Source organism: Agrobacterium genomosp. 2 str. CFBP 5494, from assembly GCF_900013495.1.
GTDB classification, from domain to species: Bacteria; Pseudomonadota; Alphaproteobacteria; order Rhizobiales; family Rhizobiaceae; genus Agrobacterium; species Agrobacterium pusense.
On record NZ_LT009721.1, the window covers coordinates 1 to 56,243 of the forward strand.

Consider the following 56,243-nt stretch of genomic DNA (forward strand, 5'->3'; position numbering starts at 1 on the left):
CCATCGGAGGGGAGGTGCATGGTCTTTCCATCGGGAAAGATCCGAGCCAGTTCCTTGCGCGTCATGCGGGGCCATGCACGGACATTTCCAACATCAAGATGGACGAAAGGAGATCCCGATGCGGGATAGTATCCCACTCCGCCGACTTGCATCTGCATCGCAAGTGATCGCAACTTGGCCAGTTTGACGCCCGGAATGTAAAAATCCATTGCCTTGCCGAGGGTGTGTTGGCTGTTTTTCGCGACACCACTATCCCTCGATCGCCCTCTGAGCATCTTGTTTGTCGCCGGTGAGCGATAGGCAGAGACTATATGAATATAGTTGTTTGATCCGCTGCGCTGGTACACTTCCCATACGAGATCGAGTAGACGGGGATCGATGTTCGCGGGTTCGTTCTTGCGCCAATCGCGCAAAAAGCGGTTGATCTGAACTAGTCCACGGGCATCGAACTTCCCGTCCCGTTTGAATGTTATCGTCGCACGTTCCCCAGTGTGTGTGAAAAACAGCTTCAGCGATCTGTCCGTCGCGGCTGTCGCAGGTGAGGACGAACCCGCCGCCATTGCCACTGCGAGCAGCACGGCAATTGCAACCGTCGCCATGCCGCGGAGGCATTCGGATAGGAAGGCTGCGGTTGAATAGGGCCTAACGCAAGTTGGCAACTCGCTCACTGGGTACTCCACACTTGACGGCTCTCCGAGCTCGGGCCTGGCGAACATTGCGGCCACGCTCGGATCACCATCAGTAAAGCCGACTATGGTCAATAAAGCCCTAATGGTTCCCAATTGGTGGGATCTGATCGATCCGGCTTGCGTCCGCAGCCTCTTTGTGAGAATGATTTGCAATTGCAATAGTGGTGGGCTTTGAAAGCGCGGTGGACGATGGACAGACCGGTGAGGGGATGGCAACAAACGGTGGGAGAGGCGTCCCTTTCGGATGTGCACCGGTCGATCAAGGTCGCGGCAGGAGCGGGCACTTTCCGAAGGGCAATGGCTTTCTTCGGGCCCGGCTATCTCGTCGCGGTCGGGTACATGGACCCAGGCAATTGGGCGACATCTCTGGCCGGGGGATCACGCTTCGGCTACGCGCTGCTCACGGTGGCCCTGATTTCAAACATCATGGCGATCGTCCTTCAGTCGCTGTGCGCGCGCCTCGCCATCGCCTCGGGGCGAGACCTGGCGCAGGCCTGTCGTGATGCCTACCCCAAACCGGTTGCCATGGTGCTGTGGCTGCTGGCCGAAATAGCGATCATTGCGACTGACATCGCCGAGGTAATCGGCACTGCAATCGGCTTGAACCTCCTTTTCGGTATTCCGCTCGAGCTGGGAGTGGTCATCACTGCTCTGGATGTATTCTTGATCCTTTACCTGCAAAAGCTTGGCTTCCGTTGGGTCGAAGCGCTTGTCATAACTTTGCTCGGCGTTATCGCCGTCTGCTTTGCGGTTCAGATCGCTCTTGCCGATCCGGATTGGGGTCAGGTGATCCTCGGCTTTGCTCCAACGACAGAGATTATCACGAATCCCGACATGCTGTATCTGGCGCTTGGCATACTCGGTGCGACCGTTATGCCGCACAATCTCTACCTCCACTCCGGTATCGTGCAGACGAGGGACTTTGGCGATACGTTACCTGAAAAGCGCGAGGCTCTGAAATTCGCGACGATCGACTCCACAGTCGCATTGATGTTCGCTCTGCTCGTCAATGCTTCGATCCTCATTCTGGCGGCCGCTACGTTCCACGAAACCGGGCGGACTTCGGTCGCAGAACTGGGTGAGGCTCATAGTCTGCTAGCCCCGTTGCTCGGTTTGGCCTTCGCACCGACATTGTTCGGAATCGCCCTTTTGTGCTGCGGTATCAATTCAACGGTTACCGCGACGCTTGCGGGTCAGATCGTGATGGAAGGGTTCCTGAAGATCCAGCTTGCACCTTGGCTTCGCCGTCTGATTACCCGGGGGATCGCCATCATACCCGCAGCAGGGGTCACTATAGCTTTCGGAGACAGCGGCACTGCCCAGCTTCTGATCTTGACCCAGGTCGTGCTTAGCCTCCAACTATCCTTTGCGGTTTTCCCGCTGGTGATGTTCACAGCCGATGCTGATAAGATGGGAGAGATGAAGGCACCTCTTTGGCTCTCGGCTTTTGCCTGGATCATCGCCATCGTAATCGCTTTGCTGAACCTGAAGCTGTTGGTCGATTTCGTTTCCTGATGCGCTCGCACCGAGCTGCCCATTACTTCCGGAGGACTTTCAAGCACTCAGTGAGCTGGCGGGCAGCCTGATGTGACCCTCACGAACTAGGCGATTGCGACCCCTGATGCAGTCTCTTGGTCTGGACGATCTGTGCGACTTGGAGCTCGCCACCAACCGCCCCGATCATTCAGATCGGTACCAACTGGGATCGCCGTGTACTCAGAGGTATTTGGGCAGTGAAATGCTGTAGTCAGTCGTGCTCGGTGGTGCACATATCGTGGTTTGCCAAGGCCCTGATCACATAGCAATCGCGCACTTGATTCGAATGGCAGTGTGTTGAGATCCGTTCCAGCTCGGCTTCCAGCTTCTTCAATCTCTCGATCTTCTGTCGGATTGTCACAAGCTGTTCGGCAGCTATCTTGTCGGCCTCTGCACACGGCTTTTCCGGATGCTGGCTCAGCTCTATAAGCTCGCGAATAGCTTCGATCGTCAATCCAAGGTCGCGGGCATGTCGAATGAATGAGAGGCGTTCCTGCTCGGTCTTCGAGTAACGTCGCTGATTGCCCTCAGAACGTTCCGGCGGTGAGAGCAGCCCCATCTGTTCATAATATCTGATCGTTGGTACCTTGACACCCGTGGTCCTGGACAGATCTCCAATGGTGAGCATGCTACCTCCCTCTCCAAATGCGGCAGGTGCAGGCCGCGACAAATTAGCCCATCACGCGAACCTGAACCCTCGAACAACCGAGAGGTATGTAAGCAATGGCTCGGAACATGTGAGGATTTATAAATGGCAAATCAAGCAAAACGTTGGTGTGTGGCAGCCACTGCATTTCTTTTCGCCGGTCAGAGCGGCGCCTGGGCTAACGTGACAAATGAACCTCATCAAATCGACTACGACGCCTTGACTATCGAACATGCCGAACTGGTCTTAGCGCCGGACGGGGTCACGGATAAAGCATATGTCACTGTCTACAATGGTACGCCCGATGACATGGCGATTGTCTCTGTCAACGTCACAGGGTACTCGACTGCAACACTCGTGAGCCCGATGGCCAAATCCAAGGGCTTCGAACAAGTGCCGCTGTCGGACACCTACGTCGTGATCCCCCGAAAAGCGGAACTGGACATGGGACAGGATACGGTTTTCATTTCACTGATGCGAAATTCGGGTCCTCCGAAAGCCGCAACGATGACGCTAAAATTCGATGACGGTACCTTGCGTGCTGTCCCGCTTGATATTCTTGCTCCAGATGCCGCGGAAACTAATCATCACCATGGAGAACCAAATCGCGAATAAAGGCTACTACAAAACCGAGAGTTGACGCCTTTTCCTTGCGCCGCACCCCGTCAGGAGTTCGTGGACGCATGCTCGTTTTTCGTCTGAACTACCGACGCCGCCACAAGGACAATGGCACCGCAAACGATGAACACATCTGCAATATTGAAGGCAGGCCATGACCACCCGGAGGCGTGGAAATCCAAATAGTCGGTAACCCTCAAGTTCATCAAACGATCAACCACATTTCCGCTCGCACCCCCAGCCATTGCCGTTATGGCCATTCCCTCCAGGACACTGTTGGCGAATACTGCCCAAATGACGAGTCCGACTACGATGCCCCCTTGAAGTGTGGCGAACAAACGGGGCGCTGACACGATGGTGTCCGAAAATAACCCGAAGCTAACGCCCGTGTTATAGGTGAGTTTCAGGTTGAAAAAAGAGGTCAACTCGATTGTTCCAGTCGGGGTTGCCAGAAGCTCCGCCATGACGAATTTGACGGACAGATCGATACCGCAGATTGCGGTAACCCCGAGGACGATGACGGTAAGCCTGAACATGGCTTTTTTCGAGAACAGCATTTTCGGTTCCAGACTGAGCACACTCTTACATTCGCTACGATTTGGCAGATTGGCCGCGAGCGGGATTTCACGCTCACTTGGTTTGCCATGCGGCCTCTAGGAACTAGAGCTTCAAGTGCAAAATTTTGTGCCAGTTGCTGCATCAAGGAAAAGTGTAGTGGCGGCCGGGGCTCATCATCTGAGCTGGGGCGCCAATCATTGCGAGGTTTCACCTCGTCAGGCACCCGGCTGACTGCTGCAGGATCGGCCGGTCTAATTTGTCACCTCGATTAGCGAATGCCGCTGACCGCTGTTGTGTCTCGACCGTCCCTGATCTTCACCCATTTGCCAGGATTGCGGGAATCCTGACGCTTGAGATATGTATATTCTGTTTCCGACCAATTTCTGATTTCACCACGCAAGTTGTCGAGAATGAAATCGCCTATTTCCGACCGCACCGTCAAAACAGCATGCCCGGATCCGTCCGGTTGAAGTACAACTGTGATCAGCAGATTGGAGACCGCGATCCCGCGCCTCATCAAAAGCTTGCGCTTCAGCAGAGCAAAGTCCTCGCAGTCGGCTGCGGTGGTAGGATAATTCCAAAATTCCTCGACGCCATAGATCTCGATATCCTCGATAGCCGGAATTGTATTGACGACCTGGTTGACCTCAACGAGGCTATTCCAGATTTCCTCTGTGAGCTTCAGGCGTGCGCGATCTGCAGCGTTAGGCTGGCATTCTTCGGGATATCTTTTACAAAATTCGAAGTGGCCGATCGGTTGCGACGTCGCCCCGGCGACAGGCATGGAATCCCATGTTGCCGCTTCCGGTTTCCAAGCGGCGCCTGTCGAAATGAACGTTATGGCGAAAATTGCGAGCAGGAATCTGAAGGTCATAACTCGTCCCTATGTGTTGGGACGAGTTATGCGGATCGAACACGATCATCACGCAAAGAAATTCAGTGCAATTTTATCGGCCTGTGTCGAATTCAGGCACTTTTTTATGAGATCGCCAGCTTGTGAACGACAGATAGGCCTCTATGCCGATCCAGCCCCCAAGGCCGATGGATGAGACGATGCCCGCGATGGCCTCGAAGGAGTCATGTCCTATGCCCCAGCAAACGACGGCAAAAACAGCCTTGACGAACACAAATCCCACCAGCGAAAACGCAGCGATCATGCCAAGTTTTTTCGAGATATGTGCGACTGAACCGATCATATCTCGACTCTAGAGGCTATGGTCACATATGGGGAAATCAATTCTTATTGTCTGCGTCCTCCATTGTGCGGCGGTGCCTGTGCACCAGCTTCAGGCAATCTCAGACAGGTTAATTGTGACGTGTGATGATGTCGCGGCTTGGAAAATCGATTCGGATTTTGTGTATGGCACTGCTGTTGGCAGTCGCTATTGTGAGTCCGCATGGATCAGTCGCACGGGATCTCATCTCCGGGGCGACGATATCCAGAACCGTCCATCAAGGGACTGCGTCTGCTGGTACCCACGCGAAATGCCAGCATCTGGTCGAGCATTCTCACGAGCTTCTGGCTTGCCTGCAGGAAAGCGCTGCAATTTCGGAACGAATGCTCTCTGCCTACAGAGTTTCACCAAATCGGTTCCGTGTCTTTGCAGGCATTGATCCCCTTGATCCTCCTCCCCGAGCCTGATCTTACCGTTAATACCGCCCGGAGATCGTAACCAGGTGTCTGCTGCGTTGGACTATGTCCAACACGCGGCTTGAGAGCGGCTCTCATCGACTAAGGGATCGAGCACTGTCCAATCACGCCTGAATGCGATGGCAGCACAGCGATCGGTGGAGGATCCCGGCGTAGCTCCGGTTGATCCTCATGGAGATTAGTAAATGTGGAAGATTGCATGCTCCGGAGCGTGGTGTGTCTTGGTGTGCTTGGTTGCTGTCTACGCTGGTTTCCAGTGGGCCCCAGCGCCCAAACAGGTTGAGACGCAGTCTCCCGGGCTAACCGAACATGAGGTGGTCAAATCGGCGATGGTGACCGTCCCGATTATTCGGGAGAGAAAGGTCGACGGTTACGTCGTTGCAGAAGTGACGTTGACCGCAAATGACGAGGCACTGCGTGCTAGTCCCAGCCCGGAGGCAGAACTGACGGACGAATTGATCGCGACACTGTTGTCTGGACCGGTGCTCACAGACCCCGAATTCGCCGCCGATGCCTTAAGGTTAGATCTGGTGGCGCGGATGAACAAGCGGATTGGTCTGCAAGCCTACTATAAAACTCTGATCACCAAGCTCGATTACCTCACTGCAGCAGATCTGGAGCGGATGCGCACCTCCGGAGCAAACCCAATGAAGGTAACCCCCCTGGTTGATAAATCTCTGCTCGATGTTGTGCCTGGTCCCGTGCCCAAAGATGAGTAGATGGTTGGGTGGGAGGAGCGTTTAGCCTTTCCTGGGGCTGCCCCTTGTAGCTCTAGTTACTTGAGGTCCTATATTTGTACCGGTGGCTAAGGGTTTGTTCGATGCGGCGTCGTGCGGTCGTGCCCCCCTTCCTGTATTGCCGGCTGCCGTGGTGCGCTCGGCACCTTATTGGTGATGTCGGCACGGTTTCATTGAAAGCGCGAAGAGTGACGAAATGAATTGGTTTCAGAATTTGAATCAGCGAGCACTTCTGATCGCGCGGAATGCCTGCCTTGGAGCCCTTATAGCTATCCCCCTATCCGGATGTGTTTCAGACATGGGGCTAGACGACCTGTCCAGCATGGCCCCCGAACTGTCGAGCAAGATGCTGGCAGAGATGTCAAAGAAGGGGATGGCAGCAGAAAGCCCCGTCCTGATCAGGATCTTCAAGCAGGAAAGCGAGCTCGAGGTCTGGAAGATCGACCGAAGTGGGCGCTACGCGTTGCTCAAGACATATCCGATGTGCAGGTGGTCCGGGAAGCTAGGTCCCAAGGTCAAGGAAGGTGACCGCCAAGCGCCAGAGGGATTTTACCACGTTTCAAAAGGCATGCTGAATCCTAAATCGCAGTACTATGTATCTTTCAACCTGGGCTATCCAAACAGGCTTGAGACGGCACTCGGCTATACCGGCGAGGCGCTGATGGTCCACGGTGCTTGCTCCTCTTCCGGTTGCTTTGCGCTGACAGACCAGGGCGTTGGTGAGATATATGCAATCGTCGCCAAGGCACTTTCATCGGGACAGGAGCGGTTCCAGGTTCAGGCCTATCCTTTCCGGATGACGACGGAAAACATGGCGCTGCACAAAGACAATCAAAACCTGTCGTTCTGGCGGACTCTGAAGGAGGGATACGACTATTTCGAACTGACCCGTCAGCAACCAAAAGTCTCGGTGTGTGGTCGCCGCTACATGTTCAACAAAGAGTTCGTGGGCGGAGAGCCCCTTGACCCACTGGAGGCTTGCCCCGCAAGCGCCGCTTCTCCTGATCCTGCTCTGATAGCCCGCATGGCCGAAGAAACCCAAAGGCTTGAGGCTGCGCTTCAACAGGCCGGCGGCTCCACGGTGTCGTCCTATGTGGATGGCGGGATGCATCCAAGTTTCCGCGCACTCCTTAAGAAAGAGGGTCCGGCCCGACTTGCGGCTCGCATCTCGGGCACAAAATATCCGGTTAGCAGACCAGATGCGGCGCTGGCTGACCCCTTCGAGAAAAAGAAGGCCAGGTCCGGCGACGGGGTGACTACCCCAAGTGCGGGAGATTGAATTATGGCCCAGCCCGATGAGCGGATTAAGAAGATACGACGCAATAACTGGATTGTGTTGGCAGTGCTCACGATTTTTGTTGTGGCGGTGTTTTTCTTGAGCTTCTCGCATATTGGTCGAGAGGCAAGGCCTGAACCCAACGGAACCGTAACCTCCCCAGCCGTTGATGGGTAACGACGATCTTGCTTGAGGAGAATACAATGCGGACCAACATCCTGATTATAGGGGCGGGGCAAGCCGGGCTCGCTGCGGCATACGCCTTGAAGAGGCAGGGCCTGAGCTTCTTGATTGTTGATGCTGGCACAAAAATCGGCGACAGCTGGCGCAACAGATATGACAGCCTCACACTTTTTACACCTCGCTGCATCAGCGCGCTCTCGGGTATGCCCCTGGTTGGTGATGCAAATGGCTATGCTGGAAAGGATGAGTTTGCTGACTATCTGCGGCGGTATGCTTCCTTCCATAAAATTCCGGTCAGCAGTTCGAAGAAGGTCGTCCGACTTGAGAAGGCAGGCAGTCTCTTTGTGGCGTCAACGCAAGACGGCAATCGTCTCACAAGTCATATTGTCATCGTTGCCACGGGGGCATTTTCAACACCGCGAATTCCTGGATTGTCGAAATTGCTACCTGCTGACATTCAGCAGATGCACGTAACCGAGTTCCGCAATCCGGGCTCGGTGGCGGAAGGCCCTGTTCTTGTAGTCGGAGATGGCGCGAGTGGCAGGGACGTGGCAATCGCGATGGCTGGGTTTCAAAAGGTGCTGCTTGCACGCGGGCGAAAGCGCAGACTTTTACCGGAGAAGGTCCTCGGACGCAGTTTGTGGGTATGGCTGGGGCAGCTCGGCCTTCTCCAGGCATCCGCGCAGGGGATCATCGGACGAAGGATGAGGCGTGAGGATCCATTCCCTGTTCGCGGCAATGACGATGCTTCACTCAGGCGGTCGGGGGTAATCCTGAAGCCGAGACTGGCTGCGATCCATGATCGCAGGGTAAGTTTCGCCGACGGATCGAGCGAGAACATCAGATCCATAGTTTGGGCGACAGGCTATGCCGATGAGCTCCCTTGGATTGAAGTCGAAGGTGCGGTGGATGCTCGGGCTGCCCCAATTCACTCCAACGGGATTGACCTGCCACTGAAGTTTCATCCGGCTGCGATTAGAGCCTCGGCGGTTTTTGATAAGCCATATGGCGCGATGGGAGCAACCGGCGGAAACGCGAAGCTCACACATTGCGTATCGTTGGAGCCGGTTGCGGCGATGATCCCGGCATAGTCCGTCGGTGTTTGGTATCCGAGCGATGAGTGCGGCCGAACATTGTTATAGTCGTCAGCCCATTCCGCAATGGCGCTACGGGCATGATCGAGCCCAAAGAACAGGCTCTCGTTGAGCAGCTCGTCGCGCATGCGGCCGTTGAAACTCTCGACATAACCGTTTTGCATCGGTCTTCCCGGCGCGATGTAGTGCCACTCGACCTTGTGATCCTTGGACCAGGCAAGGATGGCATTCGAGGTCAGTTCGGTTCCGTTGTCTGAAACAATCATGCTGGGCTTGCCCCTTCGCTCGACAAGCGTCGTCAGTTCCCTCGCGACACGGCGACCTGATATCGATGTGTCCGGGATCGCCGCCAAGCATTCGCGCGTGACATCATCGACCACATTGAGGATGCGGAAGCGTCTGCCGCAGGCGAACTGATCGTGGACGAAATCCAGTGACCAGCGAGCATTCGCCTTTGCTTCGACGAGGATCGGGGCACGGGTGCCAACAGCACGACGCCTGGCTTTCCGCTTGCGCACGGAAAGACCTTCCTCGCGATACAGCCGATAGATGCGATTGACCCCAGAAGACTCTCCGTCTCGCCGAAGCAAAATGAACAGCCGTCGGTAGCCGAACCGTCGTCGCTCGTTGGCCAGATCGCGCAACTTCTCTCGCAACTCGACCTCAGGCGGTCGAGAGGATCGATAGCGGATCGTCTTTCGGTCTGCGGATATGATCTGGCAGGCCCGCCGTTCCGAAAGGCCCATGACGGCCTTCAGATGCGTGACAGCTTCACGCTTCGCGGCAGGGCCTACCATTTTTTTCCGAGAAGCTCCCGAAGAGCGGCAACATCCAGCATCTGCTCGGCGAGCAACTTCTTCAACTTGGCATTCTCGTCCTCAAGCGCCTTCAAACGTTTGGCCTCTGACACTTCCATGCCGCCATATTTGGCCTTCCAATGATAAAAGGTCGCCTCGGAAATCCCGTGCTTGCGGCAAAGATCAGCCGCCTTAACGCCAGCCTCTTGCTCCTTCAGCACCCCAATAATCTGCTCTTCCGTAAATCTCTGCTTCTTCATAAGTCCGTCCTCGATGGGCCGGACTCTAATCCAATCTGGAGGAAATTCTCAGTGGCAGGTCAGGATTTCGCCTGTTGACGGTCTCTACTATGTAGGACGTCCATGGCAGCGGAACCGTGCCTCTGGCCTGATCGCGGGTGTGGCTGACGATGCGGCCTTCATCGTTGAGCATATCCGTCAACGGTGCCTGCGAAGCCTCTAGTCTCAGGTTTCTACAACATTATGACCGATGACCTGCAGGCCGTCTTCGCAACCGTCCTCTGGCGTTTCGATCTCCAGAGTGCTGTGGTCGATACCGTGCCTGTCCCGCAGGATTTTTCGCACTGCGGCTTTCACTTCAGCAGCACTGCGCAGAGATAAATCCGTCACAACGAGATGCGCTTGCAATGCCTTGTGATCTTCATCGATCCGCCACACATGGACATGGTGCACCTCCTGGACGCCTTCGACGGAACGCATGTCTGAAACAAGTTCGTTCACATTTACGTCCTCAGGCGCCGCCATCATCAGGATCCGGATCGATCCTCCGATCTCAGCGAAGGCCTGCCAGAGTATGTAGCCTGCGATCATGAGGGTGACCGCTGGGTCAATCCATGTCCAGCCGTATATCAGCACAAGCGTGCCGGCGATGATAACACCCACCGATCCAAGGGCGTCCGACACATTGTGCAAGAAAGCGGCCCGGATATTCATGCTGGTTTTTGAAAGGGTGTAGGTGAGCATGGCTGTGGTCAAATCGATGACGAGCGCGATGCCTGCGACGATCACGACCGTCCACCCTTCGATCGGCGCAGGTGTGATGAACCGCATGACCGCTTCATACACGAGATAGAGACCAATGACGATCAAAGTCGTGTAGTTGATCAGCGATGCGACGATTTCGGCGCGAACATAGCCGAACGTCATCTTTTCGTCAGAAGGACGGCGCGCGATCCGACGTGCACCATACGCAATCACAAGTGATGCAGCGTCACTGAAGTTGTGGAGCGCATCCGCGATCAGGGAAAGACTGCCGGAGAAGATGCCGCCGACAATCTGCGCAAAAGTAAGGAGCACGTTGACGAGAATTGCTCCCCCTATACGCTTGTCTCCTGCATCTGCTTCATGATCGTGGTGATGTCCGCTCATGAATTCCGGTCCGGTCTCCGAAGTCAGGATCCTGCCTTGCTGGCATCGATTTCAGCTTTCAGCATAGTGAAAAGACCTTGCGGGCTGAACTCTGTGAGAGGCTTTTCGTTCACGAAAAATGTCGGGGTCTGTTTCACATTGTTGGCCTGAACATCGGCCATATCCTGGGCGAGAATATTGTCGATCGCTGGGGAGGCCGCATCCTTCTTTCCCTGCTCGACATCAAGTCCGGCCATCGCCGCGATCTGCCATGCCTTTTCTAGATCTGGTTTGCCATGATCGGCCCAGACAGGCTGCTGTTCCAGTATCGCTTCTAGGACCGGTTCAAACAGGTTTTGTTTGCGCGCGGCCTCCAATATGCGCACTGCATCATCGGAACCTTCGTGGAATACGGTGTATCGCAGGACAAGTCGCACGTCATTTCCGGTCTGCGTCATCATCTGCTTCACGAGCGGATAAAAGGCCCGGCATGCCTCACAAGACGGATCAAAAAATTCGACAATTGTCACAGGCGCCGAAACCGGCCCCATGACCGGCGAGTGCATTCTGACGAGGGTATTGTTCCCCGGCATTGTAGAGGGCGCTGGCTCCGCGTCTGGCGTAAGCCCATCATAGAGGGCCGCGCCTCCTGCGAAAACGGCAATCGCGGCCGAAGCCGAAGCGATAACGAAAGTGCGTCTGTTCATGCTGGTGTTCTCCGGCGCACGATTAGAAGTAGGACGATGATGACAGTAAATGCACCAAGCGACAGGAGCGGAATGGGCAGGGTTCCAAAGAGGAGCATACCCGCGCCCGAGCAGGATGGCCCCTGGCCGCAAGGCTTGATGGCCGTGGGGATGATGTTGAAATAAAGAAGGTTGTGAAATGCCGCGATCGACCATCCCGCCGCTGCCAGCGGAACGGCATAGATCCAGGCACGGGCATCAGAGCGGAAAGCGGCGACTGCGAGCAGCACTGCCAGTGGAAACATGAAGGCTCGTTGGTGCCAACAGAGATCGCATGGCGCTTGCCCCATGACCTCACCGATAAACAGTGCGCCCAACGTCGAACCCATGGCAATTATCCACGCGCTGAAGATCGCAAGCCATGCGCCGTCGTTAGTTTTCACCACTTATCTGCCATTCCTGTCGCTCATTGATGCTCGTCAGTATGAAACCTCTAGTAGCTTGAGGGTCAAGGGCGCTTTCTGTGCGACCGAAATTTCCGCTTCTGTCTGATGTGGATGACAGCGAAACGACTGAGGAGAATTTCGATTTTCTCCGCCATTAGCCTTGAACCTCAAGCTACTAGAGGGATTAGGAGTACTCCAAAGGGCTCTTCAGGGTGAATGTCGGCAGGGAATTAGATGAAAGCTCTCAGAGCGTTTCGAGTTGTGGCGTGGTGTGTGGTTGCGATCTTCACATTGCTACTGATTATAGGTTATTTGCTGCAGTCGGGTGGCGGCAAACGTGTTGGTGAGCCGGACGCGTCCTCTACCCCTTCGATCGGTCGCCCATTTGAGTTGGTTTCGCACCGGGGCCAAGTGATCGATAACGCTGTCCTCAAGGGAAAGCCGTATTTGGCGTTCTTTGGCTTTACCCACTGCCCTGACATCTGCCCCACAACGCTGTTCGAGCTGAGTGACCTGATGAATGAACTCGGGCCCGCTGCGAGCGGTTTCAACGTTGTTTTCATCAGCGTTGACCCAGAGAGAGATACTCAGCAGTTGCTCAACGAGTACATGACATCCTTCGACCGTCGAATCCTTGCCCTTCGGGGAACGCCGGAGCAAACAGCGACGGCTGTCAAAGCTTTCTCCGCCTACGCACGCAAGGTTCCGACCGAAGATGGAAGCTACACAATGGACCATACGGCTGGCGTATACATGATGGACGCCAATGGTAGCTTCAAAGGAACGCTCGACATGCATGAATCCCGCGAGGTTCGCATGAAGAAAATCCGAAATCTGATGACCGGCTCGTAAGCCAGAACTTCAACCGTCGAGAGGAAATACATTGCAGTCTGGCAAATTGACACGACGAGGCTTCGTTATCGGGGGGGCTGGGGCAGCGGCGGCTGTATTGACTGGCTGCTCGGCAACGACCGCAGAGACGACACAGTCTGAAATCGTACCCATATCCCATCCAGTTCTGGAAACCACCTATGGACCGATACTGAACGAACAGTTCCCGCTGCCTGCTATACCCTACCAGAAGATCGCCAAGCGCTATTACCGGCAGATGGTGAGTGATCCGACTGGAGAGCGGCCAGGCACATTGGTCGTGGATACGGCCAACTATTTTCTCTACCTGACTTACGAGGGCGGACAGGCGATGCGATACGGGGTCGGTCTCGGCCGGCAGGGGTTCGAATGGTCGGGCAAGGGGGTCATTCAGTACAAACGTCAGTGGCCGCGCTGGACGCCACCTGACGAGATGGTCGTTCGACAGCCGGAACTTGCGCCCTACAGGCGTCACGACACGAAAGTGTTGGATCTGTCCGACTTTTGAGAACGTATGGTGATCACGCTGCGAGGATAGATGTTTCGCGCCGCAATGGCCTGAGATCAACGCCGTCTGTTGGGGTCCAGATGTAATCGCCGGTGAGACTGATGTGCTGCCAGCCGAGTGGGGTAATGTGTTTGATGATGTCAAGCGGCGTGGGAATGCCATCTCGGTTGAGCTCGGCGAACGCCGGTTCGAGATAGAGTGTGTTCCAGTAGACGATGGCGTTGATTAGCAGGTTCAGTCCAGATGCTCGGTAGAACTGGCTCTCGAAAGTCCGGTCGCGCAATTCTCCGAGGCGATTGAAGAACAGTGCGCGGGCCAAGGTGTTCTGGGATTCGCTCTTGTTGAGGCCGACCGTCGCGTTCCTGCGCATTTCGGGGTTCTGCCACCACTGGGGCAGAAAGATGGACCGATTGATGCGACCGAGATCGCGTAGCGCCAACGCCAGTCCGTTCTGGCGTGGGAATGCGGACAGCTTTGCCAACACCGTCGAAGGCCGAACCTGCCCGGAACGGATCGTCGTGACCAGCCGCAGGATGTCGTTCCAGTTTGCCTTGATCCGCTCGACGTTGATGTGCTCGCCAACGAGCGGCGCCAGGTTTTCGGGAGGCGCGTCGCCCGGGAAGAGATAGAGCTTGCGATCCTTGAGACCGCGCAGCCGAGGCACAATCTGGAAACCAACGAGATGGCAAAGGGCGAAGCTCATATCGCTTACCCCGCCGGTATCGACATAGTGGGTTTCGATGGCGAGATCGCTGCCATGATAGAGCAGTCCATCGAGGACATAGATGGCTTCGCTCGCATTGGCATTCATGGCGATGATGTAGAAAGCGCCGTACTGGTCAGAGGTGAACCGGTAGAATTTGGCGCCGGGGTTGGGACCATAGCGGCCGTTGAGGTCGCCGATCGCCTCGGCGTGTCCGCCCGCCGGAAAATACTGGCCATCGGAGGATGACGTTGTTCCATCGCCCCACAAGCTTGCCAGAGGCAATTGCCTCTGGGCGTTGACGAGAATGGCGTGCGCGGCCGTGTAACCTTCCTCGCGAATATGCCAGTCGTGCGCCCAGGCGAGTTGGCGCATCGTAATGCCGGGGGAAACGTCCGCCATTCTCGTGAGACCGAGATTGATGCCGTCCGCCAGGATGGCGGTGAGGAGCGCAAGCTTGTTGTCGGCCGTCCGACCGCTGCGCAAATGGGTAAAGGCGTTCGAAAATTCCGTTCGGGCGTCAACCTCGAGCAAAAGGTCAGTGATGCGGATCGCAGGCAGACGGCTTTCCACCTTTAGCTTCAGCGACTTGGCGATGTCCGGAAACATAGCCTTGTGCGGCGTGACGCTAAACCCCGCCCCGGTCAGTTCTACATCGTCGAGCTCGCCGGCTGCGGCCAGACGCGAGAGGTCAGCCAGTCCATCGTTCAGCAGCTGGCGCTGTTGGCGAAGATACGTCTCGACATCGGTATCAACGGCGATTGGAAGCGGTCCTTCCTCACGCATCAGCTCGAATGTCGGCGTGGGAATGAGAAAGCTTTCGAAAGACTGGAAGCGTTTGGCTCCTTCCACCCAGACATCGCCCGCATCGAGCCGGCGCTTCAATTCGCTGAACAGGCAAAGCTCATAAGCCCTGCGATCAATCTTTCCATCTTTGAGTATGAGAGGCATCCAGCCCTTCGGCGCAAAGGAGATCGGTGCCTTGTCGGGTATGGTCCTTTTGCCCGTACGATATAGACCCGCGACCACGGATAGCGCCCGCAAGAGGGTCGCCGCCACTGCGTGACCGCGGAACACGAGAGTGGAGAGAAACTGTGGCGCCAGTTTCCTGATCGTCGGATAGCGCTGGAGCATTTCGATTTTACCGTCGATAACATCCGGCGCGATCAGCGTATCGACCGCCTGGACACTGGTTGTAAAAGCTGGCCATTGGATGACCAGATCAAGCGCTTTGGCCATGTCCTCACCCTTCTCTCTAGCCTTGATGATCGCATGGCAGACTTTTGAAACGTCCTTCAACGGCGTCTGCACTTCCCGAACGGATCGGGTGACGCGAGCAGCCGCCTGGTTATTGGCTCGCCGCGTCAGGATGCCCATGAGTTTCTTGAACATGTCGATCGCGCAATCGGTGAGATGGCGGGAAAGGTGGAGCACTGTTGCAGCCAGGACAGCATGTCGGCGTTCGGTGTTAAGGTCGCGCAGATGCTGCGCGCTCATTCGCGTCCCCTCTGCAGCAAATTCGTCAAAGACCTTGGCCGGAATTCGATCCATCAACGTCGTCGGCAGGTTCAGAGACCGGAGAAAGCGAATGCGCTCGGCAATTCTGTCGAGGTTGACGGCGGCTGGCGACAATGCCGGCGTTCTCGCCCAGGCAAGAATGGTCACGCTTGTCCCCTCACGCGGATCGAGAAGCTTGTCCAGATCGAGCTTTTGGCCTTCTGAGATCCCGCCGGCCAAGGCCCGATGAGCAATACGAATGCCGCGCCTGATCGCCACATGAATGATGGCTTCGAGCGCTGGCCGCGCTGGCAAGAGAATTCTCCTGCGTCGCAGTTCTTCCACGACCATATCCGCCAATACATCGGCCTGGCGCAGGGTTTGTGCGGCAGGTGTCAGCCAGCCTGTGAGGGGCGTGTCGCAAAGTTTTTCGGCGGGCGCAGTCATGCCGTAACGGGCTGCATTTTCATGCTTTGTTAACTTTTTGAAGTCCGAAGAGGCATGCGATGAGATCATTCTGGTCGTTGACAGACCAGCCGCCGGAAAAGCCGAAGCCCTTCCGCAGCCACAGCATGGCTTCGAACCCGGCGATCGTTCGCCTCGCGGTGTTGAACGTTCGGAAGCCGCCCACCTTGGGCATGTTCTTCTTCACCCGGAAGTGATCGCTTTCAATGCCTTGCTGCAAATGCTTGGTGACGTAATGGACCGGGTCCGGCGGGAGAAGCCTTTCCTCCACACCGTTCTTGATTGCAGGCGGAAAGGTTCCAGCGCCATCCGGTGCCCGATCTTGCCGGGTGAGAGCAACGGTTCGTCCTTCAACATCTTGCGGAAGAAGCGTTTGGCGGCATCCCGATCACGCCTTGCGGTCAGCAGGAAGTCCACCGGATTGCCGTGTTTGTCGATGGCGCGATAAAGATAACGCCACTGGCCCCGGATTTTGATGTAGGTTTCGTCGATCCGGATTGAACCACAATGCGGCTTTCGAAAGCGTCTCAGCCGCTTTTCGATCATCGGCGCATAGGCCAGAACCCACCGGTTGATGCTGCTATGATCCACGTCGAAACCGCGCTCTTTGAACATTTCTTCCAGATCGCGATAGCTCAACGGGTAACGCAAATACCACGACACCGCCTGAATAATCAGCCATGCCTCGAATTGCCGTCCTTTGAAATCGTCCTTCGACCGGCGCTTCAGCTTTTCGACAATGGCATTGAGAATCATAAATCCGCACTCCAACAAATCGGAGCGCCTTTTCATCACCGAAATCTCAAGTCAGCGTTAACGAAAAACTTTGCGACACGCCCATTCGCCTTTGTAGCGCGAATTGGCGGCGATAAGCCCTGGGGTGAAGGCAGCTTCACCGCCAAGGTCGTTGACCAGATCGTTCGTGGTGTTGAGCGCGCCCGATAGGAACATCGGTACCGCTTCCTCTCCAAGCAGGACGGCGACGTCAGGCAGGGTGCCGCCAACCATAGCAGCCGGCCATTTTTGCGAATAGGTCGGCCAGGGGACGGTCTCGATCTCGATCGTCAACCCGGGATTGAGCGCTTCGAAGCGCTTGGCGGCGCCAGCCATGAAGTCTGCGCGGGCGCCTTCGGTAAAGCCATGCCAGAACACCAGCTTGCGCGCCGATTGGGCGCGTACGAACGGCGCAGGAAATGCCGCAAGAGTGGCGGCAGCGCCAGCCAGGCCGCCTGCCATCAACAACTTGCGGCGCGTGAGCGTGCTATTTGCTGTCATTTCATCCTCCCGGTTGAGCGCAGCTTCCCAAGCTGCGCCGTAAGCGACGTCGGAGTCCTCCCAATCCTCCCGGGGACCTCCTGTCGACACATCCTTGCGCTCGGCAATGTTATATGGGATATGGATAATCCTCTTGTAGGATATCTGTCAACACATTAAGCGCGGGAAGATCGGATATGAAAATGGCATTCTTCGGCGTTGGTCACTGGCACGCAGGAATGCATGCTGAAGCGGCCAAGGCCGCGGGCGCAGAAATTGTCGCGGCCTGGGATGAGGTATCGACCCACGCCACGGCGTTCGCCGACACATACGGCGGCAGGGCGACTGCCAGTGTTGATGAGGCAATAGCAGCGAAACCCGAGTTGGCCGTGGTCATGGGGCGCCCGGCGGAAATGGCCGAGATGGCAAGCCGGTTTGTTTCGGCCGGGATACCGATGCTGATCGAAAAGCCCGTCGGTGTTTCCGGAGCGGTGCTGAAGCCGATCGCCGATTTGGCTGAGCGACATGGATCGTTTGTTTCGGTCGCCCTTGCGCACCGTTTCAGCCCACTGCTGGCTGAGGTCTCGGCGCTGCGCCAAGCGGATCGGCTCGGCGAGGTTTCGCACTCGCATTTCAGGCTGATCAACGGGCCTCCACAGCGCTATGTCGATGACGGCTGCGGTTGGGTGCTCGACGCCTCGATCAGCGGCGGCGGCGCTTTGCGCAATCTTGGCATCCACGGCGTGAACGCCTTCGTCAATCTCTCCGGTGGACAGAACATCGACGTCGAGAGTGTCAGCTTCGGCCGGCAGCTGCATGGCACGTCAGTCGAGGATTACGCTCTCGTCGTTCTTCGAGCCGCAGACGGGAGCATCGGGCTTGTGGAGGCCGGCTATACCTTCGCTTCGATGACGCAAGGGATCTTCGAGTGGCGCGTGTCGGCGAGGAATGCGAGCCTGACTGACTTTGGCGGGCATCTGCAGGTCGCTACCCTGGACGACGGCAAGGTTCGCGACGTTGCCGCAACTCCGGTGGCGCGCCGCTACGACAACGTGATGGCCGATACGATCGACCGCCTCGAGAGCGGAAAGAAACCCGCCGTAACGCTCCAGGATCACTGGCGGGCGATGGACATCATTGACCGCTGCTATGCAATGGCAAAGAAGGAAGCTTGAACATGCTGGGCGTTGGTATCATCGGAGCAGGGTATTTTGGTGCGGCGCACGCCCGCGCGCTTCAAAAAGCAGGGACGGCCCGGCTGGTCGCTTCCTGCCGCAACGATGCGATCGGACTGAAGGCTTTCACGTCTGAATTCGGCGGCAAAGCCTATGTCGATTACCACGATTTGCTCGCCGACGGCGAGGTCGATGCGGTGGTGGTCGCCTTGCCGCACCATCTCCACACCGATGTAGCACTGGCGGCAGCCGAGGCCGGCAAGCACATCATGATCGAAAAACCGATCGCGCCGACGGTTGCGCAGTGCCGCCAAGTTCTCAGCGCCGCAGCCAAGGCTGGAGTAACGCTGATGCCCGGCCATACGATGCGGTTCACTCTTCCTTTCCTTGCTGCCCGTCGCATCATCGACAGCGGCGAAATCGGCGGCATGCGATTTGGTTCAAGCCGCATGATCAAGCTATGGATGGAAGAAAACCGTCGCGACTGGCATCTCGACGCCACCACCGGCGGCGGCATGCTCTTTACCGCTGGTATCCACGCGCTCGATCGGCTGCTGGCATTCGCCGGTCGCCGTGCTACGCACGTCAGCGCCGTCACCGCGACGGCCTTCCACAAGCAAAACGCCGATGATGTAGCGCTGATGCTCATCCGTTTCGGTGACGACACGGCGGGACAGGTCGCGAGCATCGGCTACCGCGACGGGGCCTTCATTTCTGGCGACGAGATCGTCTGCGACGGCGGCGTGCTTGCCGTCGATTTCTTCAAGGGCGTGACGCTTGGGCGCCGCATGCACTGGGAGCCGCTCGACAACTCGATGGAGCCGGATATCGCCGGGCAGGCATTGGTGCGTCAATGGCAGGCATTTGCCGAAGCCGTGGCATCAGGCTGCGAGCCCCCGGTCACCGGTGAGGACGGATTACATGTTGTCGCCTGTATCGAGGCTGCGTTCAAAGCTTCGCGGGAACGGCGTGAAGTCGCCATCGAAGGGTGAGGGCGGTCCTTGCCCCGGTCACGGGGCAAGGATGTCGCGCACGGTAAGATCGTCGTCGAGATGAACGAACTCAGCCGCTGCGCCGGGCTCAATGCGGCCGCGGCGGCCGTCGCCGATCAGCTCGGCGGGATAGAGCGAGGCCATGCGCAACACCTCTTCCACACTCAGCCCGAGATTCGCCACGGCAAAGCGAACGGTAGCCGACATGTCGATGTCGGCGCCGGCCAGCGTTCCGTCGGAAAGCGTCAGTCGACCATCGCGGCGGTGGACCGTGCGCTGGTTAAGCACGAAGCTGTCCCCTTCCATGCCGACCGATGCCATCGCGTCGGTGACAAGATAGAGACGCCCGGGCGCTCGTTTGGCGGCCAAAGCGGCTCGCAGACTTTCCGGATGGACATGGTGGCCGTCGGCGATGATACCCGCTGAAACCGTCGGTGACGCGAGAACCGCCCCCACCACGCCGGGATCACGGTTTCCAAGCTGGGTCATGGCGTTGAACAGATGAGTGGCCGAACGTGCGCCTGCGTCGATGGCCGCCATCGTGGAATCGTAGTCCGCGTCCGTATGGCCGAGGCTGACAATTACCCCCGCTTCAGCCAGGCGGCGGATCAACCGCGGTCCGACCTGCTCGACCGCGACGGTGACCAGGAGGACACCGATGCGTTCGCGGGCGCTGATCAGCTGCTCGACATCCGCATCGCTCATCGGTCGCATCAGTTCAGCCAGATGCGCACCCTTTCGCGCCGGGGCAAGATGCGGCCCTTCCAGGTGCAAGCCGAGAACGCCGGGCACGTTTCCAACCGCTTGTGCGGCGGCTTCGATCGCGGCGTCAGTGATGGCCTTGGTATCGGTGATCAGGGTGGGCAGGAGGCCGGTTGTTCCAAAGGGACGATGTGCCGCGGCGATGGCAGCCATGGTTGCGGCGCTCGGGCCGTCATTCAGCATCACACCGCCGCCGCCATTGACTTGCAGGTCGATGAAGCCCGGCGCAACGACGCCGATCCCGAGATCGCGAACGAAGCAGTCTGCCGGGATTTCTGCACGAGAAGCGAGGTCGACAACCATGCCATCGCGAATGAGAATTGCGGCCTCGTCGCGCATCGCGTTGCCGTCGAATATTCTCGCGGCGGTAAGTGCGGTAATGGTCATCACACGGTTTCCGTAACCTTGCACAGGTTGACCGGCCGGTCGGGATCGAACCCGCAGCGACGGCAGACCCGCTCGATCAGCACGTAGAACGAAACGATCATCGACAGCCCGTCCAGGAACGCATGGCCGGTCGATGCGACCGGCAAGTTCGTGCCCGGTGCGCTTGCCGTAGCCGCCGAAAAGACGCGGCCCCCGGCCGCTGCGATGCGATCAAGGCCGGCGCGGCCGACGTCGGCTGCGGCATCCTCGGGAAGGAGGGCAAGAACCGGGAAGCCGTTCTGGACGAGCCGCAACGGGCCGTGCATGACCTCAGCGGACGAAAAAGCCTCGGCGTGGATCGCGGCCACTTCCTTGCTTTTGAGTGCGGCCTCCTGTGCAACCGCGTAGGCGGGGCCCCGGCCCAGTACATAAAGTGAATCGCATGCCGTCAGCATCTCCTCGGCGGCCGACCAGTCGGCGTCGAGCGCCTTTGCCAGTGCGTCCGGCAGGTTGCGAAGAGCGGCAACGAGTTCCTGGTCGCCGGTCCAGCCTGCGGTAATGGCCGCGCCCGCCACTGCCGCCGCAATGAAGGATTTTGTGGCGGCAACGCTTTTTTCCGGTCCCGCCTCGAGCGGCACCACAATATCGGCACCCCTGGCCGCCGGACTCTCGACGACGTTGACCATGGCGATCGTCAGCGCTCCGGATGCCTTGGCACTGGCCTGCAGAGCGACCAGATCAGGGCTCTTGCCGGATTGAGAGACGGTGACGAGTGCTGCCCGTGACAGCTGCAGCGGCGCGCGGTAAACTGACGCCACAGAGGGCCCGATCGACACAACAGGGGTGCCCGTCTCTATCTCGAGCATGTACTTCAGGTAGCTGGCTGCGTGGTCGGAGGAACCGCGCGCGCAGGTGGCGACCAGCGGGGGCGCAAGTTTCGACAGTCTCCTGCCGAGGGCAAGCATTGACTCCAGTCGCGTATCGAGGAGACGTGCGATGGTCGCGGGCGTCTCTCTGGTTTCGCTTGCCATGGCACTCGTTTGATCGGTCAACAAAGCTCTCCTGCAACGCGGGTTTCAACATCGAGGTCATCGCGGATGCAGGCCTTGAAATGACCCGGCGCGACTTCGCGTAATTGTGGAACCGCTGCGGCACAGGCATCGAGCGCCTTCGGGCAACGGGTACGGAAGACGCAGCCGCTCGGCGGGTTGGCCGGACTCGGAATGTCACCCTTGAGGATCTGGCGCTCGGTCCTGGCGTCCGGATCCGGGGAGGGGATGGCCGACATCAGCGCCCGCGTGTAGGGGTGTTGCGGGCGAGCGTAGAGTTCCTCGCTGGTGGCGATCTCCATGATGCGGCCGAGATAGAGCACGATAACGCGGTCACAGATGTACTCGACCACCGCGAGATCGTGCGAGATGAACAGCATGGTCAGTCCGAGGCGCTGCTGCAGATCGCGCAAAAGGTTGACGACCTGCGCCTGGATTGACACGTCGAGTGCCGAGACCGGTTCGTCAGCAACGATGAATTCAGGCGCAAGCGTCAGCGCCCGGGCAATGCCGATGCGCTGGCGTTGGCCGCCTGAGAATTCGTGGGCGTAGCGGTTCAGGGCATCCTGCGGCAGCTCCACTTGCTCCAGCGCCTTGCGCGCGCGTTCGACGCGCTCCTGCTTGGTGCCGATGCCTTGAATTTTCAGGCCCTCCGTCAGGATCTCGCCGATGGTCATGCGCGGCGACAGCGAGGCGTAGGGGTCCTGGAAGATGTACTGCATGCGTGGGCGCTGGCGCCGCATTTCTCTGTTGGAGAGCTTGATCAAATCAGCGCCGTCGAAGACGACCTCGCCCGATGACGGCTCGATGAGCCGCAGCACCGAGCGGCCGATGGTGGTCTTGCCGCTGCCGGATTCGCCGACGAGGCCGACCACCTCACCCTTGGCGATGTCGAAGGAGATGTTGTCCAGGATCTTCAGCGTGGCACTGCGCGTCTGGTAGTGCTTGGCGAGGCCACGGACGGAGAGGAGAGGAGCGGTGGTCATGCGGCGATCTCCTGCCAGCGGATGCAGCGGCTGCCATGGGCTTCGTTGACGGCGGCAAGTTCGGGCACGGCTCTGCTACAGGCATCAATCGCAAAGGGACACCGCGGGGCGAAGGCACAGCCGGTTGGCATGTTGGCAAGGCTCGGCACCATGCCTGGAATGGCGTTCAGCTTTTCGCCGTTGCGCTTCATCTCGGTCGCAGCACCCAGCCGCGGCATCGATTTGAGGAGGCCCATCGTGTAGGGGTGGAGCGGGTTGCGGAAAACCTCGGCGACGGGACCAGTTTCGACGATGCGACCGGCGTACATGACCGCAACCCGCTGGGCAATCTCGGCGACGACGCCGAGATTGTGGGTGACGAACAGCATGCCCATGCCGCGCTCGCGCTGCAGTTTCTGCAGGAGATCGAGGATCTGCGCCTGGATGGTGACGTCGAGCGCGGTGGTCGGCTCGTCGGCGATGAGGAGCGTCGGATCGCAGGCGAGTGCCATGGCGATGGTGGCACGCTGGCGCATGCCGCCCGACATCTCGTGCGGATATTGTCCGGCGCGGCGACGGGCATCCGGAATGCCGACCTTGTCGAGCAGGGTCACGGCCGCCGCAAGGGCTTCGCGCTTGCCGGTGCTCCGGTGGACGCGCAGCGATTCCGAGATCTGGTCGCCAACGGTGAAGACCGGATTGAGGCTGGTCATCGGTTCCTGGAAGACCATGCCGATGTCGTTGCCCCGGATCTGGCGCATCGACTCCTCGTCGAGCTTGACGAGGTCCTTGAGCTTGCCGTCTTTGCCGCGGAACAGCACCTCGCCAGCGTCGATCGAGCCGATATTTCTTGCGAGAAGCCGCATCACCGACAGGCTGGTCACCGACTTGCCTGAACCCGACTCGCCGACCAGCGCCACCGTCTCGCCGGGACGGATGACGAGATTGACGCCGTCGACGGCAGCGATCTCCCGGCCGCGCACGCGGAAGACGGTTTTCAGGCCTCTGATCTCGAGAATGGGTTCGAGCGTCATCGGCAGCCTCAGCCGAGCAGGCCGACGGAACGCAGGATCTCGTCGACCTTGCGCGCCTCGGCGTCGTTGAGCGGCGCGCGCGGACGTGCCATGACGTTGGTGGAGATGACGCCCAGGCTGCGCATCGCGGTCTTGAAGCCGCCGACGCCGGTAGCCCCGCCGCTGACGCGGCCGGATGCGACCCAGACGATCTCGAACAGGCGGCACAGCCGCTCCTGTTCCTTACGGGCCGCATCCCAGTCGCCCTTCCGGGCGTGGTTCCAGAGGCGGACGTAACCGGCCGGGTCGACATTGGCGAGCCCGGGAACGACGCCATGCGCACCCATGTGCAAGGCGCTATCGACGACGATCTCTGAACCCGTCATCAGGAATACGTCCTTGTTGCCGGCCAGATCGCTAAGCGCATAACGGAAGTTACCGTCGTCGCCGGAGGAGTCCTTGACGCCAATGATCGTACCCTCGTTGGCCAGCGTCACCACTGTCTGGCGGGAGAGCTTGGTGTGGACGCAGACCGGAATGTCATAGGCGATGAGCGGCACGTCCACGGCGTCGCGGATCATGCGGAAGTGATCGATGGTCTCTGCCTGGTTGGTGAGGGTGTAGAAAGGCGCGGTGACAACCACGGCGTCGGCGCCGACCTCCCTGGCAGTGCGGGCGTGGCGGATGACACGGTCGGTCGTCGGGTCAATGACGCCGGCGATGACAGGCACGCGGCCGTTGGCGACCTTGACGGTGTGCTCGAGGATCTTGCGTCGTTCGGCGTCGTCGTAAAACACCACTTCGCTGGTCGAGCCGAGGGCGAACAGGCCATGGCAACCGTTGTCGATCAGATAGTCGAGAACACGCGTGTAGGAGGCGTAGTCGACCGAGAAATCGTCGTTGAGGGGGGTGACGACAGGAGGAACGACACCGAAGAACTTGGACATGATGCTTCTCTTTCAGGGTTTCAATTGAGTTCGGCGCGCGGGTCGAAGGCATCCCTAAGGCCGTCGCCGATGAAATTGATGGCAAGGACGGCCAGCACGAGCGCGCCACCCGGGAATAGCCATTGCCAGGGGAACTGCTCGAGCACCGCCGTGGAGCGCGCCGCATTGAGCATGTTGCCCCAGCTTGCGGCCGGCGGCGGCACGCCAAGGCCGAGGAAGGAGAGACCCGCCTCCAGCAGGATCGCATTGGCGACCTGCAGGGTGGCGTAGACGACCAGGATGTCGATCGAGTTGGGAAGGCCGTGGCGGAACAGCAGATGCCCGATGCCGGCACCCATGCCGCGCGATGCCATGACGAATTCGCGTTCGCGCAGTTCGAGCAGGCGGGCGCGGATCATGCGCGACAGGACCGGCCACGACAGCAATGCGATGACGACGACGGTCGACCAGATACCGGATCCGACGATGGAAGCGAGCACCAGAAGGAAGATCACCGGCGGCAGCGTCATCGCGAGGTCGACGCTGCGCATGGAGATGGCGTCAGCCCAGGAACCGCCGAAGGCGGAGATGGCCCCGACGAAGAAGCCGATGGCTGTCGACAGGACGACCGAGGAGACCGCGACAAGCAGCGAGATGCGGCCACCTTCGAGTGTGCGGGCAAGCACGTCGCGGCCGACGCCGTCGGTACCGAACCAGTGCTTCCATGACGGCGCGGCGTTCATGGCCAACAGGTCGATGTCGTTGGGCCTGTAGGGAAACCACAGCGGATAGGTCAGCACCGCAACGAGCAAGGGCAGCAGCAGCGCAATGCCGAACAGGGCCGCCCGGTTCTGGGCGAAGCGGTTGGTGGCGCGGGCCAGCGGGCCGGGAGAGGAATGGGCGATTACACTCATGTCAGGACACCTTGATGCGCGGATCGATGACCGCATAGGCAAGGTCGGTCAGGATGTTGACGACGATAACGCAGGCGCCGATGACAAGCGTCGCACCCATGATGACGGGGTAGTCGCGCGTCTCGACTGCGCTGATCAGCAAAAGGCCCATGCCCGGCCAGTTGAATACGCTTTCGATGAAGATGGCGCCGCCGACGGCAAGGCCGATGGTCGAGCCGATGAGGGTAACGACCGGCAACAGCGCGTTGCGCAGTGCATGCTTGGTCACGACCCAGAATTCCTTGACACCCTTGGCGCGGGCGGTCCGGACATAGTCCTGGTTCAGAACCTCGAGCATCGAGGCGCGCATGTAGCGCATGATCAATGCGGCATGGCCGATGGAGAGGACGAACGCCGGCAGGATCAAGTGATGCATTAGATCCCCGAGCGAGAAGTCGGTCGCGGGCGTCAGCATTCCGCCGGAAGGTGCCCATCTCAGCCGCACGGAGAATACGTAGAGCCCGAGCAGCGCGGTGAGGAAGGCAGGGCTCGAAATTCCGAGCAGCGCGAGCACCGAGAAGGAATAGTCGGGCAGCGAGTTGCGACGCACGGCGCTGACGATACCGGAAGCGATGCCCACGACGATGGCGATGGCGAGGCCCGCTCCCATGAGCAATAGGGTCGGGCCGATGCGCGAGGCGATCAGACCGCTGACGGTCTCGTTGAAGCGCTGAAGCGAATGGCCGAGGTTGCCCTGAACAGCCTGCGACAGCCAGGCGAGGTACTGGACAGGCAGTGGCTTGTCGAGGCCCAGTTGCGCGCGCAAGGCGTCCATCGCCTCCTTCGACATGGCGACATTAGGATCGATATAGGCGTCGATCGGGTCGCCCGGCGTCAGCTGCAGCAGCACGAAGATGAGTATCGTCAGCGCGAGCAGCATACCGAGCCCGATCAACAGGCGATGGAGACAATAGCGAAGCATACGGGTTCAGTGCTCTTTCCGGGCGTGATTCCAAACAGGAACGGGACGGCCATTGAATGGCCGCCCCTCCGAGTGGAAGTTGGCCTATTCGGCGATCGACCACTTTTCAGGGTGGGCCTGGTAAGGGCCGCCGGCGGGAGCCGGAGTCCAGACGAAGTCCTTAAGCTTGGCGGAGGCCACGCCGTAGCGGTTGGCGACCCACATCGTGCCCCACGGCAGGTTGGCGTTGGTGGCCTTGCAGACGTCCTGGTAGCGGGCATCACGCTTGGAGGCGTCCGTTTCGGCCAGGGCCGCGTCGAGCGCATTGGTGACGTCCGGCATGCGGATACGCATGAGGTTGGCGCCCGCCGGGGGGATCTGCTTCTCGTTGAGGCCGATGTTGATGTTGGAGGCATCGGGACCGTTCTGCAGACCGGCGTAGATCAGCGGGAAGTCGCCGGCATTGCCCGACTGCTGGTAGACGATCGAGTTGTAGGTCGGGGTGTCGACGGCGCGCGGTACGATGTTGATGCCGACCTGGGCGAGCATCGCCTGCATGGCGGCCAGCACGTTGGTCACCAGCGGCGAGTTGTAGTAGGTCAGGATCGTGATCGGCTTGTCGCCGTTGATCTTGTCCCAGCCGGCCTCGGCCAGCAGTTGCTTTGCCTTTTCCGGATCGTAGGCGTATTGGTCGATGCCTTCGGGGACCAGACGATCGGCCACGTAGACGCAGTTCGCCGGTTTGGCGGCACCGCCGTAGAGGCTCTGGATGATGGCGTTGCGGTCGATGGCGTGCATGAAGGCCTGACGGACCTTCAGGTCCTTCCACAGCAGCACTTCCTGGTTGAAGCCGACATAGTTGACGACATAGGAGTCGCCCTCGATCACCTTGAAGGCAGTGTCGTCATTGAAGGTCGAGACGTCGTTGGAATCGACATAGGTGAACTGGATCTCGCCTGAGCGCAGCGCGGCGATGGCGGCTGCCGGGTTGGCGAAGTAGCGGTTGATCAACTTCTCGGCCGCCGGCTTGCCACCGCGATAGTCGGGATTGGCGGCGAGCTCGACATACTGGTCGGTGACGTATTTGGTGAACTTGAACGGGCCGGTACCGATAGGCGAAGTCGACCACCAGGCGTTCTTGGCGATCTGCTCGGCCGGGATCGAGGCCAGCGCATGCTCGGGCAACATCATCACCTTGGTAAGTGTGTCGAGCATGCTCGGCGTCGCTGCCGAGAGCTTGACCACCACGGTGCGGTCGTCTGGGGTCTCGACCGCCTCGATGGCGCCAAGACGGGCGGCGAATACCGAGCCCGCCTTCTCGTTCTTGGCAAGCTCGATGGTGAACTTCACATCCTTTGACGTGAAGGGCTTGCCGTCGTGCCACTTGGTGTCGGCGAGCTTGAAGGTATAGACCTTCTGATCAGCGCTCACATCATAGGACTCGGCCAGCGCACCAATGACGTTAGCGAGCTTTTCGTCATAGATAACCAGCGGCTCGTAGTAGGTGACAAGCCACGTGAAGCCGCCGGTCGCCGCAAGCGGATTGAAGTTGCCCTGGAAACCGCCGGGGCCGACGTCGAAGCCGCCGGAGATGGTGCCGCCTTCGGCGAGGGCCGGGGTAAACGTTGCGCCAACGCCGCCGAAAAGCGCCACCGACAAGGCGAGTGCTGAGATCGTCGTTCTGAACTTCATGTATTCCTCCCTTTTGATGAACTGGTCTTGTTTTCGTCGATCACGCGACCGATCCCGGCATAATGCTTATCAAGGCGGTCTTTAGCGGCGGCGAGGTCGCCAGCTTCGACGGCATCGACAATCGCCGCATGTTCGCGCCAGGTCTGCATTGGATCGGCATTGTTGAGATTGACGAAATCGGATGCCTTGTAGAAGGCGAGCCAGAACACCTCGATCAGGCGCAGCAGCACCTCGTTGTCCTGGCAACGAAACAAAAGCTGATGGAAGCGGCGATCTTCGTCGGGAAAGCTCTCGCCCCGCTCGGCCCGCTCACGCATCCTGTCCAACGTCTCGCGCAATTCACGAATGTCTTGTGGACCAATTGCGTCGAGCGTCTTTTCAATCAGCCCGACTTCAAGCGTCCTCCGGATTGTGATGACTTCCTCGATCTGTTTGAGCGCACTGCCCAGACCATAGGCCAGGTTCTCCAGCAAGGGCTCGAACGAGAAGGCCTTCACAAAGACGCCGATTCCGCGCCGCGACTCCAAAACGCCCACCGATTCTAGCGCCTTGATGCCCTCGCGAACCGAATTGCGGCTGACGCCGAGCTGATTTGCAAGCTCACCCTCTGGCGGCAAAGGCGCACCTGCTTCGAGGCCGTTGTCGTCAATATATGAGCGAAGGCTCTCCTGCACCGATACGTGCAGGAGCGGCGCTCTCTTCAGCGGCTTGATCGATTTCAAATTCATTGTCGTCTCCGGTTGCTCGTTTCCGGGCGGAAAATAGCAACTATTGGTTAATTACCCACTTGTAGGATATCTGTCAATAGGATATTCGTTCTTCCGTTTTCCACCCATTAGGAACACAGCAATGTTCGACCGCCACAAAGATGCTTCCCGCAAACGACCCGCCTGCGGCTGGCAGGATTCGATGTTCGCCGACGCCAGGTGTTGCGTGACCGCATCATCGATAGTCGTGCCCCTCTCGACCAGGGAGCGGGGATAATGACGGAGCGCCTGACTCTCGCGGATCTGACTGCGCGACTGCAGGGTGGCCTTATCGTTTCCTGCCAGCCCGTGCCTGGCGGTCCGTTCGACACCGTCGATGCAGTTGCTGCCTATGCCCGTGTCGCCGAAGCCGGCGGCGCCGTCGGCCTGCGTGTCGAAGGTGTGCGCAATGTCGAAGGTGCGGTCGGCGCCAGCCGACTGCCGGTGGTCGGCCTGATCAAGCGCGACCTTGACGACAGCGCCGTACGCATCACCCCGTATGACGAGGATGTAGAGGCGTTGGTGCGTGCCGGCGCTACGGTTGTCGCCGTTGACGCCACCGACAGGCCGCGGCCGGTTCCATCCGCGCAGCTGATCGCCACCATCAAGCGGCTTGGCGCGATCGCCATGGCCGATATCGCGACGCAAGCCGAGGCGCGGGCCGCGCTGGCGGCCGGCGCCGACATCACCGGCACCACCATGTCAGGCTACACCGGACCGGAGCCGGCTCCAACGATGCCGGACATTGAGCTTATCCGTGCTTGTTCAACGCTCGGAGCGCCCGTGCTGGCCGAGGGCCGGTACAATTCCCCTCATCTCGCCGCCGCCGCCATCCGCGCCGGTGCTCTTGCCGTCGTCGTCGGCTCCGCGATCACCCGGCCCGAGCACATCGTCAGCTGGTTCAAAGAGGCCGTCGAAGTCGCTGCCCGGCCGTCTGAACCTGTTCTGGCTTTTGACATCGGAGGCACCAAGACACTCGCCGCCCTGGTACGGGGCAGCAAGGTTCTTGACCGCAAGCTCATGGCGACCCGCCGCGACATCGGCGCGCCCGGCTGGATCGCGGAACTCGTCGCCATGGCGGATGGCTGGCGGGGCAAATACGCCAGTGCCGCCGCCGCCGTTACGGGCCTTGTCGTTGATGGCAAATGGTCGTCGCTCAATCCTGGCACACTGGTTATTCCGGACAACTATCCGATCACCCGAAAACTCAGTGATGCGCTTGGTGTGCCGGTTGAAGTGGTCAACGATGCGCAGGCAGCGGCGTGGGGCGAGCATCGGTTTGGCGCAGCGCGAGGCCGCGACATGGCCTTCCTGACCGTATCGAGTGGCATCGGCGGCGGGCTCGTGCTCGGCGGGCGTCTGCTGCGCGGTGCGCGCGGACTCGCCGGAAGCCTCGGACAGTCACCGCGCATCACAGCCACAGGACCGGTTCGCCTCGAGGCACTCGCCTCGGGCTTTGGCGTCGCCGCGGCCTCCCGCGCTGCCGGCCACAATGGCGATGCCAGAACCGTCTTCGCGGCTGCTCAAACCGGAGAAGCCTGGGCCGAAGATATCCTCGGCGCATCGGTGACCGAGTTGGCAGCCGCCGTGGCTGGCTTGCAAGCCGTTATCGATCCCGACTGCATCGTCATTGGCGGCGGCGTTGGCCTTGCCGAAGGCTATCTTCAGCGGCTGCGGCATGCCCTTGATAGCTTTCCCAACGTCTTGATCCCCAATTTGGTCCGTCCCGCGCTAGGCGTCGATGCCGGCATCATCGGCGCGGCGGATCTGGTCGCTCACCCACATGGTGACGGTTGCGGCCGTCATGCTTAACCGATTGATAGGAGAGGAGAATATGAATGTCCTGGAACTGTGTGGCAAAACTCATTGCGCTGAGCTCTGCGACCATCGCGCTGTCGACGGTGACCGCCATGGCCGGTGAAGCTTGGCCGGATCTGCCGGTCGGCATCAAGAACGGCATTTCTGCGCGGGTCGGTGATACGGCATATGTCGGGCTCGGATCCGCAGGCACAGATTTCTATTCGCTCGATCTCGCCAATCCGGCCTCGGGATGGGCCAAGCGCGCTCCCTTTACCGGACCAGCCACCAACGGCGCTGCCGTTGCCGCCTCGGGCGGCAAGATCTTCGTCTTCAGCGGCAACGGCAAGGCAAGCGCGGACGCCAAGTCGCCGATCATCTTCGACACAGTCTATGCCTACGACACCGCCTCCGACAGCTGGTCGAAGCTCGACACCCAGACGCCGGCAGGGCTTTCGGGCGCCAAGGCGCTGCCGCTGAACGACGGTCGCATCGCCATCGTCGGTGGCTACAACAAGGAGCTGTTCGACAAGTACCTTGCCGACGTCGCCTCCATCGACAAGGACAAGGACCCGGAAGGCTTCAAGAAGCTTGTCGATTCCTACATGGGCATGGCGCCTGAAGATTATCGCTGGAACACCAAGGTGCTGTCCTACGACCCGGAGGCCAACAGCTGGGGTACCCTCGGCGACAACCCCTTCCTGCCCAATTGCGACTCGGCCGTCGTCGCCCAGGGCGTCGATGCCTTCATGGTGGTCAGCGGCGAAATCAAGCCAGGCTTGCGAACGCCGGCCGTGAAGTCGATTAAGGTCGAAGGGCAGCAAACAGTTTGGAAAGAACTCGCCGACCTGCCCAAGCCAGCCGCCGACAACCGTCAGGAGGGAGTGGCCGGCGCTTATGCAGGAGAGGTCGCCGGCGCGCTGCTGGTCGCCGGTGGCGCAAACTTCAAGGGTGCCCAAGCAAATGCGGAGGCCGGCAAATGGTTTGCACATGACGGTCTCAAGAAGGACTGGCGTGACGAGGTGTATTCATTTGACGGCGCCGGTTGGAGCGAAGTTGGAAAACTACCCCGTGGCCTGGCCTATGGCGCTTCCTTCTCGACGCCCGACGGATTGTTGCTCGCTGGCGGCGAAGATGACGAAGGCAAACCTCGAAGCGAAGTGTTCCTACTCAGATGGGCCGGCAAGGGCGTCACCATCGAGAACTGATCTCTGCCAAAGTGGGGACCATTCAATCGTGTGCGCTCGTTCCGATTTCGGCCCGACTCGCCCTTCACCGCCAAACGGAGAACGTGCTGCCCACCTGCGGGCAGCACGACGTAAGCCGAGGTTCGAGTGGCGGTCGTGATATTGAGGTTCTGCAAATTCGCGGCCGAGATGCCCGGCAAATGCGCGCGCTGGCGACTGAAATCTCGCGAATGTCGGCCTGGGCGAAGCCGTGTATCCCACCTCAGTAGAGCTTGATGGTCGAGCGTCGTCGTCCCACGGAATTCGAGTCAGTTTGGCTTCTTACATCAACTTATCCGATATGCTATAACATAACATCCTCAATCGAAAGCGACACGTTGCGGTAAACTTGTCGAATGGCGAACGATACACTTGGTGCAGCCTGCCGGAGGCGAGAGGCGGCCAGCTGTCGGACAGCGACAGCAACTAAACGACACCTCGTCAAGGAGTAAACGAATGCAGCACTGGCTGGATAAGCTTACCGATCTCACCGCGATCGAGAGCGATCAGTGCACCCTCGAGGACGCGCTGGCAGGCCTAGCTGAACAAATCGGTTTCGGCGGCTATGCGTACCTCAACATCCAGCCGGGCCATGTTCGTGCAATTACGAACTATCATCCAGAATGGCAGTCTGTGTACTTTGAACGAAACTACTCGGCGCTCGATCCGGTCGTAAAGCGCGCGAAATCCATGAAGCGCACCTTCACATGGGCTAGCGAGCAGGAGGGGTCTCGCCTTTCAAAGCCCGAGCGGTCATTTTACGCGCACGCCGCCGATTTCGGAATCCGCTCAGGCATTACCATCCCGATCAAAACTGCGAACGGTTCGATGTCGATGTTCACCCTGGCCTCGGAGAAGCTGACAATCGACCTCGACCGAGAGATCGATGCAGTCGCTGCCGCAACTGCCGTCGCCCAGCTCCACGCCCGTATCGCCTTCCTGCAAGCAAGGCCCAGTGCGGAGAACGCAGCCTACCTTGACCCCAAGGAAGCCGCCTATCTTAAGTGGATCGCCGTCGGCAAAACGATGGAGGAGGCCGCGGATCTTGAAGGGGTCAAATACAACAGCGTGCGCGTCAAGCTCGCCGAAACCAAAAAGCGTTTCGACGTTCACACAACAACGCACCTGACTGCTCTCGTCATTCGCAGAAATCTGATCTGAATCTCAGTTCACGCAGACCTTCGGGATATAGCCAAGGATGTCGACCAACGTGTTCACCACACTCATCTGAGCATGCATGTCCATGCAGGCTTCGATATAGGCAATATGCTGAGCGCCGCCTACGGCGGCTCCTGACTTATAGTCTTCCGGCAGAGCCTGAAACAACTGGTCGGCTTTCTCGACCAGATTTCGGTGGGTATGAATGGCGCCGACCGTTAGGCCCTCCAGATCGGCCAAAGGCAGACCGCGTGTGAGCCCAATCACGGCCCGAAGCTCGAGCTTGTCTGTCACCGTCGCATCTTCCGGTTCCATGCTGTTCCAACCTTGGTAAGTCTGCGGTACGCCCCCGCAAACGCTAATCTCTGATCCCAAGCCGGGGGTTGGAAACTGTCCTAGACAGTCCTGAGACCTTTAGCACCGAGGCGCCTGGACATACGTCACAGGCCCCCGGCCATAAGGTCAGAGGATTCTGGCGCCGTCTCGGCCGGCGCCAACCGCTAGGAGGGGTTTCCACACCCCAGGACAGCGCGTACTGCCCTACTCGGCCTTATAAAGGGCGATTGCTGTTTTCGCCAGCGCAAACAGTTGGATAATCGCTTCAGGCCGGCGGGCAATTTTCTCCGCCCTCAAGGTCACCTGGCACCGATCCCCGAAAGATCGATCCGAATGCCCGCCGCGTTCGGATCGGATATCGCGCCCTTACGTACAGGTTCGGTATCGTCCACGGCCGTTTCGTCACCACTCTGCTCAGCGGTTTCGCTTTCGCTTGCAGATGCTGGCTCCTGCAGCTTCACCTCACCGGGGTCGGGCGCCCGAAACACGGCGGTCCCCTCAAAATACCCCGTCTGCCAAGCGATGATGGCATCATCGAAGACCTGAGGCATGACCTCGTTTGCGGAAGGATTGCCGTACCATTTGGTGACGATGCGGTAGACCTTGGCAAATAGGGCCGTACCGATGCGCAGGTTCGCGCAGGGATTCACCAGGTCGGGTTTCAGTTCGCGGGCTTCGACCAGGCCGAGACCGGCCGGATACTGCGTCAGCCCGACGCGCACGACCGCGCGCCCGACATGCTGGCGAATCAGCTCCATCGCCTCGTCCACTGTTGTAGGCCTCGGGACGAGCACGACGCGATTGCCGGAACGAACCGAGATCGCGAGCGGGTCCTGCGCCCCTCCCCGCTCGATGAACCGTTCGACGATCGCAGGCGTCAGGCTTGGATCGGCGCATTGTTTTATGAGGGCGGCGTCAACCATCCGCGGTCTCCTTGGTTCTCAGGAATTGAATGCCGTGACGAAGGGCAAGCCGAAGAGCTTCGCCCAGGCTATGGTGCTCGCCTGCTGGATCGCGACGATCGAGGTGCCGGCGGTCCACCAGCCGTTTCCAGTCGCGACGATGACGTCAGGCCCATGCAACATCGACTGCAGCGCCGGCCAGACGATCAGTTGCTCGTAGCAGATCAGCGGCGCAATCTTCATCCCGCTGACCTCGACGGCGGGGTTGGCGAAGAAGGACGCGCGCGCACCCCCGCCCTGCCCCGTCCAGGCGCGCCATGGCTGCCACATGGAAACCGGAACCGGCATGCGCTCGCGATAGAGGATCGCTGATCGGTCGGCCGAGACCGCCACCAGCACATTGTCGTAGCCCTGGCGCTCGAGGACAGCGGCGCCAGCAATGACGGTGACGTCGCGGTCGCGTAAGGCCTCTCGCCACAGTTGGTCGACGGTTGGTGTCCAAAAGCCGAGCGCGCTTTCGGGAAGGACGATGACACGGGTTTGCGAGTCCACGGAGGACAGCACCGTTGCGATGAGGTCACGGTGGTGAGCGAGCGAGCCGTCCCGCCCGAGGTTTCGACCCTGTTCGAGGTCGACGCCCTTCCATCCAGGCGGTAAAAGTGGTGGCGTCCAGCTTGCGGCGGACCAGGCCCAGAATCCTCCCAAGACGATTGCTGTGGCCGGCCAGCCTCGCGATATCATCGTCGCGAGGCTGGTGGCTGCTGCCGCAAGACCCCACCATCCCCATCCGGGAAAGAGCACGCCAGCCGCGGTGATCGGCTGCGCCCATCCGGTCATGCCGAAGGGGGGCAGCGCCATCAGCACCGTCGCCACGAGATAGCGCACCACCCTCCCTCTTCCCGGATGGACCTTCCCCTGCCTTCCTTCATCGGGTTGGTTTGCCCACGCCGCTGCATGCACGACGACGAAGGAGACCGAAGCCGCCAGCCAGAGCAGCAGGCCAGGCCAAAGGTCGGCGGCGAAGAAATTTGCAACCCCGTGGGGCAGGCCGCGCGATGCGGCCAGGAAATATCCCGCCGATACAAGGGCTGCGACCACACGCGAGGGCGACAACGCCCACAGTGCCGGAAAGATCATGGCGGCCGGAAGCGCAAGGACGTAGCCGCTCCAGCCGATCGCGCCCGCGGCAACCGCCAGCAGAACAAGAAGGGCTGGTTTCGCCCGGTCAGGGATTGAAGGTGAGAACCGGCCGGGCAAGGCCAAGAAGGCCGGAATCCGGGACCGGCCCAAAATATCGGGAGTCATAGGAGCTCGCATAGGATGAGTGGAGAAACAGATGAGCGGCGGGCACCAGGCCGCCGGCATAAGGCCGGATCGCCCTGCCCTCGCCGTCAGTGGCCCGAAGATTGGAGGCCGGGAGCTTCCTGCCGTCGATGACGACGCCGGCGCCAATCTCGACACGCTGGCCAGGAACGGCGGCGACAGTCTTGATGAGCGGCGCCACGCCACCCGGGCAGAGCCCGTGTCGCAGATATCCGCGGTGGCGTGCTTCCTCGAAGAGGGCCGTAATCGGCGGGCAGACAAACACCAGATCGCCGGCGGAAACGGTTCGGTGAAGCGGTTGTATACGCCAAAGCCCCAGCGGCTCGCTCGGCGTCAGGTTCAGTCGGAAACCGCCGACGAAGGCCACAGCGATCGCACCGAACATGAACGTGACGACGGATACGACCGGCAACAGACTGCGCCGCCTTCTCATTGCTTCATGACCGGGGTCTGGCGCTGCGACAGCCGCAATTCCTCGACCTGCTTCAAGGTGGCGGTCGTGCGTTCATGGGCGGCAAGCTGCTGGGCCGCGCGCATGACCGGCCAAGCCTCCATCAGCCGTTCCCTTTCCTGCGGCGCAAGCCCGTGTGCGAGCTTCTCGAACGGCTTGCCGGAGGGGTCCCGCGCGGCGTTGGTGAGCAGGCTGCGCTCGCCGAAGCGCTCGGCAATGGCCTTGTTGAAACCGTCGATTTCGAGCTTCGCCTCGCGGTTGCTGAGCGCAAATCCGAGGGCTGCGGGCAAGTCGTTGCGGTCGATGGCGTCGCGCACCCGCTCGAGAACGGAGCGCGCCGATGGCGACAGCGCCGGGATGTCGATCGAGACACGATGGCGCAGCGCCCTCTCTTCCGCCTCCAGGCGCCGGGCAGCGCTCTCGCGCATCTCAAGATAACGCTCGAGATCACGGGCGAGTGCGGGCGCATTGAGCCTGGCGGTGCTGCGGTCCTCTCTGTCGGCGCGGCTCGCCAGCAATCCCGTCTTGCCCTTGAGCGCGCCGAAGCTTTCCGGCTCGTTAGCAAGCCTGGCCGAGGTTGACTTCGCTGCCGTCGGATCCTTCAGCATGGCATCGACATTGGCCGCACGGAACGCGGCTTCCGGATCGGCGTAGACGAGACGGAAGCGCGTCGAAACTTCGTCCCATTGCTGCTTCAGCGCCGGATCCGAGACGAGCTTGTCCTCGACCGCCTGTTCGACGGATTTCGGGAAGATGGTGATGCCCGCAACCATGGGCCTGGTCTCCTTCATGTCGCTGGAAATCGAGCTTTGCTTTGCGCCGGCAACGAGGCCGAGCTTCGTGCCGACGGCGATCAGGCGGGCGCGGAGATCGCCGAGCCGTTGCTTCTGCCGAACGGTCCATTCGTTCCGGTCGCGGACGATCGTGCGCGCGACCTTCATAAGATAGAGGCCGCGGATCTGGGCGAAGCGAAGGGCGCCGCGATAGGAGGATGCCTTCTCGTAGTCGAGCGTCGTTTCCTTCGACCCGTCGCGCGACAGCCGCTCCGAGAGTCGATCGAGCGCGATCGCCTTGACGTCGACGACCTCCCAGCTGTGGCGCTTGACCTGCTTGCCGTCCGCAAGGCGAACTGTCTGCGAACCCTTGTAGTCGAGACCGATGCGGTCGCCGATCCCGGAGCCGGCGGCGGTGATGGCGCGCTCGAGGTCGACACCCCAGATCGTGTGGCGCTGCCCCTCGCCGGTCTCCAGCGTCACGAAATAGCTGTCGTGGTTCTTCGGATCGTTCTCGTAGGGTGCGGCGCCATGATCGATCAGCACGCCGCCGCGGTTGGTGAGCTCGTTCAGACCGACATAAAGCCGGGCGGCATCGCGATGACGCGTGAGCGCGACATAGGTCAGATGGCGGTCCATCGTCCGTGAGGCGAAGACCCTGACGTCGTCGACGGTCGCGCCCTGGGATTTGTGCACGGTCGTCGCATAGCCGTGGTCGAGATTGGTGTAGAAGCGCTGCTCGACCGTGACCTGACGCCGTTCGTCGCCCCCGCCGATTTCGGCGACGATCCGTCCGGCGGCCGCCGCGACGACCGTACCCAAAACGCCGTTCTTGACGCCGAGCGAGCCCTCGTTTTTCAGGAACACGATCCGGTCGCCGGCTGCGAAGCGGCGCGCGCCGTCTTCGGTGCGGAACAGATGACCTTCATCGATGATGCCGCGCTCGACGAGTTTCTCGCGCGCCATCTCATTCAGGGCACGGACATCGCTGCGACGGTGTGCGAGGATGAGCGAGGTTCTGGTTGGATCGTAATCGCGGTTCCAATCCTCGATCAGCGCACGGGCCGTCTCTTCGCGGGTCCATTCCGTCCGCACCATTCCAGCTCTCTCGTAAGCGGCGAGCGCGTCACCGACACGACCGCGCGAGAGGTCGATGGAGGCGTGGCGCATCCATTCCTCGCGCTGGCGATAGATCGTCCCGAGTTCGGCATATCCGATGCGATCGGTGATGGCGCGGAAAGCCGCGCCTGCCTCGATCGGCTGCAGCTGATCAGGGTCGCCGACGAGGACAAGTTTGGCGCCAGCCCTGGTGGCTGATTCAACGAACAGCGCCATCTGGCGCGAGGACATCATGCCCGCCTCGTCGAGCACGAAGACAAACTTATCGTCGAGACGATCACGGCCCTCGTTCCAGCGTAGCTCCCAGGACGAAAGCGTGCGCGAGACGATGCCCGCTTCCTTTTCCAGGCCTTCGGCCGCCTTGCCGGCGAGCGCCCCGCCGACGACACGATAGCCGGCCGCTTCCCACGCTTCGCGCGCCGCCTTCATCATCGTGGTCTTGCCGGCGCCGGCACGGCCAACCACGGCCGCGATGCGCTCGGCCCCGGCGACATGTTCGATCGCCGAACGCTGTTCGTCGGACAGACGTTCATGCCGCGCGAAGATAGCGCTCAGAATGTCGGATCGGACGGCGTGAGAGGAGCGGCGCGACAGCCAGACAGCCTGCTTCGCCATCTCCGCTTCGAGCCGGATCAACGCGCGCGTCGTGTATTTCGCGGGCTCGCGGATCCCGGTCGCAAGCGAGATCCCTTCACGTTCGAGCCGCATGGCCTCGGGGTTCTGCAGAATGCGCGGCATGAGGCTCTGAAACAGCGCCGCGTCGTCGATATAGCGATGAAGCACCCTGGCGACGTCGCGCTCGTCGAAGACGCTCTTTTCGCGGGTGATGAGATCGAGAACCAGTGCGGGATCGCGCCGGATGCGCAGCGCGTTTTCCTCGCGGCGCTCCGCCTGAATTTCGCTGAGTTCGAGCTTCAGGGAACGCGTCGCTCCCTGGCTTTCGGCAAGTTTTGCTTTTCGCTGCATCGCCTTGGTGCCGACACCAAGGTGGATGGTCGGAACGAGATCGATACCCTGCTTTTCGTAGGAGCGCCCGTCGACGCGAAGATCGATCCCGTTCAGCGCCAGATGATGGTTTTGGCGCTCGAACCAGCCATCGCGCAACGCGTTGAAATCGTCCGTGCCGCCGGCCCAGAGCTCGTAGACGATCTTGCCTGCTTTGGTCCTGAGCGGCTGGCCGTCCTCGCCGATCACCGCGACCTTCTTGGCCCCGAATCCGTCCTCGGTCAGGGGGCGGAGCGTCGTCATCAGGTGGATGTGCGGATTGCCGGGATTGTCATGGATGACCCAGTCGGCGACCATGCCCTTCGACACAATCTGTTTTTCGACAAAGTCGCGCACGAGCGCGATGTTCTGCTCGGTCGTCAATTCCACCGGCAGGGCGATGGTCAGGTCCTTGGCAAGCTGCGCGTCGGAGCGTTTCTCGAAGCATTCGACCTCGTTCCAGAAGGCTTCCGAAGCGCCGGCGATCGACCGATCGGCGATCAGCGCGCGCGCCCATGCCGGCGCGCCGGCCGGAAGCAGGAACTCCTCATGCACCAGTCCCTGTTTGCGGGTGTAGTCGACGGTGCGGGCTTCGCGCTCGTAATCCATCCTGGCGCAGTGGCGATAGGCCGCCGACAGCACGGCGCTGCGGCCGGAGCCGCGGGCGACGATGCTGACGGAGAAATGGGCGATGGCCACGGCGACGACTGCTCCCGAATTGAACCCGGTTCGTCGGGAGCGGCAACCAGGGACAAGCCTCTGAGCAACGCGTCGCGCCAGCGACGTATAATTGCGCCCTTGGCTCGGCTCCTTCGGAACGGCGGGATGATCTCGCAAAGTGTCGGCCTTGCCGACGTGCAAATCTGCACATTCCCTCGAGGGGTCATCCGGGAGAGGTTTGGCGCTGCGAATGCAACGCCAAACGAAAAGGACGGACGACCGGAATGAAGAAGCCATCATCGAAGATCAGGGAAGAAATCGCCCGTTTGCAGGACCAGCTCCGGCAGGCGGAGACGCGCGAGGCCGAACGCATCGGCCGGGTCGCGCTTAAAGCCGGTCTTGGCGAGATCGAGATCGAGGAGGCCGAGCTTCAAGCCGCGTTCGAGGAAATCGCCGGGCGCTTTCGCGCCGGCAAGGCCGCTGCAATCGGAAGAAAGAATGGAGGTGATGGCAATGCCGCCGGCGAGAAAGGCTCGACGGTCCCGGCTGGCGCGGCTGCGGGCAGCGCTGGCGAGGCTTGAACGGATGGCCCGGACCATGTCGACCGACGCCCGCAGACAAGACACGCGCGAGAAGATCGAGCTGGGCGGCCTGATCGTGAAGGCCGGCCTGCGCTACGAGAAGCGGGCGCTTTTGCTCGGGCTGCTCATCGATGCGGCCGCACGCTTCCGCAACGATGCTGCCGAGCGCGCAAGGTTGATGGCGATCGGCACGGAGGCGTTCCGTCGTGACGCCGAGTAGGCTGCTCCTCGCCATCGTCCCCGCCACGATCATGTGTGCTGCGACGATCGTCATTTCGGGTATCGAGCAATGGATGGCCGCGTTCGGAACGACGGGACAGGCGAAACTCGTTCTCGGGCGCATCGGACTTGCCCTTCCCTATGCGCTTGCCGCAGCTGCGGGGATGATCTCGCTGTTTGCTGTCAACGGCGCGACGAACATCAAGACGGCGGGCTGGAGCGTTGGAGCTGGAAGCCTGGCGGTCATTCTGATCGCCGTGCTGCGCGAAACGGTCCGGCTCGGCGGCGTTGCCGATCGCGTTCCGGCCGGCCAATCGGTTCTGGCCTATGCCGATCCCGCTACAATGTTGGGCGCGGCGACAGCACTTGTCTCTGGCGTCTTCGCAATGCGGGTTGCCGTCAAGGGCAACGCGGCGTTTGCGAAGCCCGCGCCGCGGCGCATGCACGGCAAGCGGGCCGTTCATGGTGAGGCCGACTGGATGCGCATGACCGACGCTGCCAGGCTGTTTCCGGAGAGCGGCGGGGTCGTTATCGGCGAACGCTACCGCGTCGACCGCGACAGCGTCGCCGCCGGCGCGTTCCGAGCCGATACTCCCGAAACCTGGGGTGCGGGTGGAAAGAGCCCGCTCCTCTGCTTCGACGGCTCGTTCGGCTCCTCGCATGGCATCGTGTTCGCGGGTTCGGGCGGCTTCAAGACGACGTCGGTGACGGTCCCGACATCGCTCAAATGGGGTGGCAGTCTCGTCGTGCTCGACCCCTCGAGCGAGGTTGCCCCGATGGTCATCGATCAGAGGCGGAAGGCGGGCCGCAAGGTGATCGTGCTCGATCCCGCGACGCCCGCCATCGGCTTCAATGCACTCGATTGGATCGGCCGCTTCGGCGGGACGAAGGAGGAGGATATAGTCGCGGTCGCGACCTGGATCATGACCGACAATGCGCGCGCTGCGTCGGCGCGCGACGACTTCTTCCGCGCCTCGGCGATGCAGCTTCTGACCGCGTTGATCGCGGACGTGTGTCTCTCGGGTCATACGGAAGAAAAGGACCAGACGCTGCGGCGGGTGCGCGCCAATCTGTCCGAACCCGAACCGAAGCTGCGCGAGCGTCTGACGCGCATCTACGAACAGTCGGAATCCGACTTTGTGAAAGAGAATGTCGCGGTGTTCGTCAACATGACGCCGGAGACATTCAGCGGTGTCTACGCCAACGCGGTGAAGGAGACGCACTGGCTGTCCTACCCGAACTATGCATCGCTCGTGTCGGGCGACAGTTTCTCGACCGACGATCTCGCGGGAGGCGGCACGGATCTGTTCATCGCTCTCGACCTGAAGGTGCTGGAAGGCCATCCCGGTCTCGCCCGCGTCGTCATCGGCTCGCTGCTCAATGCCATCTATAACCGCAATGGCGATGTGACGGGACGCACCCTCTTCCTGCTCGATGAGGTCGCCCGCCTCGGCTATCTGCGCATCCTCGAAACGGCGCGCGACGCCGGCCGCAAATACGGCATCACGCTCGCTATGATCTTCCAGTCGATCGGCCAGATGCGCGAGGCTTATGGCGGGCGTGACGCGACAAGCAAATGGTTCGAATCCGCGTCCTGGATCTCGTTCGCTGCGATCAATGATCCGGACACGGCCGAGTACATCTCGAAGCGCTGTGGTGACACCACGGTCGAGGTCGATCAGACAAACCGCTCCACGGGCATGAAGGGATCGTCGCGCTCACGCTCGAAGCAGCTCAGCCGTCGGCCGCTGATCATGCCGCACGAGGTCCTGCGCATGCGCAGTGACGAACAGATCGTCTTCACCGCAGGCAATCCACCGCTCAGATGCGGTCGCGCCATCTGGTTCCGGCGTGACGACATGAAGGCCTGCGTCGGGCACAACAGGTTTCATCGCGAAGAAGAGAGAGGTGGATGAGAGCCCCGATCGAAGGGGCTTGCATGTGCCGGCTGCAAGCCGGTCCGCGGGAGGATCGCAACCCGCATGGGACGAAACCGCTTGGCGGGTTCGGTGCGCTTCAGCGCATAGAGCCGTGCGGCAAAGCCGCCTCGCCCACTCCCTATTTCCTCCAGAGGGGAAAACCATCAGCGAGATGAATCAATCACGCGGGATCGATTCATGGAAGTCGTTGGACGCTGCTTCAAAACGAAGCGAGAATCCAATCATGGAAAACGAGGGGACAGGCCAGGTTAATCTTCACCGCATCGACGCGGCCCAGAACATGCGTCGCTTCTATACGCTCACGATCCAGCCGACCCTGTTTGGTGGCGCCTCCATCATCCGCAACTGGGGCCGGATCGGATCTAACGGCCAGACGATGATGGAAACCTTCGACGGCCAAGAGGATGCAGACAGGGCGCTATCGCGCCTGGAGCGCACGAAACGAAAGCGGGGCTATCGCGACGCCCACCGCGCCAAATAACAGACTTTGAACAGCCCGAGCCTGCTTGTTTCCGGTGGTTTTCTCGCATCTGCCAACACTTCCAGCATTCGCGCCTCTATCGGCGCCGCGTCTTCATCGTCATAGCTGAAGGACAACCACCAGCAGAGGAGACTGTCCTTCATGACTACCACCAACGAAATCGCCGACAAGATCGCATCCGAGCAGAACCTGACCAAGACACAGGCCAAGGCCATCGTCGAAAGCGTGTTCAGCCAGATCGCAGAGGCGGCAAAGAGCGGCGCGGAAACTTCCATCCCATCCTTCGGCAAGTTCAAGATCAAGGACACGCCGGAACGCGAGGGCCGCAATCCCGCAACCGGTGCGACGATCAAGATCGCCGCTTCGAAGAAGCTGACGTTCACGCCCGGCAAGGCGGTCAAGGACGCACTGAACGGCTGAGGCGAGTGGGCTGCTGAGATCGGCAGCCCTATGGAAGTCTCCTAGAAAGGAGGCTCCCCGCTGATGCGGCCGTCCTGTTCGGCCTCAACGGCCGCAAGCTCGGCCTGCGCCAGTTCCAGCTCCACCGCAATCTGGCAGCGCTCGCTCGCGTCCAGAACGGCCCTGAGCTCAGCTTTCAGTTCCTCGATTTGCATTTCGAGAGAAATCGACATCGTCGTCTCCTTGACGTTTGTGAAAGACGACGCCGCGCGTCATGGCGGAGCGGAGGAGTCCAGGATCGCGGAACGCGACCGCCGGAGGCGGCGAGCGGGGGAGCCGAAATGCGCCAGCATTTTGGGGGTACCGCTCGTGCTGGACGCCTTCGGTCCGCCATGGCATTCTCGGACGAACTGAGCAGACCCCCCAGCTCTCCGGATGGCACCCGAAAGGCCGGAAGCGGGCTCGATGCCCGCGACCGGCTTCCTCATGCGACATAAGAAGAAGAGCCCGCCCGGTGGCGGAGCTCCTGGGCGTGGCGATCAAGCCTCCCGCTTCGGGCGGTTCCAGATGAGGGCGTATTCCCCTTCCTTCTCGCTCGGCCAAAGCGCCGCGGTGATCGGGGCGTTGAAGCTCGGGTCGTCCAGCTTGACCGAGATATATTCCTCGCCGTCGTTGGAGACCGCCTTCCAGCCTGCGCCGACCTCCACGCCGTTGCCGGCGGTGATGCGAAAGTCCGGGGCGTCGCGCGAGACGCGCTCGATGGGATGCAGGCGGGCCTTCATGCTGACCGTGAGCGTGCGGACGTTGCCGATGATCGAGTTGTTGCCGTTGGTGGTGAATTCGCCGATGACTGCCATTGTCGTGATCCTTTCCGGTTTGTTCGGGCGCGCCTGTCGCGGCCTCGATGACGGTGTAAGAACCGGGGGCGATCGACACTGCACCCTCTGGGCCGAAACGAAGTGGAGGGCGGCCGGGAGCGGCTTTCTTGGACCGCGAGGAATGCGAACCTGTTCGCAGGGGAAGAAAGTTGCGGATGGCCGTTGCGGGATGGCGATCGAGACGAAGTCGTCCTTCGGTCACACCAGATCCATCGAGGTCCGCGCGGGTGCGCCCCGCTTCAATCGGGCAAGGAACACCGATCATGGCCCGGAGTTTGTCTGCGATCCCCGACGGCGACCGCGGTGATGGCACCGCTCGCTCACGATGGCTCCCGTCTGCACGGCCCGCCGTGTCGGTCGATCCCTCACCGACGCCCCATCCGCGTCATCTCACCGGCAAACGCGCTGACCGGCACCGATCGCATGGCGGCTCTTGCATCGGCCGCGTATGCTCGGACATGCGGGCGGCACGGGTTTCAGGACGCCTAACTGGAGGTCGGTCGAGAGGAAGGGACGGGAACGCTTCGAGACGAACAGGCTTGTGGCTTGCCATTATCAGCCAACCGGATCCGCAGTCGAGGCGGGGCTCGTTCCGTGCGCGCCGCCGGTTGCGCCCGCCCGATCAAAAGGGGGCCACAAGTGCCGTTCGCCGACGCTGCACCGTGCCCTTAGACGCGCTCGGCGAAATGTGCTTCGGCTTGTTTGTCGGGAGTGTCGGCGCGGGAATCTTCCAGAGCCGCCTGCACCTTCGCCCGGAACCAGCCGTCATGGCCGGCCGCGTCAGGGTACGGTGTCGATGTCTGTCTGTCTGAACTCATCTGCCGTCGCCAGAATGGGCACGTTGTAATATTTGGCGCATGCGTAATGCAAGCAGTCGCCGAGATTGAGGCCCCGGCGGCCCGCGCGATAGCGATGCGCGGCGGAAAGAGCGATCCGGGTCGTCGCGTCCGCAGGCGGGAGATCGCGGATTTCGATCCCGCGCTCATCGAGGAACTCGATGACGATCGGTTCTACCTCCGCCACGGCGAGGCCAAACTTGTCGGGGCGGGCAAGGCCGAGCACCGCCTCAAGCACGGCGACCGGGGATGTGAAGGCGACCTTCGCTGACGCGATCGCATTGGAGACACGCTCCGCTTCCGGCTCGTCGGAGAGGAGCGCGATGATGGCGCAGGCATCGACGAACATCAGCTTTCCCACAATTCGTCATAGGCTTCGCGCGGAAGCGGCTGTCTCTGAGCCTCATCGAGCTTGACGCCATGCTGTTTGCGGAGCCGGGCGGCGGTTTGCAGCGGCGTCTCCTGGTGGCGGCGGCGTTCGATCGCCTCTTTCATGGCAATCACGATTGCATCGGTAATGCTGACGCCGGCTATATGCGCGAACTTGCGCGTGAGAGCGTCCGCTTCGGGATTGTTGACATTGATCGGCATGGGCCACTCCATGTTGATAAATTCAGGAAATAATGTAGATCGCCTCGCCCATATCTGCAAGGTTCCTCCAACGGGGGACACGGAGGTCGCACCTCCGACCGGGGAAGACGTCTTACCCTCCCCTTCGACCTTAGGGGCGAAAGGCATCAGGCGGCCTCCCGCTCGGTCTTCGAATTCGCCTGGAGGTCATGAAGATAGGCGACAGCGCGTTGCGCATGTGCGGCCGCCTGGAAGATTGCCCGGCGGTCACCGTCGAGCAGCTTCAACCACGAGGCCACATAGCTCGCGTGATCCGGCCGCGGCTCCAGTTCCGGGACGATCCCGAGATCGGCGCAGAGGAAACATGCCCCTATGTCGGCACAAAGCTCTTCGCGCGCGCGATCCGTGCGATCCTTGTGATAGCGGCTCAAATCCCGATTCAGCCGGTGGCTTGCGCCGACCCAGTGGGTGATCTCGTGACCGAGGACGGCGTAATAGCTTTCGGCATCCCGGAACGCCTCGAACTTCGGCATCTGAACGGTGTCGCTGGATGGCTGATAGAAGGCTTGGCGTCCGCCGTGCCGGATTACTGCGCCGGTATTGGCGAAGAAGCGGTCCGCATACTCGATGCGCTCGAGCGGCTCTGCGACCGGTTCCGGGCGGCGATAGTGGTGATCCGGAAGCCCCTCAATTTGATCGCAATTGAACACCGTGTACGCCTTGAGGAATGGAATGTCGCGCTCGACTTCCCCGCCGCCGGCATCCTTCTCTGTCTTCGTGAATCGACTGGCATAGACGACGGTCGCACCGCTTTCGCCCTTGCGCACATGGGCGCCAAGTTCGTTCGCCTGCCGAAGCGTCATCCATGTCGTCGATGTAAAACCGCGCGCGATACTCTCCGACCAGAGCAGGAGGACATTCAGCCCCGTATATGGCTGTCCGTTATGGCGCAGCGGCCGGGTGATACGGCCGGACATGTTGCCGGCACTCCAGGGCTGCACCCACGGGCGCACCCCCTTCTCCAGATCGGCGACGATGCGCTCCGTGATCCGTGCATAGATGGGGTCAGAACAAGAGCAGGCCGAAATCGTACGCTAAGGTCGAACAAATCCGGAACGATGCCGTAGATCGGATGTGCAACATCCGATCTCTGTGGATTGCCATCGACATGCGCCAATTTTGATTTCTCTGTCCGGCCCGACTCGACAACGCTTCACGCAGATTGGTCATGAATGGGGTCGGGCGATGGCAAAGCGCAAGCTTCTCAAAGATCAAGATCGCCGGAAGCTTGTCGATATCCCGGTCGACGAGGACAGCCTAATCCGCCACTATTCGTTGTCATTGGCGGATCGCCTGGAGATCGAACTGCGGAGACGTAATCACAATCGGCTCGGCTTTGCCATCCAGCTATGTCTGATGCGATACCCAGGTCGAGTGCTTGGAGCAGAAGAAACTCCGCCTCGCGCCATGCTGAAGTATGTTGCTGATCAGATCGGCGCCGCTCCAGACGAATTTGCTCTCTATGCACGTCGTGAAGAAACTCGTCGGGATCATATGGCGCGGCTAATGGTCTATCTGGATACGAGAAGCGCGACGCCGCCAGATCGCCGCGCCGCGCTATTAGCGGCAATTCAAGCGGCGACCATGTCAGACGACGGTGCTGCGATAGCCAGTTCGGCTGTCGCCGCATTTCGCGAACGCGGAGTTCTTCTGCCGGCGATCGACACGATCGAACGCATTGGCCTTGCCGGCCGTGCCATAGCCCGTCGCCGGGCAGAAAAAACTCTGATTGAAGAAATCCCGCTCGATAGGCTTCAATCACTGGATAGGCTGTTAGAGGTTGACCCGTCGATCGGCCAGACCCGCTTTCATTGGCTGCGTTCGGCACCAGAAGCGCCGGCCGCGTCGAACCTCGTCGGGCTGACCGAGCGGATAGCCTTTCTGCGGCGGCTGGAGATCGATCCGGAACTGCAGGCGCGGGTATCATCCGGACGGTGGGACCAGATGATCCGGGAGGGCAACGCAACGCCGGCCTGGCTTGCCAACGACTTCAACGCCAGCCGTCGCCACGCTCTGATCGTGGCCCAAGTCATCAAGCTTTGCCAGAAGCTCACGGACGATGCGGTGACGATGTTCATCAAGCTGATGGGTAAATTGTTCTCGCAAGCCAACAATCGGAAGAAGCAGCGGCAGATGGACTGCAGAGCGAACACCGCCAAAGCGCTGCGCATGTTTCTGGATACGATCACCGCCCTGCAGTCTGCCAACGACCATGGTCGGAACGCATTGGATGTTCTCGACCAAAAAGTCGGTTGGGACCGGTTGCTTCGGATGAAGCCTGAGCTTGAGTCGATGGTCGACGACAACGAGGCGCCATCGCTGATCGTAGCGGCCGAGCAATATGCGACCGTCCACAAATATGCTGGTGCGTTCCTTCTAGCCTTCACGTTCCGCTCAGCGCGTCGCCACGATCCACTTCTAGCGGCAGTTGCGCTGCTGAAACGGCTTTATGCCGAGATGCGGCGGACACTCCCGGATCGCGTGCCGCTCACTCACCTCAGCCAAACTGATCGACGGCTTATCTTCGAACAAGGAAAACCCGATCGCCGTCTGTACGAAATCGCGACGCTCGCTGCTTTACGAGACCGGCTTAGATCTGCGGAGATCTGGGTCGCTGGCAGCCGATCTTTCCGGCCCATCGATGAGCATCTGATGCCGCGGTCGACATTCATCAAGATGAAGGACGAAGATCGTCTCGGTTTGGGGGTCCAGAGCGACGGCGCGCAGTGGCTTGCCGAAGCGCGTCAGATGCTCGACTTCAACCTGACGCGTTTGGCCCACAGAGCACGATCCGGAAAGCTCGAGGGCGTTCGTCTCGAGGCAGGAACCTTGATTGTCACGCCAACCGCCAGCGAAGTCCCCCCGGCCGCCGAGGAACTGAATGCCGAGGTCAGCGACATGTATCCGTTGGTGGAGGTTCCCGACTTGCTAAGGGAGGTGCATGAATGGACCGGGTTTGCAGATTCATTCACGCATGTTCGCACCGGCGACGTCCCGAAAAATGTCTCTGCTATGCTGGCGGGCGTCCTGGCCGATGCTACGAACCTCGGCCCAAAGCGAATGGCGGGCGCATCCAAGGGGATCAGCGCTCATCAGATTGGTTGGATGCGCGCATTCCATGCTCGATCGGAGACTTACCGCGCGGCGCAAGCGTGCATCACCGAGTCCCACACCCAGCATCCGCATTCCCGCCTTTGGGGTAATGGCACAACGTCATCGTCCGATGGCCAATTCTTCCGTGCGAGCGATCGTGCTGCAAAGCGCGGTGACATCAACTTGCATTACGGCAGCGTGCCAGGATCGAAATTCTATAGCCATCTGTCAGATCAGTACGGCTACTTCAGTATTTTGCCCATCAGTCCAACCGAAAGCGAGGCGGCCTATGTGCTCGATGGGCTCTTCGATCAGGACACGGTCCTCGACATCCAAGAACACTTTACCGACACAGGCGGAGCCAGCGATCATATCTTCGGGCTGTTCGCCCTGATCGGAAAGCGGTTCTCACCGCGACTACGCAATCTCAAAGACCGGAAGTTCCATACGTTTGAAAAGAGCGGCGCATATCCGGCGCTGTCGAACCATATCGGGACGCCGATTAATGCCAATCTGATCCTCGATCATTGGGACGACCTGCTCCATCTCGCGGCGTCGATCACGACACGGTCCGTGGTGCCGTCTACGATCCTCAAGAAACTGTCCGCGTCTTCAAGGCAGAGCCATCTCGCGAGGGCGCTCCGCGAACTCGGCCGTATCGAAAGGTCGCTCTTTATGATCGAATGGTACTCAAGTCCGGCACTACGGCGGAGATGCCAAGCCGGTCTAAACAAGGGCGAGGCCGCCCATAAGCTGAAACGCGCTGTGTTCTTCCACGAGCGGGGCGAAATCCGCGACCGGTCGTTCGAGAGCCAAGCGTTCCGCGCCTCTGGTCTCAACCTCGTCGTCAGTGCGATCGTCCATTGGAATACCGTCTATCTCGACCGTGCAATCACACAGCTGAAGCGAGCGGGTCGAGACATTCCTGATACTCTGTCGAAGCACATCTCGCCGCTCAGTTGGGAACACATCAACCTTACCGGCATCTACACTTGGGATGCCGAACATCAGATGCCGAACGGATTTCGATCGCTTCGTATGCCAGCCGGGCTGCGGCGGGTCGCATAAGTTCTCAATCTGTTCGCCCTTAGCGTACGATTTCGGACTGCTCTTGTTCTGGCCCCCTGGAAGAGGAAAGCGTGACCGGCATCCGGATAGAGCATGAGCTTGGCATTGGGTGCTTGCTGCGAGAGCACATAGGAGCGATATGCCGGGATCATCACGTCATGCGCTCCATTGGCGACCAGTATCGGCAGCCTGAGCTCGCTCGCCCGGTGCAATATGCCGGGCCAGGAAGACATCGCCTTCACCTGCATCATCAGCGCTAGCGGTGACGTTGCCGGTCCACAATCAGGCTGCGACCGGATACGGGCAAGAGAGGCGCGGCCTGCGGCGGTGGCGCATTCGCTTGACGGATAGAACAGGAAAAGAAAGTCGTCCTCGTCATTCTCGCTCTTCGTCATGACGTGCGGCACGCGCGGATGTTGCTGCGGGCCGTCTGCAACGGGTCCGGGACTTGAGCCCGCGACAATCAGCCGGCGGACCAGATGCGGGAAGTTCAGTGCAAACTCCAGGCCAGCCGCTCCACCCAACGACCAGCCGAGGACATCAACCTGAGACAACCCGAGCACTGCCACGACGTCGGCAGCGATGGCTGCCATCCCGCCGATGGTCGCCGGCACGGTGCCGTTCGATCGTCCAACGCCGGCGCTGTCGAAGCGAATGATGCGGCGATCCCTGGCAACCGCTACAATGAAAGCCGGATCCCAATCATCCATGGTGCCCCGAAAGCGCTGCAGGAGAAGGAGCGGGATGCCTCCTTGCGGTCCGTCGAGGCGGATGGCGAGCCGGCCATGGCTGGTCTCGATTCCATCATTGTATTTGGAAGAGAACATTAGGTTTTCCTTTCATCACCCGCCGTGAGGTCTTCTGATGAAAGAAGATAGATCCGGTCGGCCGCGTCTTGAATGACATAGAAACGTCAATTCAGGACGCGCGCATCAATGCACCAGATCAGGGTCTTCGACGCCCTCTATCAGCTTCAGGCTGCGGCGCAGGCCCTGCGGCGGCTGGCCGAAAAAGCGTAAGAATGCTCGACGCATCCGATCGCGGTCCGCAAAGCCTGTATCGCGGGCGACGATGTCGAGGGGATGACGGCCGTCTTCAAGCATCACTTTTGCCGCCTCCAGCCGCAGGCGCTCTACGGCCTTTGCCGGCGATTGCCCCGTCTCCTCCCGAAAAAGGCGACTGAACTGGCGTGGGCTGAGGCTTGCGGCTTCCGCGAGTTCCTCCACCGTCAACGGATTTCGCAGATGCTCCTTGGCATAGACAAGCGCACGTCGCACCCGGTCCGAGCGCGGCTCCAACTCCAGTAGCGCCGAAAACTGCGACTGCCCTCCTGGCCGTCGATGATACACCACCAGTTTGCGCGCAATGGATCGCGAGAGCTCGGCCCCATGATCATCTTCGATCAGTGCCAGCGTCAGATCGATGGCGGAACTCATGCCTGCCGACGTCCAGATCGAACCGTCCTGGATGAAGATGCGGTCGTCATCGACATGGATGTTGGGGAACCGTTCCTGCAGGCTGCGCGCGTGAGCCCAGTGGGTGGTGGCGCTTTTTCCATCCAGAAGGCCGGCCTCGGCCAGCAGAAATGCGCCGGTGCAGACGCCAGCCACCCGTCGGCTTTCTCGCCCCGCACGAGCGATGTAATCCCTCAATACCGCGGAGACAGGCTTCGGAAGCAATTCGCCGACGACCATCAGCGTGTCGGGGAAGTCTGCGAGCGGCTGTGTCTCAATACCGATGCCAAGCGAGGATCGAATTGAACCACCGTTTTCGGACATGACGGTCAGCCGGTACGCCTCCGCGCCAAGGGTCTCGTTGGCGAATTCAAAAGCGCTCAACGCCGCCATGCCCATCACCTGAAACCCATTCTCCATGATGAAGCCAATGTGCCGCATGCTCGTATCCTTGTCCTGTTTTGCCGTTTGTATGTCATTTCAGCCATCATTGTCTACGGCTAATGTCCCTCCATCGAAACACGGGGTTGGACGTTCCAATCCACAGCCAAAGGAGCGAACAATGAGCAACACACACGGGACCATTCTGATAACAGGCGCATCATCCGGGATCGGCGCAGTCTATGCCGACCGCTTTGCCCGGCGCGGCCATCATCTCATTCTGGTGGCGCGCAATCTCGCCCGCTTGAAGGATGTCGCCGCCGCATTGACGGAGCGTTACGGCGTGTCGATCAGGACACTTGCCGCGGATCTCGGCACCGACGACGGCCTGGCTGCGGTGGAAAAGGTTATTGCACAGGACGACACCATCACGCATCTGGTCAACAATGCAGGTTTTGGCAGTGCCGCGCCTTTGGCGACTGCCGACATTTCCGAAATGCAGGCCATGGTGGCCATCAATGTCACGGCGCCGATGCGTCTGACCTATGCCATCGTCCCGCTCTTCAGGCAGCGCGGCAAGGGTACCATTATCAACATCTCTTCCATCGTGGCGATCGGACCAGAAATCTTGAACGGCGTCTATGGCGGCACCAAATCCTTCCTGCTGGCCTTCAGTCATTCGCTTCGCAAGGAACTGCACGAGACAGGGGTCACTGTTCAGGTCGTGCTTCCCGGCGCAACGGGAACCGAGTTCTGGGACATTGCCGGACTGCCGGCAAGCAACCTGCCGAGCGAATGGGTGATGTCGCCTGCGGATCTCGTCGACGCTGCGCTCGTCGGCCTTGATCGCGGCGAATTCGCCACCATTCCTTCCCTCATGGATGCAGCTGAATGGGACAAATGGGAAGCTGCCCGGGCAGCCATGCTTCCACATTTGTCCAGTGCCCAACCGGCAGGCAGATACTCCGCGCACGGCCGGACGGCTTGATGGGTGCCATGGAGGGGAATGGTCGTCACCGGCATCCCCCTCCCCTCCCTCCGTTAAACGATATCCGCGGCGGCGGCGCTATCCTCTGCAGCTCCACCTCGGCCAGCCGTTCGTTGAGCGCCCTTGTGATCGCGCCATAGGCATCACTGCGAGCACCAGCCGACGGGGCGCCCGCGATTGATCAACCGACGCAATCATGGCCTGAACTATATTAATCGGATCCCCGAGCGGCTGGCGGCTCGGCCATCTCGCGACCAAAGCCGCTGCTGACGCCGGTGATAAACCAGGTTCGGACCACGGGTCACATTCCCTTAAATTAGACTACGACCGGAAAGCGCCGCTCAACCGCGCTTTGAGGCAATAAAGGTTTCGGGCGATCCGTCCGCACTGTGCACGAAGACAATGTCTTTCGGATCGCGGCGGGGCGTATCGACGGAAAGGAACACGACCGGCTCCTCAAGGATGGTTGGCAGCGCATGAACCGTGCCCTTTTCGAAGAACAGGAGTTGTCCGGGCTGGAACTCGGCCTCCGTTGCAGGGTCTTCCATCCAGAAGGTGCCCCGCCCGGACAGGACGTAAAGATACTCATCGCTGCCCCGATGGTAATGCGGCGGCGTCCCCTTGTAGACGCGAAACACCCGCGAGCTTGCTGCAGGCGTATCGCGTAGATACGTGTCCACCAGCAACGTCTCCGCTGTTTGCGGAAACTCATTCATGATCGCCAGGATGTCGAAACGCGCGGATGTTGCAGTGCTTTGATCAGACATGGTGATCTTCCCTATCTTTGCTTCGCCTCTACAAGTATCCGACCACGCTCAGGCGATCGCACCGCCGCCATCAACCCGCACGTTCGACCCGGTGGCGAATGGCGTGGTCATGAGGAATAGCACCGCGTTGGCGATGTGCTCAGGCTTGCCGATGGTCTTTGCCGGCAGGTTTTCCGACACGCGAGAGAACATCGCCGCCTTGGCATCGTCGGCCATCTTCGACCACAGCGGCGTATCGATCAGTCCGGGTGACACGGTGTTGACACGCACCGGCGAAAATTCGAGCGCAAGACCACGCGCCAGACCTTCAAGCGCTGCATTGATCGCTCCTTGCAGAACCGAGGACGCGGATGGCCGTTCGCTCAGATAGCCGGAGATCAATGTCAGCGAGCCCCGCTCCGCGATGCGGGCCGCACGCGCAACCCGATAGGCACCCCAGAACTTGCTCTCCATTGCCGCCTGGGCATCGGTAAGAGCTAGCTTGCGCAGTGGACCAGTCGGCGTCTGTGCCGCTGAGACCACGACGTGGTCGAAAGCCTTCCGTGACACGAAGAAGCTCTGAAGCGACGGCTCATCCGTGGTATCCAGTACCGCGCTATCGGTCCCAGGTCCCAGCTTCTCAATGGCGGCGAGCAGTTTATCTTGTGAGCGAGAGGCAATGGTGACATGCGCGCCTGCGGCGACTGCGGCTTCGGCGACCGCAAGTCCGATACCGGAGCTGCCGCCGATCACCAGGACGCGTTGATCTTTGAGCAAAGTCATAAACCTTTTCCTTTCCTTCAAGTGTGAATTTGCGCTGTCAGGCTAGATGCTGGAGGCGTTGCAAACGCAGAGGTTCGGCAAGCAGCTCATCCAGACGCAAGGCCAGCGATTGAAACGGCGCGCCGGCGGCGTGGGCAGCGAGAGCGGCCTCATCCCGCCAGCTCTCGATCATGACCGCCATTTCCGGATTGTCGCGATCGACGTGAAGATCGTATCGTAGGCATCCATCTTCCTTGCGGACGTCAGGCACGATGGCAGCCAGTGCACTGAACAAGGCTACGCTCTTGTCCGGCTTCGCGCGCAAAAGCGCAATGAGTTCAATTTGGTCTGAGAGCTGGGCGCTCATGACGGTCATCCTTTTTCGTTGCAAGTCACTGCAAGTAGCTCAGGCGGTGAACGACTGTGAGCGATCACCGCCTCAAGATCCGGCTGCCTCAGTCGGAAAACCCTTCGAGCACCACCTTGCCCTTTGTTCGCCCACTTTCGATGGCGGCATGCGCCTTGCGCAGATTTGCGGCATTGATGGGCGACAAAATTTCAGTCGCGGTGGTCCGGATCTTGCCCTCGTCGATGAGACGAGACACCTCGTTCAACAGCCTACCCTGCTCTGCCATGTCGGCGGTCTCGAAGATCGAGCGCGTGAACATCAACTCCCAGTGGATGGATACGGCCTTCCGCTTGAAGCCGAGTACGTCGAGGCTTTCCGGATCATCGATCAGCCCGAACCGGCCCTGCGGCGCGATGAGCTCGATAATTTCTTTGAGATGGCGATGGCTTTCAGTCGTTGAGAACACAAAGGCTGGCGCGCCGATGCCGAGAGCTGCCACCTGTTCCGCGATCGGCTTGGAATGATCGATCACGTGATGGGCACCAAGCGTCTTCACCCAATCCTGGGTTTCCGGCCGCGAGGCTGTGGCAATGACGGTGACATCGGTAAGCGCTCGCACGAGCTGAATGGCGATCGAGCCGACCCCGCCGGCGCCGCCAATAATGACTATGGCGTTTGCTGCACCCGGCACCGCTTTTCGGATATCTAGCCGGTCGAACAGCATCTCCCAGGCGGTGATTGCCGTTAGCGGAAGGGCCGCGGCCTGCGCATCGGAGACCGATTTCGGCTTGGACCCAACGATACGTTCATCGACGAGGTGAAACTGGCTGTTGGCTCCGGGGCGGGTCAGAGAGCCGGCGTAAAATACCTCGTCGCCGATCTTGAAGTCCTTGGCTGTTGGTCCGGTCTCTACGACAGTGCCGACCGCATCCCAGCCGAGCACCTTCCACTGTCCGGCTTCCGGGCTGGCGCCCTTACGGACTTTCGTATCGACCGGATTAACGGAAATGGCCTTCACCTGAACGAGAATGTCCCGGCCTGCCGGAACCGGCCGGGGAAGTTCGATGTCCTGCAATGCGTCCTCGCGCTCGATAGCTCCCGGCGCCTTGTAACCGATGGCCTTCATGATGTGCTCCTTTAATGACCGACTGCGATGTCGATTGATATGGAGCTAAAATGAGCTATCATCGAAAAGACGCAATACGCACAAAACACACACGTAGTATCAAAAAGGATACTGTTATGGCCAAAGCCCGCCATTCGCGCTTCGATTGCTCTCCCGGCTGCTCGGTAGAAGCCGCCATCGGCCTCATCGACGGCAAATGGAAGTCGGTTGTGCTCTTTCACCTGCTTTCAGGGACACTGCGGTTCAACGAACTGCGCAAACACATCGTCAACGCGACCCCCCGCATGTTGACCAACCAGTTGCGCGAGCTTGAGGACGACGGCCTGATCGAACGCAAGGTTTATGCTCAAGTGCCGCCAAAGGTAGAGTACAAGCTCTCAGAGCTCGGCCGCAGCATGGAACCGATCCTGCTCGCCCTTAAATATTGGGGTGACGCCAATATCAGTCTCTATGGCAAACCAC

The 56,243-nt window shown here is 60.3% G+C and carries 55 protein-coding genes and 3 pseudogenes (1 of these 58 running past the window's edge); 21 read left to right on the forward strand and 37 right to left on the reverse strand.

The window, feature by feature from the left end; genetic code table 11:
- On the reverse strand, window positions 1-599 hold a 599-nt coding region (locus AGR2A_RS26710), incomplete at its 3' end, for a DUF882 domain-containing protein (RefSeq protein ID WP_139786424.1).
- Window positions 600-878: 279 nt separating this feature from the next.
- Between AGR2A_RS26710 and AGR2A_RS26715 the strand changes: the two genes are divergently transcribed.
- Window positions 879-2,204, forward strand: a complete 1,326-nt coding sequence (locus AGR2A_RS26715) for an Nramp family divalent metal transporter (protein WP_035228715.1) — start codon at window positions 879-881, stop codon at window positions 2,202-2,204.
- Window positions 2,205-2,436: 232 nt separating this feature from the next.
- Here the strand turns inward: AGR2A_RS26715 and AGR2A_RS26720 are convergent, their stop codons facing one another.
- The gene (locus AGR2A_RS26720) at window positions 2,437-2,853 is read right to left on the reverse strand and encodes a MerR family transcriptional regulator (protein WP_035228718.1); all 417 of its coding nucleotides are present in this window, start codon (window positions 2,851-2,853) and stop codon (window positions 2,437-2,439) included.
- Window positions 2,854-2,976: 123 nt separating this feature from the next.
- On the opposite strand from AGR2A_RS26720, the gene AGR2A_RS26725 reads away from it, so the two are divergent.
- Window positions 2,977-3,486: a hypothetical protein gene (locus AGR2A_RS26725; RefSeq protein ID WP_035228721.1), complete on the forward strand. Its 510-nt coding sequence runs from the start codon at window positions 2,977-2,979 to the stop codon at window positions 3,484-3,486.
- 50 nt (window positions 3,487-3,536) lie between these two features.
- Here the strand turns inward: AGR2A_RS26725 and lspA are convergent, their stop codons facing one another.
- From lspA to AGR2A_RS26740, 3 genes are all read right to left on the reverse strand, one after another.
- Window positions 3,537-4,046, reverse strand: coding sequence for a signal peptidase II (gene lspA / locus AGR2A_RS26730; RefSeq protein WP_051796774.1), 510 nt, complete (start codon window positions 4,044-4,046; stop codon window positions 3,537-3,539).
- Window positions 4,047-4,315: 269 nt separating this feature from the next.
- A complete protein-coding gene (locus AGR2A_RS26735) occupies window positions 4,316-4,921 on the reverse strand; it encodes a transglutaminase-like cysteine peptidase (RefSeq protein WP_037094250.1) in 606 nt (201 codons plus the stop codon).
- Between the two features lie 73 nt (window positions 4,922-4,994).
- Window positions 4,995-5,243, reverse strand: a complete 249-nt coding sequence (locus AGR2A_RS26740; RefSeq protein ID WP_037094252.1) for a hypothetical protein — start codon at window positions 5,241-5,243, stop codon at window positions 4,995-4,997.
- Window positions 5,244-5,883: 640 nt separating this feature from the next.
- On the opposite strand from AGR2A_RS26740, the gene AGR2A_RS26745 reads away from it, so the two are divergent.
- The 4 genes and pseudogenes from AGR2A_RS26745 to AGR2A_RS30265 all read left to right on the forward strand — a co-directional run.
- Entirely contained in the window at window positions 5,884-6,417 is a 534-nt protein-coding gene (locus tag AGR2A_RS26745) for a hypothetical protein (RefSeq protein WP_037094253.1), read from the forward strand.
- A 214-nt stretch (window positions 6,418-6,631) separates the two neighbouring features.
- The gene (locus AGR2A_RS26750) at window positions 6,632-7,714 is read left to right on the forward strand and encodes a L,D-transpeptidase family protein (RefSeq protein ID WP_107341865.1); all 1,083 of its coding nucleotides are present in this window, start codon (window positions 6,632-6,634) and stop codon (window positions 7,712-7,714) included.
- Between the two features lie 3 nt (window positions 7,715-7,717).
- Window positions 7,718-7,888, forward strand: a complete 171-nt coding sequence (locus AGR2A_RS29810; protein ID WP_157951666.1) for a hypothetical protein — start codon at window positions 7,718-7,720, stop codon at window positions 7,886-7,888.
- A gap of 26 nt (window positions 7,889-7,914) precedes the next feature.
- Window positions 7,915-8,478: pseudogene (locus AGR2A_RS30265) on the forward strand (NAD(P)-binding domain-containing protein); the annotation flags it as partial.
- 377 nt (window positions 8,479-8,855) lie between these two features.
- On the opposite strand, the gene AGR2A_RS26760 reads toward AGR2A_RS30265, so the two are convergent.
- From AGR2A_RS26760 to AGR2A_RS26780, 4 genes are all read right to left on the reverse strand, one after another.
- Window positions 8,856-10,045, reverse strand: a protein-coding gene (locus tag AGR2A_RS26760; protein ID WP_139786425.1) for an IS3 family transposase whose coding sequence is annotated in 2 segments (ribosomal slippage) — window positions 8,856-9,793 and window positions 9,793-10,045 — 1,191 coding nt in all. Because the reading frame shifts where the segments join, the coding sequence is not laid out codon by codon here.
- A gap of 204 nt (window positions 10,046-10,249) precedes the next feature.
- Window positions 10,250-11,173, reverse strand: a complete 924-nt coding sequence (locus AGR2A_RS26770; RefSeq protein WP_080823604.1) for a cation diffusion facilitator family transporter — start codon at window positions 11,171-11,173, stop codon at window positions 10,250-10,252.
- Between the two features lie 23 nt (window positions 11,174-11,196).
- Entirely contained in the window at window positions 11,197-11,859 is a 663-nt protein-coding gene (locus tag AGR2A_RS26775; protein ID WP_080823606.1) for a DsbA family protein, read from the reverse strand.
- On the reverse strand, window positions 11,856-12,284 hold the full coding sequence (locus AGR2A_RS26780) for a disulfide bond formation protein B (protein ID WP_072495073.1): 429 nt from the start codon (window positions 12,282-12,284) through the stop codon (window positions 11,856-11,858). The genes AGR2A_RS26775 and AGR2A_RS26780 overlap by 4 nt, the downstream gene beginning before the upstream one ends.
- 234 nt (window positions 12,285-12,518) lie before the next feature.
- On the opposite strand from AGR2A_RS26780, the gene AGR2A_RS26785 reads away from it, so the two are divergent.
- Both AGR2A_RS26785 and AGR2A_RS29380 read left to right on the forward strand, forming a co-directional pair.
- On the forward strand, window positions 12,519-13,136 hold the full coding sequence (locus tag AGR2A_RS26785; RefSeq protein WP_072495074.1) for an SCO family protein: 618 nt from the start codon (window positions 12,519-12,521) through the stop codon (window positions 13,134-13,136).
- A 97-nt stretch (window positions 13,137-13,233) separates the two neighbouring features.
- Window positions 13,234-13,662 (forward strand): L,D-transpeptidase, encoded by a 429-nt coding sequence (locus tag AGR2A_RS29380; RefSeq protein WP_201736450.1) that lies wholly within the window; start codon window positions 13,234-13,236, stop codon window positions 13,660-13,662.
- Window positions 13,663-13,675: 13 nt separating this feature from the next.
- Here AGR2A_RS29380 and AGR2A_RS26795 read toward each other — a convergent pair.
- From AGR2A_RS26795 to AGR2A_RS26805, 3 genes and pseudogenes are all read right to left on the reverse strand, one after another.
- Window positions 13,676-16,309: pseudogene (locus AGR2A_RS26795) on the reverse strand (Tn3 family transposase); the annotation flags it as partial.
- Window positions 16,310-16,328: 19 nt separating this feature from the next.
- Window positions 16,329-17,083 (reverse strand): annotated as a pseudogene (locus AGR2A_RS26800) (IS6 family transposase).
- 57 nt (window positions 17,084-17,140) lie between these two features.
- Window positions 17,141-17,602: an extracellular solute-binding protein gene (locus AGR2A_RS26805; RefSeq protein ID WP_035226477.1), complete on the reverse strand. Its 462-nt coding sequence runs from the start codon at window positions 17,600-17,602 to the stop codon at window positions 17,141-17,143.
- A gap of 176 nt (window positions 17,603-17,778) precedes the next feature.
- On the opposite strand from AGR2A_RS26805, the gene AGR2A_RS26810 reads away from it, so the two are divergent.
- Window positions 17,779-18,756 carry a Gfo/Idh/MocA family protein gene (locus AGR2A_RS26810; RefSeq protein WP_035226480.1) on the forward strand — a complete coding sequence of 326 codons (978 nt, stop codon included), beginning with the start codon at window positions 17,779-17,781 and terminating at the stop codon, window positions 18,754-18,756.
- Window positions 18,757-18,758: 2 nt separating this feature from the next.
- Window positions 18,759-19,748: a Gfo/Idh/MocA family protein gene (locus AGR2A_RS26815; RefSeq protein WP_035226482.1), complete on the forward strand. Its 990-nt coding sequence runs from the start codon at window positions 18,759-18,761 to the stop codon at window positions 19,746-19,748.
- Window positions 19,749-19,766: 18 nt separating this feature from the next.
- Here the strand turns inward: AGR2A_RS26815 and nagA are convergent, their stop codons facing one another.
- The 9 genes from nagA to AGR2A_RS26860 all read right to left on the reverse strand — a co-directional run bounded on the left by nagA (window position 19,767) and on the right by AGR2A_RS26860 (window position 29,103).
- The gene (gene nagA, locus AGR2A_RS26820) at window positions 19,767-20,897 is read right to left on the reverse strand and encodes an N-acetylglucosamine-6-phosphate deacetylase (RefSeq protein ID WP_035226484.1); all 1,131 of its coding nucleotides are present in this window, start codon (window positions 20,895-20,897) and stop codon (window positions 19,767-19,769) included.
- Window positions 20,897-21,928 (reverse strand): SIS domain-containing protein, encoded by a 1,032-nt coding sequence (locus tag AGR2A_RS26825; protein ID WP_035226486.1) that lies wholly within the window; start codon window positions 21,926-21,928, stop codon window positions 20,897-20,899. Before AGR2A_RS26825 ends, nagA begins: the two co-directional genes overlap by 1 nt.
- On the reverse strand, window positions 21,925-22,911 hold the full coding sequence (locus AGR2A_RS26830; RefSeq protein WP_035226488.1) for an ABC transporter ATP-binding protein: 987 nt from the start codon (window positions 22,909-22,911) through the stop codon (window positions 21,925-21,927). Before AGR2A_RS26830 ends, AGR2A_RS26825 begins: the two co-directional genes overlap by 4 nt.
- Window positions 22,908-23,924, reverse strand: coding sequence for an ABC transporter ATP-binding protein (locus tag AGR2A_RS26835; RefSeq protein ID WP_035226491.1), 1,017 nt, complete (start codon window positions 23,922-23,924; stop codon window positions 22,908-22,910). Before AGR2A_RS26835 ends, AGR2A_RS26830 begins: the two co-directional genes overlap by 4 nt.
- A gap of 8 nt (window positions 23,925-23,932) precedes the next feature.
- Window positions 23,933-24,850 carry a dihydrodipicolinate synthase family protein gene (locus AGR2A_RS26840; protein WP_035226493.1) on the reverse strand — a complete coding sequence of 306 codons (918 nt, stop codon included), beginning with the start codon at window positions 24,848-24,850 and terminating at the stop codon, window positions 23,933-23,935.
- A 20-nt stretch (window positions 24,851-24,870) separates the two neighbouring features.
- Window positions 24,871-25,779, reverse strand: a complete 909-nt coding sequence (locus tag AGR2A_RS26845) for an ABC transporter permease (RefSeq protein ID WP_125271719.1) — start codon at window positions 25,777-25,779, stop codon at window positions 24,871-24,873.
- A complete protein-coding gene (locus tag AGR2A_RS26850; RefSeq protein WP_035226499.1) occupies window positions 25,745-26,704 on the reverse strand; it encodes an ABC transporter permease in 960 nt (319 codons plus the stop codon). The genes AGR2A_RS26845 and AGR2A_RS26850 overlap by 35 nt, the downstream gene beginning before the upstream one ends.
- 84 nt (window positions 26,705-26,788) lie before the next feature.
- On the reverse strand, window positions 26,789-28,375 hold the full coding sequence (locus AGR2A_RS26855; RefSeq protein ID WP_035226501.1) for an ABC transporter substrate-binding protein: 1,587 nt from the start codon (window positions 28,373-28,375) through the stop codon (window positions 26,789-26,791).
- A complete protein-coding gene (locus AGR2A_RS26860) occupies window positions 28,372-29,103 on the reverse strand; it encodes a FadR/GntR family transcriptional regulator (RefSeq protein WP_035226504.1) in 732 nt (243 codons plus the stop codon). The genes AGR2A_RS26855 and AGR2A_RS26860 overlap by 4 nt, the downstream gene beginning before the upstream one ends.
- Before the next feature lie 255 nt (window positions 29,104-29,358).
- On the opposite strand from AGR2A_RS26860, the gene AGR2A_RS26865 reads away from it, so the two are divergent.
- From AGR2A_RS26865 to traR, 3 genes are all read left to right on the forward strand, one after another.
- A complete protein-coding gene (locus AGR2A_RS26865; RefSeq protein ID WP_035226507.1) occupies window positions 29,359-30,933 on the forward strand; it encodes a putative N-acetylmannosamine-6-phosphate 2-epimerase in 1,575 nt (524 codons plus the stop codon).
- A gap of 26 nt (window positions 30,934-30,959) precedes the next feature.
- On the forward strand, window positions 30,960-32,126 hold the full coding sequence (locus tag AGR2A_RS26870) for an N-acetylneuraminate epimerase (RefSeq protein WP_035226509.1): 1,167 nt from the start codon (window positions 30,960-30,962) through the stop codon (window positions 32,124-32,126).
- A 474-nt stretch (window positions 32,127-32,600) separates the two neighbouring features.
- A complete protein-coding gene (gene traR, locus AGR2A_RS26875) occupies window positions 32,601-33,305 on the forward strand; it encodes an autoinducer-binding transcriptional regulator TraR (protein WP_035226512.1) in 705 nt (234 codons plus the stop codon).
- A 3-nt stretch (window positions 33,306-33,308) separates the two neighbouring features.
- Here traR and AGR2A_RS26880 read toward each other — a convergent pair whose 3' ends face one another.
- From AGR2A_RS26880 to traA, 5 genes are all read right to left on the reverse strand, one after another.
- On the reverse strand, window positions 33,309-33,617 hold the full coding sequence (locus AGR2A_RS26880; RefSeq protein ID WP_035226514.1) for a transcriptional repressor TraM: 309 nt from the start codon (window positions 33,615-33,617) through the stop codon (window positions 33,309-33,311).
- Between the two features lie 320 nt (window positions 33,618-33,937).
- A complete protein-coding gene (locus tag AGR2A_RS26885) occupies window positions 33,938-34,561 on the reverse strand; it encodes a TraH family protein (RefSeq protein WP_035226516.1) in 624 nt (207 codons plus the stop codon).
- Window positions 34,562-34,579: 18 nt separating this feature from the next.
- Entirely contained in the window at window positions 34,580-35,797 is a 1,218-nt protein-coding gene (locus AGR2A_RS26890; RefSeq protein ID WP_051796455.1) for a conjugal transfer protein TraB, read from the reverse strand.
- Window positions 35,766-36,296: a conjugative transfer signal peptidase TraF gene (traF, locus tag AGR2A_RS26895; protein WP_035226518.1), complete on the reverse strand. Its 531-nt coding sequence runs from the start codon at window positions 36,294-36,296 to the stop codon at window positions 35,766-35,768. Before traF ends, AGR2A_RS26890 begins: the two co-directional genes overlap by 32 nt.
- The gene (gene traA / locus AGR2A_RS26900; protein ID WP_035226520.1) at window positions 36,293-39,889 is read right to left on the reverse strand and encodes a Ti-type conjugative transfer relaxase TraA; all 3,597 of its coding nucleotides are present in this window, start codon (window positions 39,887-39,889) and stop codon (window positions 36,293-36,295) included. Before traA ends, traF begins: the two co-directional genes overlap by 4 nt.
- 245 nt (window positions 39,890-40,134) lie before the next feature.
- Between traA and traC the strand changes: the two genes are divergently transcribed.
- The 5 genes from traC to AGR2A_RS26925 all read left to right on the forward strand — a co-directional run bounded on the left by traC (window position 40,135) and on the right by AGR2A_RS26925 (window position 43,491).
- Window positions 40,135-40,431, forward strand: a complete 297-nt coding sequence (traC, locus tag AGR2A_RS26905) for a conjugal transfer protein TraC (protein ID WP_035226521.1) — start codon at window positions 40,135-40,137, stop codon at window positions 40,429-40,431.
- A 4-nt stretch (window positions 40,432-40,435) separates the two neighbouring features.
- Window positions 40,436-40,651, forward strand: coding sequence for a type IV conjugative transfer system coupling protein TraD (gene traD, locus AGR2A_RS26910; RefSeq protein WP_035226523.1), 216 nt, complete (start codon window positions 40,436-40,438; stop codon window positions 40,649-40,651).
- Window positions 40,638-42,566, forward strand: coding sequence for a Ti-type conjugative transfer system protein TraG (traG, locus tag AGR2A_RS26915; RefSeq protein ID WP_080823609.1), 1,929 nt, complete (start codon window positions 40,638-40,640; stop codon window positions 42,564-42,566). The genes traD and traG overlap by 14 nt, the downstream gene beginning before the upstream one ends.
- A 247-nt stretch (window positions 42,567-42,813) precedes the next feature.
- A complete protein-coding gene (locus AGR2A_RS26920; protein ID WP_035228306.1) occupies window positions 42,814-43,071 on the forward strand; it encodes a WGR domain-containing protein in 258 nt (85 codons plus the stop codon).
- 141 nt (window positions 43,072-43,212) lie between these two features.
- Window positions 43,213-43,491, forward strand: a complete 279-nt coding sequence (locus AGR2A_RS26925) for an HU family DNA-binding protein (RefSeq protein ID WP_035228304.1) — start codon at window positions 43,213-43,215, stop codon at window positions 43,489-43,491.
- Window positions 43,492-43,532: 41 nt separating this feature from the next.
- Here AGR2A_RS26925 and AGR2A_RS29815 read toward each other — a convergent pair whose 3' ends face one another.
- The 5 genes from AGR2A_RS29815 to AGR2A_RS26955 form a co-directional block, all read right to left on the reverse strand.
- Entirely contained in the window at window positions 43,533-43,703 is a 171-nt protein-coding gene (locus AGR2A_RS29815; protein ID WP_167378254.1) for a hypothetical protein, read from the reverse strand.
- Between the two features lie 306 nt (window positions 43,704-44,009).
- On the reverse strand, window positions 44,010-44,327 hold the full coding sequence (locus AGR2A_RS26935) for a DUF736 domain-containing protein (RefSeq protein WP_035228302.1): 318 nt from the start codon (window positions 44,325-44,327) through the stop codon (window positions 44,010-44,012).
- Window positions 44,328-45,128: 801 nt separating this feature from the next.
- Complete coding sequence (locus AGR2A_RS26945) at window positions 45,129-45,533, reverse strand: type II toxin-antitoxin system VapC family toxin (RefSeq protein WP_035228300.1); 405 nt, start codon at window positions 45,531-45,533, stop codon at window positions 45,129-45,131.
- A complete protein-coding gene (locus tag AGR2A_RS26950) occupies window positions 45,533-45,775 on the reverse strand; it encodes a type II toxin-antitoxin system VapB family antitoxin (protein ID WP_035228298.1) in 243 nt (80 codons plus the stop codon). The genes AGR2A_RS26945 and AGR2A_RS26950 overlap by 1 nt, the downstream gene beginning before the upstream one ends.
- 146 nt (window positions 45,776-45,921) lie before the next feature.
- Window positions 45,922-46,842, reverse strand: a complete 921-nt coding sequence (locus AGR2A_RS26955) for an ArdC family protein (protein ID WP_035228295.1) — start codon at window positions 46,840-46,842, stop codon at window positions 45,922-45,924.
- A gap of 157 nt (window positions 46,843-46,999) precedes the next feature.
- On the opposite strand from AGR2A_RS26955, the gene AGR2A_RS26960 reads away from it, so the two are divergent.
- Window positions 47,000-49,975, forward strand: a complete 2,976-nt coding sequence (locus AGR2A_RS26960) for a Tn3 family transposase (protein ID WP_080823611.1) — start codon at window positions 47,000-47,002, stop codon at window positions 49,973-49,975.
- Here the strand turns inward: AGR2A_RS26960 and AGR2A_RS26965 are convergent.
- Entirely contained in the window at window positions 49,915-50,802 is an 888-nt protein-coding gene (locus AGR2A_RS26965; RefSeq protein ID WP_080823613.1) for an alpha/beta fold hydrolase, read from the reverse strand. The genes AGR2A_RS26960 and AGR2A_RS26965 overlap by 61 nt on opposite strands.
- A gap of 105 nt (window positions 50,803-50,907) precedes the next feature.
- Window positions 50,908-51,870 carry a GlxA family transcriptional regulator gene (locus AGR2A_RS26970; protein WP_080823616.1) on the reverse strand — a complete coding sequence of 321 codons (963 nt, stop codon included), beginning with the start codon at window positions 51,868-51,870 and terminating at the stop codon, window positions 50,908-50,910.
- Window positions 51,871-51,991: 121 nt separating this feature from the next.
- Here AGR2A_RS26970 and AGR2A_RS26975 point away from each other — a divergent pair, with 121 nt between their 5' ends.
- Complete coding sequence (locus AGR2A_RS26975; protein WP_080823618.1) at window positions 51,992-52,798, forward strand: SDR family NAD(P)-dependent oxidoreductase; 807 nt, start codon at window positions 51,992-51,994, stop codon at window positions 52,796-52,798.
- Window positions 52,799-53,139: 341 nt separating this feature from the next.
- On the opposite strand, the gene AGR2A_RS26980 is transcribed toward AGR2A_RS26975, so the two are convergent.
- From AGR2A_RS26980 to AGR2A_RS26995, 4 genes are all read right to left on the reverse strand, one after another.
- Window positions 53,140-53,565, reverse strand: coding sequence for a cupin domain-containing protein (locus AGR2A_RS26980; RefSeq protein ID WP_080823620.1), 426 nt, complete (start codon window positions 53,563-53,565; stop codon window positions 53,140-53,142).
- A gap of 48 nt (window positions 53,566-53,613) precedes the next feature.
- Window positions 53,614-54,327: an SDR family oxidoreductase gene (locus tag AGR2A_RS26985; protein ID WP_080823622.1), complete on the reverse strand. Its 714-nt coding sequence runs from the start codon at window positions 54,325-54,327 to the stop codon at window positions 53,614-53,616.
- A gap of 37 nt (window positions 54,328-54,364) precedes the next feature.
- Entirely contained in the window at window positions 54,365-54,673 is a 309-nt protein-coding gene (locus tag AGR2A_RS26990) for a putative quinol monooxygenase (RefSeq protein WP_080823850.1), read from the reverse strand.
- A gap of 88 nt (window positions 54,674-54,761) precedes the next feature.
- Entirely contained in the window at window positions 54,762-55,781 is a 1,020-nt protein-coding gene (locus AGR2A_RS26995) for a zinc-binding alcohol dehydrogenase family protein (protein WP_080823624.1), read from the reverse strand.
- Window positions 55,782-55,897: 116 nt separating this feature from the next.
- Here AGR2A_RS26995 and AGR2A_RS27000 point away from each other — a divergent pair, with 116 nt between their 5' ends.
- Window positions 55,898-56,243 carry the 5' portion of a winged helix-turn-helix transcriptional regulator gene (locus tag AGR2A_RS27000; RefSeq protein ID WP_080823625.1) on the forward strand. Its footprint extends 59 nt past the window's final position, so only the first 346 of its 405 coding nucleotides appear in the window; the start codon lies at window positions 55,898-55,900; the stop codon falls past the right edge of the window.

Excerpts from the sequence above, each read along its gene's own strand:
- AGR2A_RS26715 (WP_035228715.1), top strand. The coding sequence starts at position 879 with ATGGACAGACCGGTGAGGGGATGGCAACAAACGGTGGGAGAGGCGTCC.
- AGR2A_RS26720 (WP_035228718.1), bottom strand. The coding sequence starts at position 2,853 with ATGCTCACCATTGGAGATCTGTCCAGGACCACGGGTGTCAAGGTACCA.
- AGR2A_RS26725 (WP_035228721.1), top strand. The coding sequence starts at position 2,977 with ATGGCAAATCAAGCAAAACGTTGGTGTGTGGCAGCCACTGCATTTCTT.
- lspA (WP_051796774.1), bottom strand. The coding sequence starts at position 4,046 with ATGCTGTTCTCGAAAAAAGCCATGTTCAGGCTTACCGTCATCGTCCTC.
- AGR2A_RS26735 (WP_037094250.1), bottom strand. The coding sequence starts at position 4,921 with ATGACCTTCAGATTCCTGCTCGCAATTTTCGCCATAACGTTCATTTCG.
- AGR2A_RS26740 (WP_037094252.1), bottom strand. The coding sequence starts at position 5,243 with ATGATCGGTTCAGTCGCACATATCTCGAAAAAACTTGGCATGATCGCT.
- AGR2A_RS26745 (WP_037094253.1), top strand. The coding sequence starts at position 5,884 with ATGTGGAAGATTGCATGCTCCGGAGCGTGGTGTGTCTTGGTGTGCTTG.
- AGR2A_RS26750 (WP_107341865.1), top strand. The coding sequence starts at position 6,632 with ATGAATTGGTTTCAGAATTTGAATCAGCGAGCACTTCTGATCGCGCGG.
- AGR2A_RS29810 (WP_157951666.1), top strand. The coding sequence starts at position 7,718 with ATGGCCCAGCCCGATGAGCGGATTAAGAAGATACGACGCAATAACTGG.
- AGR2A_RS26770 (WP_080823604.1), bottom strand. The coding sequence starts at position 11,173 with ATGAGCGGACATCACCACGATCATGAAGCAGATGCAGGAGACAAGCGT.
- AGR2A_RS26775 (WP_080823606.1), bottom strand. The coding sequence starts at position 11,859 with ATGAACAGACGCACTTTCGTTATCGCTTCGGCTTCGGCCGCGATTGCC.
- AGR2A_RS26785 (WP_072495074.1), top strand. The coding sequence starts at position 12,519 with ATGAAAGCTCTCAGAGCGTTTCGAGTTGTGGCGTGGTGTGTGGTTGCG.
- AGR2A_RS26805 (WP_035226477.1), bottom strand. The coding sequence starts at position 17,602 with ATGACAGCAAATAGCACGCTCACGCGCCGCAAGTTGTTGATGGCAGGC.
- AGR2A_RS26810 (WP_035226480.1), top strand. The coding sequence starts at position 17,779 with ATGAAAATGGCATTCTTCGGCGTTGGTCACTGGCACGCAGGAATGCAT.
- AGR2A_RS26815 (WP_035226482.1), top strand. The coding sequence starts at position 18,759 with ATGCTGGGCGTTGGTATCATCGGAGCAGGGTATTTTGGTGCGGCGCAC.
- nagA (WP_035226484.1), bottom strand. The coding sequence starts at position 20,897 with ATGACCATTACCGCACTTACCGCCGCGAGAATATTCGACGGCAACGCG.
- AGR2A_RS26830 (WP_035226488.1), bottom strand. The coding sequence starts at position 22,911 with ATGACCACCGCTCCTCTCCTCTCCGTCCGTGGCCTCGCCAAGCACTAC.
- AGR2A_RS26835 (WP_035226491.1), bottom strand. The coding sequence starts at position 23,924 with ATGACGCTCGAACCCATTCTCGAGATCAGAGGCCTGAAAACCGTCTTC.
- AGR2A_RS26840 (WP_035226493.1), bottom strand. The coding sequence starts at position 24,850 with ATGTCCAAGTTCTTCGGTGTCGTTCCTCCTGTCGTCACCCCCCTCAAC.
- AGR2A_RS26845 (WP_125271719.1), bottom strand. The coding sequence starts at position 25,779 with ATGCGGTCATCGATCCGCGCATCAAGGTGTCCTGACATGAGTGTAATC.
- AGR2A_RS26850 (WP_035226499.1), bottom strand. The coding sequence starts at position 26,704 with ATGCTTCGCTATTGTCTCCATCGCCTGTTGATCGGGCTCGGTATGCTG.
- AGR2A_RS26855 (WP_035226501.1), bottom strand. The coding sequence starts at position 28,375 with ATGAAGTTCAGAACGACGATCTCAGCACTCGCCTTGTCGGTGGCGCTT.
- AGR2A_RS26860 (WP_035226504.1), bottom strand. The coding sequence starts at position 29,103 with ATGAATTTGAAATCGATCAAGCCGCTGAAGAGAGCGCCGCTCCTGCAC.
- AGR2A_RS26865 (WP_035226507.1), top strand. The coding sequence starts at position 29,359 with ATGACGGAGCGCCTGACTCTCGCGGATCTGACTGCGCGACTGCAGGGT.
- AGR2A_RS26870 (WP_035226509.1), top strand. The coding sequence starts at position 30,960 with ATGTCCTGGAACTGTGTGGCAAAACTCATTGCGCTGAGCTCTGCGACC.
- traR (WP_035226512.1), top strand. The coding sequence starts at position 32,601 with ATGCAGCACTGGCTGGATAAGCTTACCGATCTCACCGCGATCGAGAGC.
- AGR2A_RS26880 (WP_035226514.1), bottom strand. The coding sequence starts at position 33,617 with ATGGAACCGGAAGATGCGACGGTGACAGACAAGCTCGAGCTTCGGGCC.
- AGR2A_RS26885 (WP_035226516.1), bottom strand. The coding sequence starts at position 34,561 with ATGGTTGACGCCGCCCTCATAAAACAATGCGCCGATCCAAGCCTGACG.
- traF (WP_035226518.1), bottom strand. The coding sequence starts at position 36,296 with ATGAGAAGGCGGCGCAGTCTGTTGCCGGTCGTATCCGTCGTCACGTTC.
- traC (WP_035226521.1), top strand. The coding sequence starts at position 40,135 with ATGAAGAAGCCATCATCGAAGATCAGGGAAGAAATCGCCCGTTTGCAG.
- traD (WP_035226523.1), top strand. The coding sequence starts at position 40,436 with ATGGCCCGGACCATGTCGACCGACGCCCGCAGACAAGACACGCGCGAG.
- AGR2A_RS26920 (WP_035228306.1), top strand. The coding sequence starts at position 42,814 with ATGGAAAACGAGGGGACAGGCCAGGTTAATCTTCACCGCATCGACGCG.
- AGR2A_RS26925 (WP_035228304.1), top strand. The coding sequence starts at position 43,213 with ATGACTACCACCAACGAAATCGCCGACAAGATCGCATCCGAGCAGAAC.
- AGR2A_RS29815 (WP_167378254.1), bottom strand. The coding sequence starts at position 43,703 with ATGTCGATTTCTCTCGAAATGCAAATCGAGGAACTGAAAGCTGAGCTC.
- AGR2A_RS26935 (WP_035228302.1), bottom strand. The coding sequence starts at position 44,327 with ATGGCAGTCATCGGCGAATTCACCACCAACGGCAACAACTCGATCATC.
- AGR2A_RS26945 (WP_035228300.1), bottom strand. The coding sequence starts at position 45,533 with ATGTTCGTCGATGCCTGCGCCATCATCGCGCTCCTCTCCGACGAGCCG.
- AGR2A_RS26950 (WP_035228298.1), bottom strand. The coding sequence starts at position 45,775 with ATGCCGATCAATGTCAACAATCCCGAAGCGGACGCTCTCACGCGCAAG.
- AGR2A_RS26960 (WP_080823611.1), top strand. The coding sequence starts at position 47,000 with ATGGCAAAGCGCAAGCTTCTCAAAGATCAAGATCGCCGGAAGCTTGTC.
- AGR2A_RS26965 (WP_080823613.1), bottom strand. The coding sequence starts at position 50,802 with ATGTTCTCTTCCAAATACAATGATGGAATCGAGACCAGCCATGGCCGG.
- AGR2A_RS26970 (WP_080823616.1), bottom strand. The coding sequence starts at position 51,870 with ATGCGGCACATTGGCTTCATCATGGAGAATGGGTTTCAGGTGATGGGC.
- AGR2A_RS26975 (WP_080823618.1), top strand. The coding sequence starts at position 51,992 with ATGAGCAACACACACGGGACCATTCTGATAACAGGCGCATCATCCGGG.
- AGR2A_RS26980 (WP_080823620.1), bottom strand. The coding sequence starts at position 53,565 with ATGTCTGATCAAAGCACTGCAACATCCGCGCGTTTCGACATCCTGGCG.
- AGR2A_RS26985 (WP_080823622.1), bottom strand. The coding sequence starts at position 54,327 with ATGACTTTGCTCAAAGATCAACGCGTCCTGGTGATCGGCGGCAGCTCC.
- AGR2A_RS26990 (WP_080823850.1), bottom strand. The coding sequence starts at position 54,673 with ATGAGCGCCCAGCTCTCAGACCAAATTGAACTCATTGCGCTTTTGCGC.
- AGR2A_RS26995 (WP_080823624.1), bottom strand. The coding sequence starts at position 55,781 with ATGAAGGCCATCGGTTACAAGGCGCCGGGAGCTATCGAGCGCGAGGAC.